The following is a 57,671-nucleotide window of genomic DNA, read 5'->3' as shown; positions in this document are numbered from 1 at the left end:
ATACAACCTAACCCAATTGGCGAGACTTCCAATGCGCCCAGCATTCGCTTCTCAGGGCTGGAAGCTGTTTTTAAACCCTCAATTTTATCAAGTGCATTTTTCCCATTGGCAAAAGCCAGTGGGCTTGCCACTATACCCGCTCCCAAAAGGGCAGATTTCGATATAAAATTTCTTCTGTTTACTGAATTACTATTCTTTTCCATGCCAATATGCTGTTATCGTAATATTTTAAAATCCAAAAAATGGACTAAATTCCTCGTGATTGTAGTTCGTTTCTCAATTTGACACCCTTTTCAATGACATCCAATCTCGCTTTTCTTGGATCTGGTTTTCCAACGGCTTCACCATCTAACTGTATATCCATAATTTCACCTTCATTTTTAGTATAGACTGGCCAGTTTGGTAATCCATCTCCATTCGGGTTTCCGTTCTTGGCGAAATTTACCCAGTACCAATTCATGATTTCCGCCACTTTTTTATCTTCAGGAGTTGTCTCTGGATTACCCCAACGTGCATCAAGATTATTAAACACATAGCCAACTTCGGAACCATGGCCGGCACCGTATTTCATTCTTTCCTTCATAAGTTCGGGTACAAAACCAAAATGGTAAATAAACGTGGGTTCCCCTTGTTCCGCGAGAGCCCTTGCGGCAAAACGTCCCGATTCTCCCCATACCCAATCGGTATTGAACTTGGTAATCACCTCTTCAAAATCTTTGGTGCCATCAGGATCATAGGCAGCTTGTGCTTCCTCCTTAAACTCGCCAAAAAGTGAAAACAGTTCTTCTTTTGTCTTACTGTTGTTGACAAAGCCACCCCCGATTTCGGCGCTGTTAGAACCGATTATCAACGGTATTTGCATTTGTCTACCAGCGTTGTAGGCACTTTCAGCTGTTTCTACCACCAACGAACCATCCAAAATAGGTCCTGAATACGTTCTTGGACCACCTTCACCATCCGTTTCCTGTCCGCCATCCACAATTTTTTCCACCGGCAATGCTCGTAACTTGGCCAAGGCATCGGCATCCGTACCTTCTATACCCTGTTTATGGGCAAAGTTAATTCCAATGGTCTCCGCGGAAACTGGATAAAAAGGGGAGGCATTTTCTTCCTGTATAGGCCTTCCGGTAAGGACCCCATCACGGGCTCCACCAGATTCACTTATGGCCTTATGGAAAAGTCCCTTCGCATCTGGAATGGTCATTAAAGAGTGTACAGATACTCCACCTGCGGAAAAGCCGAATATGGTTACGTTATCAGGATTACCACCAAAAGCGGCAATGTTCTTTTGCACCCATTGCAGTGCTGCAATTTGGTCCATATAGGCATAACTGCCTTTATGTTCTTCAGGATGTTCGGCACTCAATGCTGGAAATGCAAAATGCCCCAAACGACCCAAACGGTAATTGATGGTGATTAAAATCACTCCCTTCTTAACAAATTCATCACCCGCGATTCCAGCTCCGGAACCACTTCCACCGACAAAGCCTCCACCATGAATCCAAACCATGACGGGCAGGTTCGCACCCGTATTTGCATCCCCGGGTTTCCACACATTTAGGTACAGGCAATCCTCGGATGAACCTTCACTAATGGTTCCCGGTGCCCCGCCCCATCCGGACTGTGCACAATTGGCACCATATTCCGTGGCATCCAATTCACCTTCCCAGGGGGATAATGTTTGAGGGGCCCTCCAACGGAACTGACCAACTGGTGGAGCAGCAAACGGTATTCCCTTAAAACTAGCTACACCATCTTCATGGACACCTCGAATTACCCCTAATTCGGTCTTTACTTTGGGTGCACTTTCTTGCGCAGAAATAGTAACTCCAAGGAGTACCACCAATCCTAAAATGTGTTTTTTCATTTTTGTGTTTATTAAACTACGTTGTTCAAGTTATTCCCTAGACATTGTTTTGCTAAAGGTCAGATCGGCCAATTTCCAAGTGTTATTCTCCTTTACATAAACTTCCGTTACCATGAAGGGATTGGTCACTTCATTGCTGCCGACTACGGCCAGCAGCGTAATTTGGTTCCACAATATAACGGTATTATCATTCAAGACTTCGACCATGACTTCATGGACATCGGCCTTTTTGTAGTGAATAAACCCACCTCTAATGATGTCTACTTCGCGGTCCTTCCCCCACGTACCGCCCATGTGTACAAATTTTGCCTTGTCATGAAAAAGGTCTTCCAATTTGTCCGCATCCTTATCGGCCATCCATTGCCATTTTTGGGTGGACAGCTCCCTGATTTCCTTTTCTAAATCAGTCGATTGGGCAAGGGCGACTTGTCCTGTAATCAGCATAAGCAATAAGCCTAATAATATATTTTTGTTCATTATATTGTATTTGTTCTGATGTATTAATGCGCAATTTCATGAGTATCACGAACGCTGCTAAAGGTGAGGTCCAATAATTTCCAATCGTCGCCTTCTTTTTTATAGAATTCGGTCACGGTAAATTCCGTTGTGACGTCATTTCCCCGGACATGGGCCGTAAGGGTTATTCTATTCCAAAGTACCACGGTGTTATCATCAATAGTTTCCACGACCACATCGTGTATATCGGCATTTTTATACCAAATGCTTCCCGTCTCGATGATTTCCAGTTCCCTGTCCTTTTTCCAGGAGCCGCTCATGTGTACAAACCTTGATTTGTCATGAAACAAATTGGCCAACTTGTCCACATCCTTATCAGCCATCCATTTCCATTTGGCTTTGGAAAGTTCCTTGATCTCATTTTCAAGACTTGAATTGTTAATTTCAGGAAGCGGTATTTTGTTATAATCCTCAACACTAAGTTCGTCTGTCCATTTGGTGGGTGTGCTACCACCTATCGCCAAATAGGTTACTGCACTTTTAGGAGTGGCACCATGCCAATGTTCTATGTTGGGAAGGCATTTGATTACATCACCAGCGCGCATCACTTGTACTTCCTTGCCTTTTTCCTGATAAAAACCAACTCCGTTAGTGATCAACAATTGTTGGCCGTCTGGATGTAAATGCCAATTGAGAAATGCTCCAGGTGCTGAAACCGCTTGGGCTACGTTATGTTTAAAAGTTTCATCAGCATCTACAACATGCGTAAGCCAAATATCACCGGTATGGTGTATGTTTTTCGCTTTTGCCCCCATCGGAAAAATAGCTTCTTGCGCAAAGGAAGATATGCTTAGCACACCTATAAATAAGCCTATCAATAATGCTCTCATTTTGTTTTATTTAATTGATTTAGATTATAAATTACCTTTGCCAAAGCTATGGTATAATTCATAGGATAGGCTTACCACAATTACGGATTTACCTACCATTATTACGGATTTCAGGGGTGTAAACCATTTGCTCACAAAGCATTAACTAAATTCGAACAACAGTTTTCTTCTCTGTCCAACACAAAAGATTAGATATGGGTCGATGATTATTGTTCCAAATTTAAATTTAGGTGCGGTGTACCCACTGAATGGTGAACATGATTTAACAGAAAGAAGTTAGATGAAAGAAAAACATTCAGGATAACCTGATTCAGGTAGCGAAACAAAAATATCCGACCCCTGATAAATCATTAAATAAAATTGCATGCGACCTTGATTTTTATATCCACAGCATTTCAAAAGACTTTTTAAGAAAATGGTGGGGTATATCCCTCTGGAGTATCGGATGTTGAACTAATAGTTTCCAGCATCCAAAGTTATTCGCCAATTTCGAACTAGAACTTGTATTTTTTAAAAACCATCGACATCGATTCAGGATCAATAGCTTCCATATCAATCAGTTTTAAATCTTTTACCATTTCTGCTGTGGTTGTTTTATACTTTTGAAAATGAGGTGTTTTCAAATGTGATTCGTAAGCTTCCTTATTGGCATAAATTTCCAAAAGTCGTATCTGTGTAGGATTTTCCTTTTGAAACATGGGGTAAATACAGATTACCCCGGGCTCCAGCATAAGTGATGCTTCCGATTCCTCTTTCAGTATCTCTAAATATTCATCCAGATAGTCCGTCCCAATTTCAAGTTCCGCAATGCGAACCATCATTTTTCCTTGATCAGTATCCGCCTTTAGGGCATCATCGCTTTGCCCCAAACCAATTAAAGACAGATGCAGTAATACCAATAACAGCCCCAATTTTTTAGTCAGCATAGTATCATTTTTTATCCAATCCTTTTTCCTTTAGCCATTCCGCTAACAATACGGCCACCTTTTCATTGTTCAGGTCGGACATTGGAAAATGGGTATTTCCCTTTAGGCCCTTTTCTGGAAGGTGTACCAATGTGGCATCACCCCCATGCTTGTTCACCGTGGCCGTCCAAAGCTTTGCCATTTGCAAGGCTGCACGCCATTGTTCCTGGCCAGGATGCTCCACAGGTTCGTTGGGTATATAATCCCCATAATAAATAATAATGGGTATTTCCGTCAATCGTTTAAACGCTGTCATGGGTACGCTTCTCGCACTTAATGCTCCTCCCACATAGGGAATGGTCTCAGGGACTTCCCCTTCCGGAAAGACAAAATTACTACCGGGTTCATAGGATGCAATGCCCTTGATGTTCCTATTTTTTAAGGCCGTCAACCAACCTTGGCCGCCACTATGGGAATGGGTAACCAAAACACCTGGTCCAATCTTATCGAACAGAGTGGAAACCGCCTCTATGTTAAGGTTGATGTTCAATGGTCCAGTATCCGGGGTAATTTGCCTAAAGAACTGGTTCAAAGCCCCTGGATCATCAGAAAACTGAACATCTGGATAAAATGTGCTTCCCGTCCCCAATCTGAATATCCCAAACCACAACTGATCATCCGTGGCTGCTGAAATCGTAGTAGGTTCCGTGCTCCTTCCTGATAATCCTCTACGGGGCTGGTCAATAAGGTATATGGGAAAATTACGCCTTAAAAATAGCGTTTGAAACCCCTCCCTGCCATCTGGGGTCGTTTGCCAAGTACGCATGCTCTGTCCATACCCATGCCAAAAAACCAAGGGTAATTTTTTTGCACTATCAGGAATTTGATAAAAAACAGTGGCATGGTCTCCATGCAAGGTTTGTCCTTCGGTAGCCTGATTGGAAGGGTTGAATGCCCCATGGGTAATTGGGTCAAAAGTACCGGGGCTAGATTTAATGCTTCCACCAACTGCAAAGCTGCCTTGCTCTACAAGGGTAACGGGTTGCTTTTGAGCATAAGCATCATTTACCAATAATTGAACCATTAAAAGCAATAACAATGTTGTCTTGATATTTTTCATCACTAAGATTTTATTAATTTGAAAGTATAGAGGTACTTCTTAATTTCCATTTAAATATTGTTCTTCGGTCACAGGATCTAGCCATTCCGTTGGACCGTCAACTCTGCTTGTTATAGCGATTTGTATGAACGGTTTTTCTGCGCTTGCACCGTGCCAATGTGGTGTGTTTGCAGGGCATTTGACCACATCGCCTTTTCGTAGTATTCTTTTCTCACTACCCTTTTCCTGATAATAGCCTTCGCCATCTAAAGACATAATTATCTGTCCGTTGGGATGTGAATGCCAGTTGGACCTAGCCCCGGGATCAAAGGTTACCGTTCCCACTGAATTTTGGTTCACACTATCCGCCATCACTTGCATATGTACCCAAACATCGCCAATGAAATTGTTGTTCGTTACCTTATCCCCTTTCGGAAAAATCAATTCTTGTTGGGAACTCAAATCGACGGTTTGATTTTTCTCGGCTGCTTGCTTGCAGGAAAATATAAACGTTCCCATCAATATAATCGCTAAAAGATTTTTTCTGTTCATAGGTCTGTAGTTGAAAGATGGTTTTGGTAAAAGTCCACTAATTTATTTACTGCTTGATTCACATATTCTGGCTTCCAATAGGTTTCTATATGGGTAGCACCTTCGATAAGGAACAATTCCTTGCTTTTCGAATTGGTCGCTATCGGAAAAGCATCCATTGTCAAATATAATGTTTGGGCATTGCTGCCAGCAATCATTAATAAAGGTTGGTCTATGAGGTCAATATCGTCGGTAGCATCCCAGGCCATTAAATCCATTAAACTGCTTGTGGTGTAAAGAAAAGTCGAATTGGGGTGGGCGTGGGTCCTAAAATAATATTCATAGCCTTGACGATAAAAAAGCGTTGAAACTTTTGCTAGTTCTTCGTCGGTAATACCGTCTACACCGGAATAAACGATTTCGCCGCCTCCAGCCTCCTGTGCTCTTGCCTTTGAAGCTTGCTTTAGCCTTTCTTGAATGGTCGAAATCTGCGAATTCAAAAAGCCATTTTTTCGTACAATTCCTGTATTGAACATACTCAGGGTTGCCACCGATTTAAACCGTTTATCCGATTGAACCGCTTTCAACGTATAGCCTCCGCCGCCACAAATGCCCAAAGCACCTAAACGTTCTCTATCGACCCCAGGATACTGTGAAATAAAATCGGCCATTCCTCGGATATCTTCGGTACGAAATTGGGGTTTGTCCGTATGGCGCGGCTGGCCCCCACTTGCACCCTGATAAGCAGCATCTGCCGTAATGGTAATATAACCGGCCTCTGCCAAATGCTGTGCATATAGGCCTGCTGTCTGTTCCTTTATCCCTCCGTTAGGATGTGCAATTGTTATTGCCGGATATTTATTTGTCCGGTCATAATTGGCTGGTGTATAAACATTGGCCGCAATATCGATTCCGTTCAGTTTGTAGGTAACAGGATGTATGTTGACTTTTCCATCCACATTCTCCGTAATTGCTCCCTCATATACCAATCCAAAAGGGTTTTTTTCGCTTTGTGCCCTAATCGACTGATGTATTGATAACATACTCATTAAAATGAATAATCCTATATATTTCATTTCCTTACTACTTTTTAGATTCCAATAATTCGTTCAATACTTTTTTGGCCGAATCGATTTTTTCATGATCTATATTTTTTCCCACCACATCCACTAATTCCTGTAATTGAGTTGGCGTGATGCCCTGTATTAAACAGATGTTCATATGCGAACGCAACATGGGTTCCACACCGCCGATCGTTGCCAGAACGGAAACCGTGACCAGTTCCCTTTGCTGATAATCCAAAATGTCCCGATCAAAAATATCCGCAAACAGATGCTCCTTCAAAAAGACTTCGATGATTGGGGCGAATTGGGCATAATCGGCAGGCGGGCCATCCAATTTGGCGTGTAGCAAGGTTTCCAAATTAACTTTTCCCCGTTCGTATTTTGTACGATTATCTTCTATTGGAGTAGCTTCCGCTCCTAGCTGATCTTCAACTCCTTCGGCCTTGCGTTCGTCCAAAACTTTGATAAAAGTCCGTAAACCACGCAGGCTCCTTGGAAATCCACAATAGGCATATAGATGCACCATAACTTCCTTGATTTCGCTTACTGTCAATCCGGCATCCAGACCTTCCGTTAAAGCGGATTCCAAAGTTTGCAGGTCGCCTTTTGCGGTCAGCGATGCGATGGTAATGATCGATTGTTGCTTAGCATCCAAATTCACGGTTGTATTATCCTTGAATTGGGCATTCACATGATTTGTAACACCAAGAAACGCAGTAGTCACTATGGCGATACCAATTGTTATAAGCTGTTTCATCCTATTACTATTATTTTTAATTTTTCGCTACTTACTAGCGGTTTATCATTTTCTGGTTCGCTTCGGAATAGCGTTCACCCAACAAATCAATCTTTGAGGTGGCCTCTGTAATTTGTTGCATTTCCCCATCTGTAAAAGTAATACCGGTCGCCCCTAAATTTTCTTCCAGCCTTGAAGACTTTGTAGTACCGGGAATGGGTACGATCCATGGTTTTTGATAAAGGATCCAAGCCAAGGCCACTTGTGCCGGAGTGGCCTCTTTTTCCTTGGCAAAAGCTGTAACCAAATCTACCAAAACAAAATTATCCCTCAGGTTCTCTTTGGAAAATCGAGGCACGGTACTTCTAAAATCATTATCGGAAAAACTGGCATTCCTATCTATTTTGCCTGTCAAAAATCCTTTCCCCAAGGGACTAAAAGGTACAAAACCGATACCCAATGCTTCCAATACGGGCATGATTTCTTCTTCCGGCTCTCGCCAAAACAATGAATATTCGCTCTGCAAGGCAGTAACCGGTTGCTCCGAATGTGCTCTTTTGATTACTTCGACACCTGCTTCGGAAAGTCCAAAATGGTGTACTTTTCCCTCAGCTATTAAATCCTTAACTGTACCCGCAACCTCCTCAATGGGAACCTTTGGATCCACACGATGCTGATACAATAAATCTATAGTATCTACCTGTAAACGTTGTAAGGAAGCATCCACCATATTCCGAATAGTGTCAGGACTACTATCCAAGCCCGTCACTTTTCCATCTTGATAACCAAAACCAAATTTTGTCGCTATTTGTACTTGGTTCTTAAAAGGATTTAAAGCCTTTCCTACCAATTGTTCATTAAAGTAGGGTCCGTACACTTCGGCGGTATCAAAAAAGGTTACCCCCATTTCAACTGCTTTACGGATCAACAGAATCATTTCCTTTTCGTCCTTCGCAGGGCCATATCCAAAACTCATCCCCATACAACCGAGGCCGATTTCCGATACTTTCAGATTCTTTCCTAATATTCTTGTTTTCATTTTTTATTTTTTAAAGATTATCCCAATCAGTTCATCATGTTTTAAACTTTACGGATAAAGATAGTGGCCGAAATCTTGTTCCCTATTATTGGTTTGATACAAAAGTAGTGGGCCAAAAACCAAAAAGACTTACCCAAATTACGGTTATACCTACCACTATTACGGATTTTATAATAACCGTTTGAATTACTGGTAATCAATGGCTTATCTTTAACAAAAATTAGAGGTCAATGAAAAATGTACTGCACATAGATACCGTTGGAGATTACCTTAATTTGAGAAAACAAGAGGTGTTGCACCCTTTGGTGGGTATCGTTGATTTTGAGAACGTAAACAAAGAAGGCTACGAAAACAAAAACTATGATGCCTTTCATTATAATTGCTATGCTGTTTTCTTGAAGGATGCCAAGGGATGTAAAATGCGATACGGGGGTAAACCCTATGATTATGATGAGGGAACCCTTGTATTTATGGCTCCCGGCCAAACTATTGAATTAAGTGGTTTTGACCCTGATTATGTACCCAAGGGGTATGCAATACTGTTCCATCCTGATTTATTGATAGGTACGGAATTGGGCAAAAAATTACATAGCTATAGTTTTTTCTCCTATTCAAGCAATGAAGCGCTACACCTTTCGGCTAAAGAACGGAAGGTAATTCTAAGTCTACTTGAAAAAATACAGTTTGAGTTGGAACAAAACTTGGACAAGCATAGTAAAAAGTTGATCGTAGCCAACATTGAACTCTTTTTGGATTATTGCACTCGTTTTTATGATAGACAATTCATTACACGAGAGGTAGAAAATATAGGTTCTTTGGAGAGATTCGATGTTTTGTTGAGCCAGTACTTTTCATCCGATAAACCACAAAAGCATGGAACTCCAACTGTGGGTTACTTTGCGGATCGCTTGCACCTTTCGCCCAACTATTTTGGAGATTTGGTGAAAAAGGAAACTGGAAAATCGGCCCAAGAGTACATCCAGAACAAGCTGATAGAAGTTGCTAAGGAACGCGTATTTGATCCATCAAAATCTTTAAGTGAGATAGCATATGAATTAGGGTTTAAATATCCACAACATTTCACAAGGCTCTTTAAACAAAGGGTAGGGCACTCGCCTAGTGAATTTCGAAATTTGAACTGATTCTTCAGTTAAAAAGGAAATAGGATAGAGAATAGGGTTCTTTTTATTTTCAAACTCATTTTCAAAACTACAATTCTTTAAAATTGCCGTTTTCCAGTACCATTTCTAAAATATAAAATACCTTTTTAGAGGCTGTCCTGTTCGTGGTCTCTTTTACTAGTTTCGTTATTTGACCTTTTACGGAACTCAAACTGTTTTTAAAAATTCAACATCTTATAACTGTAGGTTCTACTAGGCAGAGATGAGTAATCTCTTTAAGCGCAGTTTAATTAATTACTCCATTTTCCTTTAAAATAAAAAGTTTATGAATGGTAGATATCATAATTAATTACTGTCAACTCTTATACTTTTTAGTACCAAAATGCACTATTAGTTTACTTGGGGCAGAAGCAAATCTGGCCTCAGTTTTTAATTATTTACAGTAAAAAATCTGGTTGAGTTATTAAAAAGTCACCTATTCGGTGAGTATAAAAAATAAAAACTACCAAAAGCCCTGTACACAGGCGTTTTCAGAGATAGGTTCTAGACCCTCCGGCTCCACCACAAAAAATCCTAAATGACTTATTAATAGCTATTTAGGATTTTTTTGTTTTTAGTTTTGTACGATTAATGTACTGTAATAGAATTTAAAGGCTATTTCTGCGATTGAGCAAAAAAATAAAAGTTATGTTTTGAGCATCATTTTCTACATTTCCTACATGGTCCGATCAACTTAGCAAAAAAAATAAAGTTATGTTTTGGGCATCATTTCGTGCATTTCCTACATGGTCCGATCAATTGAGCAAAAAAATAAAGTTATGTTTCGGGCATCATTTCGTGCATTTCCTACATGATTTGAGATTTAGACCCCCTCCCCCGGTCCATCCACGGCCCCGGCGCGGGGTCCCGCCCGGGCGAATAGGTCCCGAAGCACCTTTTCGGGCCGAATAGCCTTAAGGGATTGATTACCCTACTAAATCAGTAGACTATATAAATACCAAAAACCCCTCACACCATTAAGAACGGCGCAAGGGGCAAACCAAACATGACAGAGAGTATTATTTGACCAATGGCATTTTGGCCGTGAACATTCCCAAAATCTGTCCGGGCGCTTTGGACCCGATCAACCGCCCGCCCATGGGGCCGTTTTCGACCATATCCTTAAAATAGGGCAAGGCTTCTTTTTCCCCCAAAGGTTTCAACCCGAATTTCACATCACTACAATTCAAAAGAAGGTTGCGTTTCTTATCCCGGAAAAATTGAATACCCAGCTCCTCGGCGACATTTACCAAGTATAGAACAAATTGCTCTTTATGTTCGTCCCGGCTGGCACCTTCCTCCATGGTCAAACCGCCTTCGATAACCTTCGCGGTCATCTCCTTTAAGTAGGTAGCGGAGTTCTTTTGTTTACCTTTTTCCATTTTATAGAACATGGCCTTCAATGAAATCATGTGATAAAGGGTAGCGGCACCGGGGTTCTCTATGCGGTGTGCAACCCCGGACCAATCAAAAAGGGTTTTTGCCACATCTTCAAGATCGGCCAGTTGAATTTTGATACCGCCGCCCTGGTAATGGGCTTTAAGATTATGCTCGTCGACCATTTCAAAAACTACACTATTTTCCAGGGCCGAATCAAAAGCCGCCTCGGCAATGGCATTTTTTAATGGCCCTTGATCCCAATTAGGATTAAAGTCGGGTTCCGGCAGGCTGGCGGTTAAGGCCTTTACAACCTCCTTTGCTTTTGCGTGCCTTGCTTTTTCGCGCTCTTTGTTCGCTTTGTCAATACTGCTTACTGTACTCATGTTTATTTAGTTTAGAATTAATAATTACTTTATTTTCTTTTGCCCCATGCTTTGACAGCTTGCAAAACCTCGTTGGGGTCCACCGCCCGAGCTTCTTGCAATCGTTCAAGCAATCGGAGGTATCTTTTCGTTGGCTTACCTAAATGGGATTTTTTGAAGTGTGGTTTTTTCAGTTCCGCAAGGATCTCATCCATTTCCAAATAAGACTTATATCGGCGGTCCATATCCCGCCATTTGTGTGACCTCGTTTGTGATCTATACAAGCCACCCGGCACCAATTCCAAATGCATGAACCGACCATGCACAAAAATTAGCTTTCTCGCCCGTTTCCCGGAATATGGGCAGACAAAACCATAAATATTGCCTCCGGTCGCCAAATTGCACCGGCGGGAGGTCAATTCTATTTGCTCCCTAACGGACTGCCCGGCCCAATCATATTGAAGTATGACTTTTGATTCGCCGTTTGTAAATATGGCCACGATCCGAACCTTTAGGATATTTCCATCATTCAAGGCCAGCTCGAAGGATCCCCCGGTAATATGGCCCTCTTTAAAAAAGCCGCACTTGTTCAGGAAAGCCGCCCTAAGCTGGGGCGCTTCGTCGATAATTATAGGTAGTCTCGATTTCTGTCCCATATTATAAAGTCTTTAGGTATAGATCTGCAAGATCAGCGCCTTCGGGCAGATCGTTATTGTTTTCCAATTTAGTTGAAACGGCAATTGAAGTCATACCGACCTCGCCCATGCCTTGGGCCTTTTCTTTCCACGTTTGAAACTCGCTTTTATCGGGAAATAGAACCACGTCCCTATTTTTAAGGGGTTTCAACATTGAAGGCTTTAAATTCTGCTTACTTCCTGTTGCCAGCCATAGGATTGAAGGCTCCAAAATTGCCATGATGAGGGCTGTTTTTTCGCTCTCTACAATTCCGATTGTCGAGTCGTAATCCGTAGCAAGTAAATGCTGGCCAAATAAACATTGGTTCAATTTGAAATCTTTGGCCTTTATAGCGTTATGGATCCAATTTATCCGGGGGAATGGCTCTTTGATCCGCTTGCCCGTTATTGGATCATAGTTCATAATCTTGCCAGCGTGTACCCTCTCGGCCTCGTCAATTTGCCAAAATACGGTTGAGGCTGGCCAATATGAATTTGTAACCGAAAGAAGATACTCCCGGCAAACCGTTTCGACCCTGCCCTTTGGGAACTTGGATTCAAGAAAAATAGTAAGGTTGTCCTTATTTCGTTGATCTAGGAAATAGTCTTGGACCAATTCCAAACTATGGAAGCTGGGCTTCTTTTCAATGGCAGGCTTTAAAGGCTTAAACATTTCGACTGCTTTGCCTTTTTGGCTAAAATATTTGACATCGCTCTTATTATAAAAAAGGCGGGTTTGTTCTAAGAACCATTCAGTAATATAGCAATGGCCGGAGCCAAGGCGCTCCAATACTTGGGATTTTGGAACCAAGGCAAAGACCCCAAGTTTATCAGTTATCTTATAGGCCTTTTCACTAATCGAACGTATGGCCATACATTCGACCAAATAGCATTTTTTGCCTAGGCTTGGCGCTTTATGATAACCGCAAGCACTCTCACGATCGCAACGGCCAAGGCCAGCGTCCTCTACATATTCCCCGGTGGTTCTATCAATATACCGAACCAAGCGCCGCTTACCACAATTCGGGCAAAAGTGCTTTGCTGGGCCGGGGTCCAATTTATACTTAAAATTGCTCATCGTCCTCGGTTTTTTTACGGCTAACCATAGCCACGTTTCCCACGGTCATTCGTTTCGTGAAAATCTTATGATGGTTCAACCTCTTAATGAAGTTGGATTTGTTCACAGCTCTGAACCCGTCGCCTAAGCAATAATTCCGGTACTCCGGGTAAAGCTGGCTAATTGGGATATAATCGTCGATCGCTGGCCTGTATTTATAATCGTCAATGAACATCTTTACACTATCGGAGGCCTTTTCATATAATGCCCGGGCATTATCGACCGCCTTACATTTTGAGAACGATCTATTCTTTAGGATTCGGTCTAGGCCAGCCAATACCCAATTGAATACGCCGGAAAGTTCACGAGCTATGATCTTATTTGCTAGGTCCCGGTCCTGTTTATGCTCCGGGATGGTTTCGTCAAAGGCTATAATCAAGAAGCGCCTAAAAAAAGCGTTCGAATGTTCCACATCCTTAGGTAGATCATTGCTATTGAAGATCAATTTAGCATAATCCTTTATAATGAAAGGCTCACCATAAGGAAGGCGGGCGTCAATGGGTTCCCCGCTGGCCATTTGCTTAAAAATATCGACCTCCAATTTGCCGTTAATCTCGCTAGCGTAGTTAACAAGCTTATTCGCAATCTTCGCTCTGTGGTAACCCTTTTCATCGGTCAAGCTTTGGAGGCTGTAATTTGAGACGTTTTCAGAACCTAATAAGGCGTTGATAATTTCAAAGAATACGCTCTTACCATTGGCGCCGGACCCGTAAAGGATCAACATTTTCTCGAGTTTTAAAACCTCGGTTTTCGTGAATATATACCCGGCGTATTCGGCTAAAATATTCTGCTTGCCTTTGTCCGGGATAACCTCGTCTAGATACTTTTGGAACAATCGCGCCTTGGCCTGTGGGTCGTAGTCAAATGGGAGTTGATAAGTAACAAAGTCCTCTCTCTTAAATTCCCTCAATTGCTTTCCATCCGGGCCAATCTCGAAGGTGCCGTTTTGCAAGTTGATCAATACCTTGTTATTGTCCTCGGGCGGGGTCGGAAGATAAGCCTCCGACATGAATTGTTTATGTAGATCGTCCTTAAATCCGAAGATCTTCGCTTTGAATTTCTCGACCCCCATTTTTAAGGCTACATTCCCAAGGAAATATTGGAAGGCTTCTTTGCTTATTTCATTCCAAAAGGAACCGTTATATACATAAATAAAGCCGTTCTTTTTACATAAACCCCAGTCATTGGCCTCGGCAATCTTTAGGAGTTGGTCCACAACTAAAACTAGGTAATGGTTGCGGGTTAACTTGTACCCCGCCAATTGCTTTTGTAGTTTTTGGTATTCCTTTAGATCTTCGGCGTTGTCCTCGTTAAGTGTCCCGTCGGGGTTAGTTACCCGGGGCCTTAACTCCTCCATTTTTTCAATGGTCAATCTGCTCTCGGGAAAAGCCAGCAGAAGGAAGTCTAGCGCCTCAATACTATTGCCCAGCTCCTCTAGGATATCCTCCCCGGTCATGACCTTCTTGGCCGGGGCTTTAATTTGTTCTGTCTCTGTCAGTAAGTTTTGGTTCATTTTAGCGGTTTTAAACTAGTTAGTAATTCCGTTTTTTTGTAATACCTCCTTGATCCGATCGCATAGGCCGTAACCCGGCCTTTATTGGTCCAGTGCCAAAGGGTGGATTGATCTATTTTCAAGAATTTAGCGGCCTCCTCCCGGGTAAGAAGTTCCTCCTCAGGTTCTTCGCTTTCCGGCTTTGGATTTGACCCGAAACGATCCGCCAAGGCGTCGGCAATGCCCTTGGTTAGCTCCTCAAAATCTATTTGGGTGAATATGGTTTTTTTCATTGCTCGTTAAGTTTTTCAAGGATTTGAGATTTCAAAAAGTACAAGCGACGCCCGATCCTTATAAATGGTATTTCAAAATTGGCTGTCCAGTAGCTAAGAGTCCGATCGCTTATATCAAGCATTTCTAAAACCTCGGCGCGGGTCAGGATCTTCTCATTGGTTTTTAAAAGTTTCAATTCTGCCTTCAAACGATCGATAACTTCCTGTTTTTGCTCGAGGGCATCCACCAAACCGATATTTGTTTTTAGAGTATCGTCCTTGGCGGCCCAATATATTTTTACGATTTGCGCCAGTCTCGCGTATAGTTGTTTAGGCCCTTCAATTTGGATATCAAATTCATTTAGGGCCACGAGGTTATCCAGTCTAGGGTGTGAGATGTATTTGTCCCCGTAAACATCGAAAAGCAACCCGGCTAAATTGATTTGATCCTTACCGTAATCAAGATCTAATCGGTTTCCTGTCAGGTGTAAATACCTATTGTTCAAGTGCTGTGGACCATACTCCGGGCGGTTTTGGTTCCACTGGACAATAGTCTTGCCGTCCCTTTTGGCCCTCTCGACCGCCCATTTGAAAGACAGAATTGCATCCGATTCGGTATAATTGAGGTTGTCCGACTCAAAAGATCTGTATTCGTCTTTTTGGCCGTCGTAAGTGTAAATACAATACACAACATCGGTTAGCTCCCCGAAGCTTTCCCGGTCGTAGTGGACAATCAAAATATTCTTGTCAAGCTCTTTAAGTTTTTTCATTGTCTAATTTCTTAAATGGTTAACCGTTGCGGTGCCTGCAACTATTTACAGGAGCAAACTTAGGGGTAAGTGCTTGTTAGGGTGCTATGAGTTTTCTAACGTTTTCAACCAAGAATAAAAAGCCCCGACCATTTGGCCGGGGCTTGTGTTTTTAACGTAGGGTCAAGGGTTATTCCATAGTAAGTATTGAAATAAATTCAGATTTGAATAAGCCTTTGTATTCTTTTGGGACCGCTCGGTAAATGGCCGAGGTTTCAAGGATCTCATCAAAGAACATTGCTTTGAGTTCCTGAACCCTGACGGCCCTTTGTCTTCCTTGCAGCAATTCAATTTCTTGTACCTCTTTTTGGTATCTGCTTAAAAATTTCATTGAATGGTCAAGGTTTTCAAGTTGAAGCTTTTCTAGTAGTTGGGTATATTTGTTGTTTTTCATAATGTATTGATTTACTGTGATTTAATTTTAGAGCCATGTAGGAAATGTAGAAAATGATGCCCAAAACATAACTTTATTTTTTTGCTCAATTGATTGGACCATGTAGGAAATGTAGAAAATGATGCCCAAAACATAACTTTATTTTTTTGCTTAAAAGTAATTAGCCAATTCAAGAGCAAGATCCTTGCTTGATTTACCTATATATTCTAGAAATAAGGCTTCGGTGCTATGGCCGGAAATATACATCAAATGACTAGTAGGTATTTTACCGTAGTGATTAGTACAGAAGGAGCGCCGTCCGATATGACTTGAAACCAAATCCCATTTAGGATATTCAGCTTCAATGACCCTGTATTTGGCTCGTTCCTTTTTATTTGGATTGATATTAACTTTCTTTCTTCCGGTTACCATTTCGTTTATACCGGCCAGTTTACAAACCTCTTTGATATATTCATTGTATCGTTGATCGGATATTTTTCTAGGGAACTCGCCGCCTCTCTTTTCAAGTATGGCCTTTACTTTTGAATGGACCGGGATAGTCATCAGTTTCCCTGTCTTTTGTTGTTTGAACTCTAAAAGCTGTTTACCATCTTCAACCCTTATCATATTGGATTCAAATCTTAAGAAGTCTGAAACCCTTTGACCTGTGAAACAGGATATAATCAACCAATCCCTAGCATTTTCTTGATATTCAGTTTCAAGTTCTGCTTTTTCAATTTGAGTAATCTCTTCAAAGGATAGGTAAGGACTTTTGATAGTTTCTTTTTTGAGGTTCATATCTTCAAGTTGGAAATGAACCTCCAAACCATGGTAACGAGCATGACGGCAGAAGGTTTTTATAAATTTCAATTCCCTATTCATAGTATTTTGAGAGTACTTTTCCTTTAAATAGTAATCTTGAAATTCATTTTTAAAATCGCCTCCTATTTCCGCTATTAATAAGGTAGAGCCTCTTTCAATTTGAAACCGTTCCATTTTGTTTTGAACAACTTTAAACTTTTTTTCAGAGGCTTTTGAAATATCGTTTTTACGATCTTCAATATAAAAGTCAATATAACTTACCAAATCCTTAGGGAACCTCTTTTGACCCTTAGGATTATAATACAATTCAAGTTTGGATTGAAGCCATTTCTTATTGACTAGACTAGGATTTTCTTTTTCAAACTCCTCAAGGATAAAGCTCTCAATCTTCATTAATTCAGACTTGACCTCCTTTTGTCTATTAATAATGTCAATATCCTTTGATTTCTTATTGTGTTGCTTGACCCAATATTCTTTTGAAACTTTCAATTTTGTTTTAGCTCCGATTACATGATCCTTTATTCCATCCGAATGGATCCTAAAAAGTAATCTCAAATTAAGATAAGATTCCGGCTTTGTGGAACGGTAAAGAAAATTGATTGAGGCCATTTTTTGTATTATTTTTGTACGGTAGAATACAAAGATATACAATTTTATTCAAAACTATTCAATACCTTTGAGTATTTCAATTAATCAAAAAGTATTGTATTTAAAGGGCTATGAGAGTATTTACGGTAATTTGAAGATATTGAGGTTTTTTATTTGGTGATTCCCTCCGGCTCCACTTTAAAAGCCACCTTCTGGTGGCTTTTTTACTCATTACTTAGTTATATTGAATTTTTATCGGTATTCGTAATACCTCCTAAGGTCGGTTTCATTGCGCCTACGGGAGTCGAAGGCCAGCGCACCAGCTCGTGCCTTAACTAAAAAATGTACATAGGACATCTATTATACGCACGATTAAGCGCAACTGGTCCATACCCCATTACGACCATTATTATAACAACCCACACGCATCGTACGAAGCCCTCCCTTATTCAACCCAAAAATCCCATCCCGGGATATAAAATCAGCATTTCACAATTCTCATAATATAGTTTCATAAATCCATCTTTTTATAAATAAATCACTCCAAAATCGATATTCTTATTGATAATTAAGATTTTCTTCACTAATTAATTATTTAAAAACATTAATTTAAAGACATCGATTTGATAACCAATCAATTAGTTGCACTAAAAACTTTACAATTTAAAAAGCATGCTTTTTAGACCTGAGAAATATTCGTTCAAGTTTTCAAGACCCTCACCGCTATTTATCTGTATCCTACTACTCGGATGTTCTCCGAAATTTTCAAACATGGCACTGCCCATTGAGGATATACAGGAGTTCTCTTATGCCGGAGAAGTGGTTTTAGAGGATCGATGGTGGACCGCTTTTGAAGATGAAAACCTGAACCGATTGATCGATAGCGCTTTGGCATCCAACTTTGATCTGGCAGCGACCTGGCAAAGTTTTTTGGCGGCCAAGGCGACGGTAACCAGGGAAACTTCGGACAAATGGCCCCAAATGGAAGCGTCTGCACAAACGGCCCGGAATTTTCCCGAACCCGATTTTGCCGGAGGAGAAAATACCCAGCTTGGTTTATCGGCAAACTACGAGGTTGATCTTTGGGGCCGGGTAAAAACCGCCGTACAGGCCGAAAAATTCAGGGCAGAGGCCAGTCTTTACGATTACCGTGCTGCGGCCATATCCATTTCCGCCGAAATCGCGACCACCTATTACCGACTACTGGCCGCTAAAAAGCAATTGAGAATCACGGAGAATCAGATCACCACAAATGAGGATATCATCAAATTAATACGGTCGCGTTTTGTGGGGGGGCAAATAAGGGCAGTCGACATCCTTCGACAGGCACAACTGTTGGAGAGTACCAAAGAGCAACACCTTCTCATTGGCAGCAACGTTCGCCTTTTGGAGCATCAATTGGCCGTACTGTTAGGTAGACAACCCCAGGAAACCATTGCATTGGAAAAAAAAGACCTACCTGCCCTTCCCGAACCGCCACAAGCCGGACTTCCCTTGGAACTCATTCGACGAAGACCGGATATCCAACAATCCTATGCCCTGCTTCTCGCTGCCGATCGGGATATGGCATCTGCAGTGCGTACCAAATACCCAAGCCTCTCCCTTTCGACCAGAGGACAATTGAGATCCAATAATTTTGACAATCTTTTCGATAATTGGGCCTATTCATTGACCGGTAGTTTATTGACCCCTTTGTTCTATGGCAGACAACTGAATGCGGAGGTCGATAGGACCGAGGCCCTAAAAAACCAACGTCTTTACGAATACGGACAAGTAACGCTAACAGCCTTTCAAGAGGTGGAAGACGGTCTGGTCCAAGATCGCATGCAACAGCGAAGACTGGAAAATATTGAACGGCAACTAGAGCTTGCCACAAAAAGCAACAAGCAATTGCGCATCGAATTTTTGAACGGTTTCAGTCCGTATCTCGATGTACTCCTAGGTTTGGATCAAGAGCAACAATTGCGCAGGGACCAAGTGGCCGCCCAGGCGCAACGAATAGCCATTCGCATTGGCTTATACCGGGCATTGGCCGGAGGATTCGATACAGGCCGAACTTTGGAAAATTGAACGAAATACCACGTATATGAGCAACAAAAAAATACTGTTTATTTGTTTGGGCATTCTGTTGGTCGGCATTGTTTTGACGACCCTCATTTTTTCCACCGAACCCGAGGCCGAAAGGGAAGGCGCATCGGTAGAGACCGCCATGTTGGTCGATGTCCTTCCGGCAACCCAAGGTACCTTTGAGCCGGTTATCGTAGCAACCGGAACGGTACGTCCGGTAGAGGATGTTACCTTAAGTCCGTTGGTAGCAGGACAAGTAATCCGTAGGTCAGCCGCATTCGTCCCTGGTGGATTTGTAAAGAAAAACGAAATGTTATTACAAATCGATCCGGCCGACTACCGCAATACCCTCGAATTGCGAAAAAGCGCGTTGCTACAATCCCAAACAACACTCGATACAGAAATGGGGCGGCAACAGATAGCACAACAAGACTTGGCACTGATTGCCGATGATTCCCTCTTTGGGGATAACCCCCTATCTGAGGAAGAGCGCCAATTGGTCCTTAGGAAACCCCAGTTGAATGCGGTTAAGGCTAATATCAATGCCGCCAAGGCCTCGGTAGAACAGGCAAGGCTCAATCTTGAGCGCACGACTATCAGGGCCCCCTTTGATGCCCATATATTGAACCAAAACGTGACCCAAGGATCTCAAGTGTCCCCAGGTGATGACTTAGGCCGTATTGTCGGAACCGACTTCTATTGGGTCGTTGCCACGGTGCCCGTATCAAAATTACAATGGTTGGGTTTTCCTGATGATGATGCCGAAAAAGGCTCTCCGGTACGTATAGAAAATCAAACCGCATGGACCCCCGGGGAATACCGCGAAGGATTCCTCGATAAACAAATAGGTGCCCTCGATGCCCAAACCAGACTAGCGCAAGTATTGGTAAAGGTTGCTGACCCCTTAGCGAAAAATGAAAATATGAAAGGTTGGCCAAAATTGATGATAGGCACTTTTGTGGAAGTCAAAATAAAGGCCGATTCCATATCGGATGTAGTGCGCCTTAAACGGGATTATGTAAGAAGCAATGAAACCGTTTGGATCATGAAGGATGGAAAACTGGAAATCCGTGAGGTCGATATAGTTCTGAATGATGACGAATATGCTTATATACGTAAGGGGCTAACCCATGGGGAGAAAGTCGTTATCACGGATTTAAGCACCGTGACCAATGGTATCGGATTGCGTACCCGTACCTCAACCAGTGAAAAGGAACAAATAGAATAATGGTTATGGCCGAAGGCAATAAAAACGAGGGGAAAACACCTAGAAAAGAAGGCGTGATAGGGTATATGGCACGAAATTCAATCGCCACGAACCTTTTGATGCTCGTGCTTTTGGGGGGTGGTCTATATACCATGTTCACTATTCAAAAAGAGGTGTTTCCTGAGTTTCAACTCGATTTCGTTGAAGTTTCCGTGGCCTATCCGGGTGCCTCCCCTGCCGAAGTGGAACAAGGGGTATTACAGCCGGTCGAAGAAGCCGTGCGCGGGGTGCAAGGTATCAAGGAAATCGTTTCGGAGGCCAATGAAGGGTCCGGTCAGATCAGTATTGAATTGGTTGCCGGCTCGGAGCGGATGAAGGCTTTTCAGGATATCGATCAGGCCATCAATAGAATCCGTACGTTTCCCGATGATATCGAACGACCGGAAGTGAGCCTGCAGTCCCGACAAAGGGATGTGCTCCAAATTGGACTTTACGGAAGTACCGATATTTGGACACTGCGACAGCTTGCCGAACGCCTGCGTACCATCCTCTTGAACAACCCGAAGATCACCCAAGTGGAATTGGGCAATGTACCCGATTATGAGACCCGAATTGAAATACCCCGTATTAATTTACAAAAGTATGGCCTGACACTCGGGCAAGTGGCCGATATTATCAGGCAGAGCAGTAATGATGTTCCTGCCGGGGCGGTACAGACCCAAAGTGGGGAGATCCTCCTACGTATGCAAGAGCGCAAACAATGGGCCGAGGAGTATGGAAATATTACCATTGTCTCTTCCGATTCAGGGGCCAGTGTGGCCTTAAAGGATATTGCCACGATAACCGATGGCTTTGAAGAAACCGGTTTTCACGGACAATTCAACCAGCAGAATTATGTAGAACTGCGTATTTTCCGCATTGGCGATCAATCGCCTCTGGAAATTGCCGATGCCGTAGAAACCATCCTAAAGGACTTTCAACTGCCCCCCGGGGTAAAATTCCGAACCGATAGCAACCGTGCGGAAGACTATCGCGAACGTCTATCCTTACTTACCGAAAACGGATTGCTCGCCATTATCATCGTACTCCTGATACTGACACTGTACTTGGAGTACCGCCTTGCCTTTTGGGTCATGATGGGAATGACGGTTTCCTTTATCGGGGGAATGATCTTATTGCCCCTAATTGGGATCAGTGTCAATATGATTTCCATGTTCGGCTTTTTAGTCGTCTTGGGCATCGTGGTCGATGATGCGATCGTCGTGGGTGAAAATGTATATGAATATCGCCAAAAAGGCCTTAGTCCCATGGAGGCCGCCATCGCAGGAACGAAAGATGTTTCCAAACCCGTTGTTTTCAGCATTGTCACCACCATTATCGCCTTTGTCCCCCTTCTATTTATGCCGGGGGAAACCGGAAAATTCTGGCAACCGCTGCCTGCCGTGGTCATTGTCATTTTGGCCGTATCCCTGTTCGAGGCCCTCTTTATCCTTCCTTCCCATTTGGGACATCTCAAAAAAGAAAGCACCAAGAATCAAGTGATCCTAAAATTGGAAGGCTATCAACGCGCTTTCGCAAGGGCTTTCGACCGGTTTATCGAAAATAAATACCGTCCATTTCTCGACATATGTTTGCAATATCGATACATCACCCTTAGTGCCGCCATCAGCCTCTTGGTAATTGTTGGCGGATACGGGTATAGTGGCCATATGGGAATGATCATGATGCCGGAAGTCGCTGCCGATGAAATAGAAGCTGGGGTGCGATTGCCCGTGGGTACGACTCCCGATCAAGCCGCTAAGGTGGCCCATGCCATTTCGGATGCCACTCAGCGAATGTTCGAGGAACACAATCTGTATGAAGTGGCCGAAGGTATCAAGACGAATGTTAGAGGGCAAAATTTCATCGATGTGGAAATCGTGATGTTACCGCCCGATCAAAGGGACATTACGGCAGGGGAAGTAATTGCACTATGGCGTGATAATATCGGTGATATTGAAGGTGTGGACCAAATTACCTTCGAAGCCGAACGGGGCCCCGGTGGGGCTAGGCAAGCCATTAGTATCGACCTAAGCCATTCGGATATCAATGTACTTGAACGGGCCAGTGCAGCTTTTGTGGAACGCATGAAAGGTTTCTCAAACACACGTGATGTTACCGACAATTATAATAAGGGCAAAATGCAGTACGATTTTAAATTGCTACCCCATGGCAGGAATCTAGGGCTTACCTCGGATGATGTGGGCCGACAGGTGCGCGACGGATTTTTTGGGGCCCTGGCGTTACGCCAATTACGGGGCATGAACGAAATCGAAGTACGCGTAAAATTGCCCCTGGAAGAACGGAAGGACATCAAAAACCTGGAAAATTTCTTGATACAAACGCCCAGTGGGGTCGAAGTTCCGTTGATGGATGTGGTCGAAATAGAACAACGGGAAGCCTTTACCAGCATCAACCGTAGGGATGGCCGAAGGGTCGTGAATGTAGGTATGGACGTAGAGCCCGCCAATTCGGTCGGTCGCGTAATCGCTTCGGTACAAAGTGAGACCTTGCCACAGTTGCGTGCCGATTTTCCGGGAATCACATGGACCTTTGAAGGGAGCCAGGCCGATATGCGGGAAAGTACCAATACCCTAAAGGCAGGTTTTACGATCGCCATGTTATTGATCTATGCCCTATTGGCCGTCGCTTTTTCAAGTTATACACAGCCCTTGATCGTTATGACCGCCATTCCGTTTGGTATTGTAGGAGCCGTCATTGGTCATATATTACTGGGATATGACCTCTCCTTGGTCAGTTTGATGGGCGTAATTGCCCTCTCCGGGGTCGTGGTCAACGATTCATTGATCATGATCGATTATGCCAATAAACAAAGAAAAGAAGGCAACTCCATTTACGAATCGATCCATGAGGCCGGCCTGCGCCGTTTTAGGCCCATCATATTAACGACAATGACCACTTTTGGCGGCCTGGCCCCCATAATACTGGAAACTTCAAGTCAGGCTTTCTACTTGATCCCCATGGCCATTTCCTTGGGGTTCGGAATCGTTTTTGCCACGACGATCATCTTAGTGATCGTACCTTGTTTGTACTTGATGTTAGAGGATATTCGACTTATGTTACTAAAGGGAAGAACGGTAAGACAAGTCGATGTCTCTTAGACCAAAGCCCCGAAAAATACCGCTATAGCCGACAAGTAAGCAATGCCTAAAATTAAATGGGAACCACCTCTGGATAAACCGGAAAATCAAAAATATAAATCATTGGCTTTCACTCAACTAGGTCTTAGATCATGAAAGGGATAATGCCATTCCGATAAGGCCCAACATAAAATAAATAAAGTTTTGATTACCAGCGCTTGAATGTATGGGACCCCACGATGAATATCCTGATCGCAATGTTTAAAGGTATTTACGTAAATGTACCTATAGCGAAATACCACGTCATCACCTACGCATATTCCTACCTTCGTAACCGCTAAAGAAATTTCTGGAACAATCGATCAATACTTGTTTTGAAAAAGATCCTCAAGTACGGCAAACGACAGCGGCTTCGATATAAAATCCTTCACGATGTCATAACTCTTGGCTTTTTCTATTTCCCATTCGGCAATCGTGGAACTGACCACATAAACGATGGGTTTGGTCTTAAAAGGTAATTTGATAAATTCATCCAAAAACTCCCATCCATCCATTATGGGCATATTTAGATCTAAAAAAATCACCTCGGGAAACGTACTTCCCGATTTGACCATGGAGGTTAAATTCACCAAAGCCTCGTGCCCATCTTCATATACCACGATATTCGAACAAAAATTACGGTTATAATTCAATAATATTTTGGTCCCGTATACATAAATCGGATCATCATCAATAATACACACTGTATCCATCTTCATTGCTATCAAAAATCTAAAAGGCACCCAGAAATCTATTGATATGTATTTATAGGATATGCGTGAAGTAGTACAAAACCCATATCCGCTGCGGAAATAATACCGGAGATTTGGTGTATCCTATTTTGGTTAGTCCTTATTTTTTAAAAAGTAGTCTTTTTCGTATGTTGTATTTTTTCAACAAATGTAAGAAAATAACACCCATTAAAAATAACACCAACCTTAACAATTCCAAGGTTTTCATCTTTTAATGCCTTCACAATTAAAAACTTGTGCCGAATAATGGTGGTTGCTAGGGCGAAGAAATCGACCTTGGTGACATCCAGAACCTGACTACCCCATAAAAAATTGGATTAATAGCACGGGCACACAGTGTTATTACCGCCTTAAAAAGACATGGAAAAACGAAGCATGACCCTAACTGTAGCCCATCAATGCACCTAATTGTTACCCTTTTCCGCAAAAAGGCATATCCACAGCATACCTTGGGATATCGTGCCGTCGATACCTTCTATCGCATTAGGGCCACCACCCAGAGAACCATACCGGTAGTAGGGGGAATCCTGCATAACCCCGTCATACAACCCCCATTATTCGTCCAATAGGATAGTATATTTACATTTCAAGATCCCACACCAAGGGAAGAAGGAAATACACAAAAGCGGTCAAAATGACAATGGAAATCAGGTTCATCCAAATTCCCTTATTGACCATATCGCTTATTTTAAGATACCCCGATCCAAAAACCACGGCATTGGCAGGGGTGGCCACCGGTAACATAAATGCACAAGACGCGGCTACCGTGGCACCGATCATCAAGTAATACGGATGGACACCCAATACCGGGGCCAAAGATATGAGTACGGGCAACAACATGGCCGTTGTAGCGATATTTGAGGTCATCTCTGTTAAAAAATTGACCGTTGCGATGAGTATGATCAAAAGGAAAATAAAAGGCACTGTCTTCAAGGCAATCAATTTACCTCCGATCCACAAAGCAAGTCCGCTACTTTCAAAACCTGATGCCAATGCCAAACCGCCTCCAAATAATAGGACCACTCCCCAAGGGAGCTTGACCGCATCTTCCCAAGAAATCAACTTTACCCTTTTTTTACTTGAAGGTATTATGAACAAAACGACCGCTGCAATAATACTTATGATCGTATCATCAAGTGACGGAATTATTTTTTGGAGCAAAAAGGAACGTGAAATCCATGCCAAGGCCGCAAAAAAGAAAACCACTAGGACGGCTTTTTCCTCATAAGACATTTTACCCAAGGCCTTTAATTGGGCATCGATTTCCGCACGCCCTCCGGGGAAGGCCTTTTGTTTGAATTTGAATGCGTAAACCGTCAGGTATTTCCAACAGATGAACAATAAAATCACGGCAATCGGAAACCCAAAGACAAACCATTGGGAAAAGGTAATATCCTTACCGAAAGTAGTCTGGACGACACCGGCCAACACCAAGTTGGTCGGGGTACCTATCAATGTGGCAATTCCTCCGATCGAAGCACTATAGGCAATGGCCAACATCAATGCTTTTCCAAAAATGGTGTTCTCGTTTTCAATGGTATTCGGGTTATCCCGTAACTGGGTAACTATGGCCATGGCCATGGGCAATATCATTACGGCGGCAGCCGTATTTGAAATCCACATCGACAATAATGCCGTGGCTATCATGAACCCAAGGATGATACTATTGATATTCGTACCTACGATCTTGATTATCGAAAGGGCTATTCTTTTATGCAGGTTCCATTTTTCAATGGCAATGGCGAGAATAAACCCACCGATATATAAATAAATGTATTTGTGACCGTAGGATGCCGTGGTGGCACTTAGTGCCAAACCTCCGGTCAAAGGGAAAAGTACTATGGGCATTAAGGCCGTAACCATAATGGATATTGCCTCGGTAACCCACCAAATGGCAATCCATGCCACTGAAGCCAAAACGGCATTTGCCTGATCACTCAACCCTTCAGGGTGAAAAAAGAAAAGGATAAGGAAAAAGGCCAATGGCCCGGAAATCAAGCCTAAAAATCGTTTCGATATTTTCATTCTCATTCAATCAATAATTATTCATTTATAGTCGCCCCATGACCCTTTCATTGCTTTCCCGGGTCTCTTGGCTTCAATTTCATTCCACACCCGGTTAATGGCCATTTTCGGACAATCGAGGTTTTCGCTTAAGCTTTGACCAGTTCATTCCATTTATCAATAAAACCTATAAAGGCTTCAACCTCGATTTTGATGTTCTCCGCACCTCTTTCCGTGGTAGCTTCATTGGGATTCAATGTTCCCCAAACCCCCGTTGTCGTCATTTCCTTGGTTGAGGTTTTCTTGCCCGTGTCCTTGGCTTTCAAGCCTTCCGAAAGAAACAATAACTTCGCCGTGGGTTCCTCCTTTATGACTTCAGGAAGCATCTTGGTCAAATGCTCCGGGAGGGTCAATGTTGGCGTTGTCGCCTTATCCAATTGCACCAAGTCCGGCATTAAATACATCGAATTGGAGGTTTCGCCCGTACCGGCATGACGGTCTAATGCCGTGGCTTCTTCTTTCTTCCCTACTTTCAAAAAAGGTTTTATGGCCACACTGTAATCAACGGCCACGGCAGAGGTCTTTTGGTTTATTTGATCTACCAAAAATGTGGTGATTGCCGTATTCCCTCCATGGGAATTCATAAAAACAAAACGCCTAAACCCATGCCTGATCAAAGATTCAACGGTTTCCATATGTACTTTAAGTATCGTTTCGGCACTTAAGGTAATACTTCCGGCAAAGGCCATATGATAAGGAGACTGCCCGGCCATCAACACCGGAGCCACTAAAATATCACGCTCCTGGGCTATGAGTTTACAAAGTTCCTTCCCATTGATAAAATCGGTACCAATAGGCAGATGGCTTGAATGTTGTTCCAAGGCCCCTATCGGGATAATGACCATATCGGACCTTGTCAAAAATGATTCCACCTCAGGAACCGTCATATGGGGTAAATAATTCTTAACCTTGTTTTCTCTCCACAGTGGATTGGTTTGAACTGCTTCAGCCATTTAGTTTAATTTTATTTTGAAAATCAATATTTGTTTTTTTTAAGATCGTGTTGCCATTATTCAATGGTAATTGTTTCCAAATGCCTTGGTATTATGACATTCGTTTCAGGGGAAACCGCTTTTACCTCATCAATAAAGGGCATCACTTTTTTTTCAATGGGGTCTTTTTGGGAATACCCGTACGGTAACCTAAAATTATCCCAGTGTGTCGGGATGACCGTTTTCGGGAAACCGGTAAGGGTTAACAATCGCTCAGTATAGTTATAGATTTCCAAGCGAGATAGGTTGATGCCCGGCAGCAGCACATCGGGTTGGAGTCCGGCCACTTCCCTTTCAATATAATTCATGGATCCGAAGGTCAGGATCTTATGCGAATTGAAACGCACCAAGAACATGAGGGATCCCCCTTCCACAAATTCATTGACTTTTAAAGGAACTTTAAGGGCTTCTGGATCCGTATAGGTCTCCGAACTGAAATACCTCTTATCACCCAAAGCGGAATGAAGGGAAGGCACCACCCGGACCGAAAACTTTTCAAACTGATAATCCTCTCCTCCTTTTACCCTGATCAATTGCTTTTGCGGAACCCCATAAGCACTTAAAATGGTACAACTGGTTTCGGTGCCAATGACCACTGCCCCGGTCTTTTTGGCGATATATGGTACGTCTGCCAAATGATCCACATGGGAGTGGTGCACCAAAATATAATCGGCCTTTGTAATTACCTTATTAATGGCAACGGTGTCCGATACATAAACGTCATCCCCAGTGAAAATGCTACGGGTATCCCCTTCACCATAAAAACGGGGATTCCCTTGTAATTTTACCCTGGAAATATAGGGGTCGACCAAAATGGTGGTTTCCCCATCTGTCATTTCCCAACCGGCGACACCCAAATATTTCATTTTGAGCACTTGGCCATATCCATTTTGTATCCCTGCCAAGATGCTAAATGCAACCAAACATTTTAATACAAATCCCTTTATGTGGTTCATTATATCTTGTTATTTCCCTTACTTAATTCTATTGGTCTCTATTGGGTTTGAAATCCGCTGCTATCCATAGCGCTTCACTCTCATAATAATTTCCATTGGTCATTACAGAGGATACACTTCTGATATTATCGATATCCTCCAATGGATTTTTATCCAAAATGGCAATATCGGCCTCTTTTCCAACTTCCAAAGAACCGGTGACATCGCCCATTCCCATCGCTGTGGCAGGGATTATAGTTGCCGTTTTAATGGCTTCCAACGGGGTTAGTCCACCATATTTTTGATAGGTTTCTATCTCCAAGAAAAGTCCGAATCCCGGTGCGAAATTGTCGGTACCGGCAACCACGGGGATTCCTGCTTTATAAAATTTACCGATAACCTCTGCGGATTTCAGGAAGTTGTCCATTGACTTTTTGGCACGTGCCTCACCCAAACCACTTCGAAACCTTTTTCCTTCAAAAAGTTCATAGGCCATTCTACCGGCATCGGGCTCAATAGACTCCATTTTATCGCCTTTTGGCATTGTACGGACAGCCCCCAGTCCAAGGGTAGGATCCAATACGGTCCCGTGTTTCAGATAAAATGCAATGGCCTTATCGATCTGTTCATCGGTAATTTCATTTTCGGCCATAAAGTACGTACCAAGATCGGACACGTCTTTGCCGGGAAACAATGGGGTAAGTATTCTATTGTAATGGCTTAACATATCCATACCGCTCTCAACGGCAGGTATTGCATTGCCTAAAGCAGCCGGAACATGACCGGTAAGGGTCATCCCCACCTTATGTGCCTCTTTGGCCAATACTTTTAAAACCCCAGGTTCTATAGAAGTATAGATCTTGATCTGTTTGTAGCCGTTCTTATGGTACAAGGCCACGACTTCTTTGGCTTCCTCCTCCGATCTTGCACGGACCACGCCATTCCCTTTAATTCCCGGGCCATCGGTCATACCCGCCAAAAGGATATCGGGGCCCAAAGCCCCTTCTTTGGCAATGGCATCCCTAAAAGCAGTTGCGAATTCAAGTTCATTACCGTTATCCCTGATCGTGGTTACACCCCCGGCCAAGTAGGCAGGTGCCCATTGTACTTGGTTCGAATGCGCATGCATATCCCAAAGCCCGGGAATCAAGGTCTTTCCTGTTACATCGATTACCTTGGCCCCTTTTGATACCTTGACAGCTTCCCTTTTCCCGATTTCAACGATTTTACCTTCTTCGACGATTATCGTCATGTCTTCCTTGACGGTATCGCTGACACCATCCACTACATCACCTCCAACCAAAGCTATCACAGGATATTCCGGACCTTTCAAATTATCGGTATACTCGGAAAGTTGGGCCATTTGTTCCATTACATTACCCTGGATAAAGGTCGGTAAGGCTTCTTCATATTCATTTCTGATCATTTCCCTGATCTGGGTATTGGCCTTGACCAGTGCAACCAAATTTTTCGATTCATCCAACCATACCGTTCTGCCTCCCCAGTTGATACCCGTGGTAACATACCTGTCAAGGATTTTTTGCGCTCCGCCTATAGTTACGGTATCTTTCCCCGTATGGGTAACCGTTACCTCCCCTCTGGGGAAAGTGGGCAAGCTTTTTTGTCCGAGCTTAAAATAATAATGGTACAGCATCATTTCAATACCCGCAGGAATATTACTGTGCAATGGGAAGAAATGGGAAGCCACTTCCTTAGTGATCTTGTCATAATGTTTTTCCCAAATGGTAATTTCGTTAGGACCTGTTTTCTCCACTTCCAAAATATTGGTAGTATCGTTGGAAATCCTTTTGCTGCTATAATAAACCGGTTCCAAATCCTTGGTCAATCGCAATTCGGATACCACCCCGGTAACACGTCCCCGTTCGTTTTCACCTTGCAGGGATGTAACGATTATGGAGTCTTTGGTGGTACGTATTTCGTAGGATTCCTCCCCTATTGGGGATTGTCTTCTATGTACTATGAACGTACCCTCTTTTTCAATGGTATCCATTGGGGAAGATTCCGGTGCACACGAAGTAATCGCCAACAAAAGCATGGTTACGACTACAACAAACGGATGATTTTTTTTAATCATTTTCAATATATTTTATATGGTTTAGATTTTATTAAAAAGCAATCCGATGAACTCAGGGGAACTTTGGCACATATTTGTTGAAATAATATAGATTGAGTTCATCAGAGTTGCTTTCTATGATATCCGGTTTACCATCCCCGTTCAAATCACGGACCATGATATCGTAGGTGCTGAATTTTTTATCGCTCAGCACTATTTTTTTCCAAGTTTTTCCATTCTCTTGGTTCAGAAATACGGTGTTGGAACCCCTAACGTTGCCAATAACGATATCCGTCGTACCATCCATATCCAAATCCGAGACACTTAAAGAATACGATTTATCCGTACTATCGTCAAAAACCATTTTCCTATTATAATCCGAATTTTTACTCCCGAAATAAATGACATTGGGCTCCCCGATATTGGCCGTAACAATATCCAAATACCCATCTTCGTCCATATCCGCGATAGCAACGGATCTGGTATTGTCCTTACCCGTACCGTAGGGTATTCCCTTGATGAAATTCAGGTTGCCATCATTGAGATAAACAAAATTGGGTTGATCGTCCCTATTGGCCAAAATAAGGTCGTTATGGCCATCACCGTCCATATCAGCCACTTCGACATCTATCGTAGAATCTTTTTTGGAACCGAAGCCTATGGATTTAGTGAAATTGCCCTTTCCGTCATTAAGGCATATCTCATTTTCCCTTCCGCGGTTGGTTATTAGAATATCCATATCGCCATCGCCATCAATATCGGCCACCACGATATTCCTTGTCGGGGCATATGCCACACCGAACATTGACCCTTTGGTAAAATGGCCTTGACCATCATTCAAAAAAATATAATTCGGGGCCATATCATTCCCTACGGCCACATCCAAATCACCGTCGTTATCAAAATCGGCAAGCTCGGTGGAATAACTGGTCTCCTGCTCATCTCCCAAAACTTGCGACACGGTAAATACCCCTCTTCCATTATTGAAGAATACACGATTTTGACCAGCCCAATGCCTACCGTTGGCCACTAGGACATCCATATCCCCATCTTGATCGATATCACCGACCCCCATGGATGCCGTACGTTCTTTATAGGTACCCAATATCAATCTACCACTGGTAAAGAATTCGGGAGACTGGCTATACCCCGTGGCTACCATGAGTGAAAAAAATAAAATTTGTAACTGTTTCATTGTTGTTTCCGCTAAATATGATTATTCCGATTCACGCAGCTCCTCGCGACGTGTTTACTTAAAATGATTTATGCCCATCGCATTGTACAGCTCCTTGGCATAGAAGAGATTGCTCCCCTTCATCGTCCATTCCACCCTTCTTATGTCCCCTATGTTCGCTACAGGGTTACCGTCCACTAAAATAAGATCGGCCTTTTTACCGGCTTCAATGGATCCGTAAGATTCAGACACTCCAGTGATTTCCGCGGATTTTATGGTAGCCAATTGCAGCACCTCATTGGCAGGAATGCCCGATTTTACATAAAGCTCGAGTTCACGATGGTATAAAAAACCTGGTATGCCATCGGTACCGGGAACGATTTTCACGTCCTTCTTGTATAGGTCATAAACGGCGGCAATCATATTATCATAGCTCTTCCTGTAAATGGGCGTTGTTTCCTCCGTTTTCGGAAGTCCACCGGCATAAAACTGACGTTGACTGATAATGGGAAGCCTGCCCATGATCTCGCTATAGGTAGGACTCGGTTCCCCTTTAGTGGCGACGATCATATTTTCAAAAACACCCATTGTGGGGTCGATCAAAATATCCTTTGCTTTCAAGAGGTCTATGAATTCGAGATATTCTTCGGATTCAAAATCAAGGTCCAACCCATGCTTCGCTACCATGGTAAAACGCAAAGGCGTTCTCGTATCAATGGTATCCGACAGGAAATTCAAAAACAACATATTCATATGTTGGATTTCATTATAACCCTGATTGATGGCTTGTGAGGCGGTCATAAATGCGGGAATATGGCCACTGACCCGCATGCCAAGTGCATGTGCTTTTTCGGTTAATGGGGTTACCCATTCAGGTTTGATGGAACTATACAATTTGATCTGTTGATACCCTAAATCTTTATAATCCTGGATCTCTGCCAATCCTTCCTCCAGCGTTTCCACCACATTACGTTGATTGGCATAGGGGCCAGGACCATCGATTATCCCACAAAAGGTTACGATATGCGGGCCAATGATCTCATTAGCTTCAAATTGATCCCTTAATTGATACAGTTGTTTGTTGTTGGCCATATCCCGGACCGAGGTCACACCACCGGCGACATGCAATATTCCCCGGAACTTGCCATTATGCGTATGCATATCGAACATACCCGGCATTAAAGTCTTACCGGTACCATCGATTACCTCTGCATTTTCAGGAATGGCATTTTTACCGGTTGCTTGGATCGCTTGGATGGTTTCCCCGTCTACAAAAACATCTTGGTTCATCAGTAGGGTACCATCTACACCAAAAACGTTCACATTCCTTATCACTGCCTTATTGAAGCCATGGGACAGCTTTTCGGAAATCTCTATTAAATAAGCATCCTCTACGCTGTCCTGCATTTTTTTCATCTCGGAACGCATGGACTTATAGGCTTCTTGTACCACATGCAGGTTTCCTGCGATACTACAGACCAATTGATCCCCCTTCATCCATAAATAGGTAGGAACCATATCCAACCCTTTGATCATCAATAGATCAAGTTCGGTACCATTCTCCAAGGTCAATGCCATTTTTTTAACCAACTCGGCCTCCCCTTCAGGGAAAAGACGCACTTTTCCGGTTTCCGATGTCAATAGTTGTTGTGCAAGGATTTCATAAATGGCAGGAGAACCGTCATATCGAAAATACAGCGCATCCCCCTTGATTTCCCCTTGGTCCTTTCCTTTGGGATTCTCCCAAGAAGCAGTAGTTCCCGAAATCGAAAAAACTTCGTTTACGGGAACCTTACGATAATTGACACCTTTGATGGATTGGGCCGTGATGTAGTTGCGATCGTTAACCGTGATCTTTTCGGTATACTCCGGTCCCCGTCCCCTATCCGTATAGGTATAATAGCATTCAAAATCATGGTCCCCGGTTTTCGTTTTTTTATATTCTCCCGCCAGGCTTTCCCGAAAAACCACCTCGTACACTACTTCTTGGGAACCTGTAGGATCTGTATGGTTTGTTTCTTTACAACTAATGGTCAAAAATAGAATTAAAAGTGAGGTGGTTATTAGGTTTTTCATATCAATTAGTAAGTGTTATTATTCTTTTAAAGGTCGGGAACGGAATCCTATTTCAACGTTTCGTTATAAAAGCGCAACCAGTTTTGACCCAATATCTTTTCGATATCCCCGGTACTGTAGCCCCTTTTGTCCAAGACTTTGGCGACTTGTAAATAGCGATCCGGTTTATCGAGTTCAGGAATCCACGGTGGCCATTGTACCTTATACGATGGCTTAAAACGGGTTAAGCGCGGCACATACCAATTTTCACGGGTTGCCCCTGTTGCTTCCAATCCTTGAATGGCAAAATCCGAGGCTACCCCTACATGATCGATTCCGCCAATCTTAACGGCATGATCGATATGATCCACATAGGTTTCCAAGGTCGTATCGGTACCCAAGTTCGGTCCGATCATATATCCCAAACAGATAATCCCTATGATACCTCCTTTATCGGCCATGGCCTTGATCTGTTCGTCCGTCTTGGCCCTTGGATGATTTCTGTGCAGTGCCTCACACATGGAGTGATTTATCGAAACTGGGGTCTTACTGAACTCAATCCCTTCGTTAGTGGTTTGTTCACCGCAATGTGACAGGTCTATTATAATCCCCAATTCGTTCATGCGCTCAACCACCTCGAGGCCAAAATCCGATAAGCCACAATTTGTCCTTTCGGTGCTTCCGTCACCCAATAAGTTACGCTGATTGTATGTCAATTGCATCCAACGCATACCGGCATCATAGAGGGTATCCAGGTTTTTGATCGAATTCCCAACCATAGTGGAATTCTGAAAACCGAGTAGAACAGCTACTTTACCTTCTTTCTTGGCTTTGATATAATCATTGGCACTTGTTGCCAAGATCAATCGATCGGGATTTTCCTTTATGATGGTTTGCCATTGAGTTAAGTTTTTCATGCCTTTCTCCAAACTTCCTGAATCCACTGAAGCATTGAATCCCGTATATCCCGATTGGGCAAGGGCCTTGAACGAATCATCGTTCCAATTTCGGGAAATGATCAGGCCATCATTGACTATGGCGTTCTTATAAAGCTTTTCAATGTTGGTTTTAATACCATTCTCAACCGAGAGATCAAAGGAATGTTCCTCTGGTGATATGGATTCTAAAATCGAGGAAAGGGACTGTGCCACCTGACCTGGGAAAAGAACTCCCATAGATAGCATTTTGGTTAGGTTTCTTCGTGTTTTTTTCATTTTTCTGTTATCCACTTAATTTAAATAAATTTGAAAACCACCACTTTGATTTATAGTGAACATTGATGAAACCGGTTAAGGTTTCATCAATGTATATGGTAACACTATAGTATCAACGACAAAACCTAGTATCCTGGATTTGGTGTAATGTTAGGATTTACATCTGTTTCATCTTGGGGTATCGGCAATATATTGGTGTCATCGCCGTAGGGTATATAGCAAATACTGGCAGTACACTCGTTTCTTACGATATCCTCCTTGTATCTCATTAAATCCCACAACCTATGTCCCTCAAAACAAAGTTCCAACCTTCTTTCAAGCATTATTTCCTCCAACAGTTCATCTCCGGTGGCCGTAACATTTGCTGCGGTTGGCAGGGCCCTTTGGCGAACCATGTCCAAATCTTCTTGGGCACCGGCAATATCGGTACCTAATTGGGCCCGGGCCTCAGCCCTGATCAGATAAACTTCAGCAAGACGAATGACCTTTGTATTGTCATACCCCAATACATCAGGGTATTTATTCATCCTATATGGGGCATAATCACCAGCCAAAAGTTCATCTTCAATAAAAACCTGTAAACGGGCATCATCGGCATCATACAAAGACACCACGTCATCGGACGGTAAATAATCCCCATAACCATCAACGACATACATGGCTCCCAAACAGTTACCCCCTTGGTTATCGGACTCGGTCTGGGATATTTCAAAGATCGATTCAGAGCTATTATCCTCGGACCATAACGTTAAATAATCGGCATTATCGACCAAGCTATAGCCGGCTTCAATGACTTCAGTGGCCATGGCTTCCGCATTTGACCAGTCTTCCTTATACAAATACACTCTTGACAACAAGGCTTTGACCGCTGTGGATGAAAGCGAATTGGAATTTCCCGTCCTTGAGGTATCATCGATCAAAGTCAATGCCGTAGTCATATCCGAAATCACTTGATCATAAACTTCTTCTACCGTATTCCTCTCCGGCTCCAAAGTATAATCGAAATCAAGGATGATCGGCACGCCCAAATGGCTTGCATCGGCCGTGTAGGTATAATGATTTGCAAACAATCTTACCAAATCAAAATAGATCAACCCCCTTAAAGCATAGGCTTCTCCCATAATATGATCCTTCTCGTCCTGGGTTGACTCGGTCACTTCTATATCCGAATTGATAATATTGTTAAGGGCATTATTGGTATAGTACAACCCCGTCCACAAAGCACTTGCCTGGGAATCATCTACACTTACCACATGTTGTGCAAAATCAACAACCCTATTGGCTTGTTCATTTTGTTTGACATCATCGGCCATAACATCGGGAATCAACAACATATACCGACCATAGTAATAGGCCCCTTGGAATTCGTCATATACACCGCTTATGGAAGTCTCAAGATCTTCCAAACTCGTTAAAGCTTCGTCATTTGAAACCGAATCCTGTGGGCTAACCTCTAAAAATGATTCCGAACATGACAAGAAAAACCCTATCATGATCAACAATAATATTTTATTATATTTTTTCATTAGTCTTTTTTTTAGTTTACAATTTAATATCCAACCCTAAAGAAATTGTTTTCATTGCAGGAGTAGTTCCTACATAGCTTCCATTTATAGCTTGTTCTGGATCTATATACAAACCTTTATGTTTTGTGAAAGTTAAGATATTAGTGCCCCTCGCATACATTCTAATAGAACCGACATTTAACAAGGATGTCAATTTTTCAGGTAAATTATAGGCTATGGTCAAATCCTTTAAACGCATATAACTACCATCATAAAGCCACCTTGTTTGATTGGCCTGGTTACTTCCGGATTGTCCGCCCCAAACGAATTTAGGAAACAACGCATCGGTTTTTCCTTCTACCCATCTGTTTTCGAACAAATAAGTCGCTGTACTTCTAGGAGTCAACCTTCCATCTCCCAAGGATCCCCTTGCCCTACTATCAAAAAGGTAGTTACCATAAGAGTACATGAAGTTGGCACTTAAACTAAGTCCTTTGTAGGAAAAAGCGGTATTGAACCCACCGTAGAAATCCGGGGTAGCCGACTTTCCGACCAAAAAGCGTTCTGCATCCCCAATATCATTGGTTATCGTGGTGCGTGTTTCATCGGTGTACCATTGTGGATCCCCATTGGTTTGATCTACACCGGCCCAATCATACATGTAATAAGACTGGAAATCCTGTCCTACCTGCCTTCTATAGGCCCCATCGGTATAATCTTCGGTCAACTTGGTAATTTCATTTTTCAAAAATGTCGTATTGAACCCAAGGCTCCATCTAAAATCATTTTTATTGATGATCTCGGCATTAACAGAAAGCTCCAAACCTGAATTGGTCATCTCCCCAAAATTTTGGGTAAGCTCGGTAAATCCGGTTGTTTGGGAGATAGGCACATCCAAGATCAGGTCGGAAGAAACCCTTTTGAAGTATTCAACCGTACCATTTACCTTGTTGAAGAATCCAAAATCCAATCCGATATTGAAGTTCTCTTGTGTTTCCCAGGTAAGGTCCGAATTTTCAAGTTGTAAAGGACTACCACCTGGAGACCCATCATAATCCTCGCCGTAAGTATACAGCCCTAGGGAAGCAAAATTCCCAATAGCGGCGTTACCAGTAACACCAAATGAACTTCGCAACTTAAGGATATTAATAAACGTAAGATCATCAAAAAGATCCTCCTTGTTTATGTTCCAGCTAGCACCAACAGAGTAAAAAGTACCATATCTGTTCTCTTCACCAAACCTTGAAGAACCATCTCGTCGAATACTACCGGAAAGGAAATATTTACTGGCATAATTATAATTGGCCCTAACGAACATAGAGTTAAAGGTATATTCGGATTTTGACCCCCCTACAGCAAATTCAGAAGAAGCACTGTTCAATGTTTTGACTATATCGTTCGGGAAGTTGGTTCCGGAAGCCCAGCTATTTTCCTTAATGGTCTGTTGTGCTTCGTAACCCCCAAGAACATTGAAATAATGATCCTCATTGAATGTAAGGTTATAATCAACAGTCTGTGTACCTACCCATGTCTTACTTGACACGGTTCCTTCATAGGCATACCCGTTAGTATCATATCCCGATCCATAACGACGGTTATAAAATTGGGTTTGATCAATATCCAATACATCAAAGTTCCATTGCGACCTAAACACCAAATTCTTGATGGGCGTTACGGTAACCGCAAAGTTATCTATGACCCTTGTAGTCTTGGTATCCCAAATATCGTCACCGCTTAAACTTCCGACCGGGTTACTACCAATAGGAAAATAATTGATGTGCTCCGCATTGTACTCACCATCTTCATCATAAATCGGGATAAGCGGAGACAATTCCAAGGTGCTTTTAAATGGGTTGTTCCAAGAACCGCCATCTGGAGCCGTACTGGATTTTATATCCGAAATGGATACATTATTCGATATAGTCAAGTAATCACTTGCTTTGTATTCCAAATTGGCACGGGTACTATACCTCTTAAAGCCATAACCGATTATATACCCCTCTTGGTCCATATAACCCGCGGACATAAAGTACTTAACATTATCCGTAGCACCGTTTACACTCAAATCATAACTTTGGGTAACACCGGTACGGGTAATGGCATCCAACCAGTTTGTATCTGTTGCCTCACCTGTAGAGGGATCTATTTGTTGTGTGTACCTGGAATCCAATCTTGCCTGCGCTTCTTCATAAGTATCGCCTTGGTTCACATATCCTTCTATAAATAACTCTTTGTACTGTGCGGCATTCAAAGGCTTTAAAATATCTTTGGATGCTTGGGAGTTGAATCCTGTAAGGGTTTTCAATTCAATGGTCGCCTTACCGGTTTTCCCTCTTTTCGTAGTGATCAAAATAACCCCATTGGCCCCTCTTGATCCATAAATTGCCGTTGAAGCGGCATCTTTAAGTACACTGATGGTTTCAATATCGTTCGGGTTTATGGATGCCATAACGTTGGAACTAGCCCCATCGTTATCGTTCAAGGCCTGACTACCCGATTGCATCGGAATACCGTCAATAACATATAATGGCTCACTGGATGCATTGATCGATCCAATACCCCTGATCCTAATCTGGGTATTGGCCCCAGGAGCACCGTCGGAAGCAGAGGCCTGTAAACCAGCTAAATTACCCCTAAGGGATTGTTCGAAGGTAGATGAAGGAACCTGTTCCAATTCAGCGCTTTTTACAACTCCAACAGAACCTGTAATCGATTCTTTGGTCTGAGTACCATAACCAACGACAACCACCTCATCCAACGAAGCGACATCTTCCTCTAATGTCACATTGATCACATTTCTATTACCTACGACAACGGTTTTGGTGACCATCCCCAAATAGGAGAATTCCAAGACATCCCCCTTTTTAGCGGCAATGGCATACACCCCATCAAAATCGGCCTGGGTTCCTTTTACCGTACCTTTAATGAGGACATTGGCCCCGGAAAGTGGAATTCCGTCCATATCGGTAATGGTTCCCGTTACCGTAATTTCCTGATAAGCCATATCAAGCTCTTCGGACGAAATGGAGGATGTATCGTCATTTTTCTTAACGATTACCTGTTTACCGATTATTTTATAATCCAAATCGGTGTTTAAAAAAGCCTTGTCCAGTAATAAGGACAATTTTACATTCTTAACCGACAATGAGATTTTCTTATCGGTATTCAGTACATCGTCTTTGTAGAAAAAAACGTAGTTACTGTTCTTTTGAATTTCATTAAAAAATTCTTCAACGGACACGCCTCTTACTTCTATTTGAATTTTTTCTTGCGCTAGAACCGAATTGGCATATGCCGAAGTAAGTCCAATTCCAACCAGTAATAAAAATATTCTCATAATCGTAAAAATTCTGCCCCTAAGGATATTTTCCATAATTTTGTTTTAGGTTATTTAATATTGCTGTTCAACAATGCAATGTTGATTTAATTGCCAGAGGATGTTGCCGCATTTTCTGGCTTTTTACTTTAATACATACGCTGGTTTCACATCATACTTTGTTCATTTATTTGATTGTTATAGTTGTTTCATTCACCTCATACTCCAAGTCTGTACTCTCCTTAATGGTTTCCATAACCTTTCCTATGTCATCCTTCAAATCCAAATACCCAGAAAACGTCTCTTCCTTCTGGGCTTCGTCACCTATTGCAACTTCCATATTATAGTATCGTGATATCCTTTTCATTATATAAGGCAAGTTGTTGTTCTTAAAGATCAACAACCCTTCCCGCCATGAAAAATAGGTGTCGACATCCACTTTTTCCGAGACGATACCTTTGGTTTCCTTATCAAAACTTGCCTTGGTACCCGGAGTGATCTTGATCTTATCGGCAACTTCCGAGGCCGAAGTACCGCTTAGGTAACTTATTTGTACACTTCCACTTTTAAGCACCGTGTTTATAGAATTCTCGTCTTTATAATTCGTAACCGCAAAGACGGTCCCCAAAACCTCAACAACCTGGTTTTCAGAAATTACATGAAAAGGTTTTTTCTTGTTATGGGCCACTTCGAAAATCGCCTCACCTTCTAAGTACACTTCCCTTTTATCACTTTTGAAAACAACGGGATAAACCAACTTTGAACCAGAGTTCAACCAAACCACACTACCATCTGACAGCTCCGTCTTCAACCTTCTACCAAAAGGAACCATTAAAGTGTTGTACACGACCTCATTCTTATCAACGGTTTCTTGGTTGACGGTCTTGGTCGCACCCAAAACGATCTTTTCACCTGAACTTGAATACTGTATTTCGGATGTTTCCCCATTGATCTTCAACTCTTTCCCTTTTCCGAGAATCAAAGTAACCTCTTCAGTATGTCCTGGGTCATTTTCCTTGTTGGTGGTATTCACATAATCAATGATCGACCCTTCGTCCGACTTGGTCACATTGTAATGATAATACATTCCCAATCCACTAATAAAAACAATGGATGCCGCTATGCCACTGATGAAACGGAATCCCCTTCTTCGTTTAGAACTTTTGGCCAGTGAGACGAAGATCCTTTTTTCCAAATCATCTTTTTCACTATCCGTTATAGGTAAATATTTTACCTTACTATCTGACTTATTATTGTCCATTGTCAATCTATTCTACAATTATACTTCCAGAGTATATGTTTGCGCCTACTTTCTATAAAAGGAAACCTTTTGACTTTTATAGACAGATATCTTGTAATAAATATGAAAAATATAGTGTTTGTTTTAGGGCCGTAAGGATTTAAGGGCCCTGTATACCGTTGTTCTTGCAGTTTCAACGGAAACTCCCATTATTTTGGAAATCTCTTCATAACTTTTTTCTTGGTTGTATCTAAGAAAAAGTCCTTCCCTTTGTTTTTTACTTAACTGGTTCAATGCCTCGTCGAGCTTTTTCTTCTTTTCGTCCCGATGTTCGGCATTGATAATGGTATCCTCGTGGGATTTGGTGTGGTTTGTTGGATTATCGGTAACCAGAAATTCATACCCTTGGGATAGGTTTATGGTCTTTCGCTTGTATTTCCTGTTTATTTTACGCTTTAAAGACTTAAATAGGTAATACTTACCATCATCAACAATTGAGATGCTTTTGCGGTATTTGAACAGATCCACGAATAAATCATGGATACAATCCATTACATAATTACGGTCTTGGGATTGGCAGATACCGTAAGAGAATAGTTCATCGATATGCAAATTGTACAAAAGACCCAATGCATTCTTATCACCGTTTTTTAAATTTTTCCAAATGACCTTTTCTGAATAATCATCCGCCGTGATCCTCCCCTTCCTATCATTTTCAATTTCCGTATTTATGCCAAATTCCCTTTCAGTGGCTAGTGCCAATTGCCTTTGCTTTTGCATCGTTCGGTCATTTATGTTTATTGATTACGACATTGCATCATACATTTTAAGTGTATGTTTTACTTTTTATAGACACCAAATCTTTTATTTTAACAAAAAAGATTGATTAAATGCCGAAAAGGCAAAATTAAGTCAATTTTAATAAACTATATTTAAAATTTAAGGTTGCTTTATAATAATTGAATATATTTTAAAAAATATCGATTATACCATTAATTCTATATTTTAAAAGCCCATAATTAAAAAATCGACAACCGGGATTTTCTTCCGGATGCGAAAAGTAGATAGTATTGAAGGGAGGGAGGATGGTATAAGCAGCACTGTAAAACAAACTTCCAGGATACCTTTCATGAATGATTCCCTGAAGCCGTACCCCTCCGATAAACGTGTTTTGATCGGTACAATTCCTATTGTTTCCACATAGGCCCCGAAGACCCAACACGAAGAAAACAACATTCCCGTGACCCCTGAAGACAGGTCGTCTTCAGATGTAAATAACACAACAAATCCCGTCTAGGAGCTGACAATGGATACTAACGGGTCAATACCCCTACCTCCCCGAAAGAAGTTCGATAATCGTCCCCGGAAACTTTGATGCCCCGTAATTTTATATACCTGGCACGGGTACGTTTAAACGGGACCTTTTGTTCTACCCGATGGTCTACGATATTATCGAATTCGCCCCGAACCACACGTCGCCATCGTTTATTATCCGTACTTACGTAAAACTCAAAGTGGGTAATTATTCCAAAGGGATTGCGTTCTTGCATGGGTAGATACGTGAATCCTTTTAAGGGATACTGTTTACCCAAATCAATAATCACTTCCTGTATGGCAGAAACCCCTTTGTCCGAAGCCCAATAGGTATTCGGGTCGTCATCTATTAATTTTTCAGCTTCGATCATATTGCCCGTAGTCGTGTAAACGATCTCCCAATTGGCCCTGGCAATATCAAAATCCTTTCGTTTATTTACAGTGCGTGCATTTGTTTTCGGATCATGGGCAAAATACGAAACGGTTGTAGGCTTTTTGATCACGAAAGGGCCTTCATACTTCATACTTGATGTTGAAGGTTTACTACCATCCAGCGTATAATACACATCCACTTTGGGATCGGGTACGCTTAAGGTGACCAATCCATCCCGGCTTCGCACAATGGTCGGGATCGTTAAAAGGTTCGGCGCCCTATACATTTCAACATTGGAAAGTGCTATTGGCCCTTTGGCCGCCATGATCTGCACCTTTATCTTATCTGTTTTTACCGTCTTGAACCTAAGGATACGTTTGTATCCTATAGTGGTTTGCCCATCGATTTCACGCCATTTACCATCGATTTCCGCCGATACGATAAAATTCTTAACCCGTTGTCCCAAAGGGATATATTCTTGCAATAGAATACGGTTTACCTCCGTGGGTTCTTGAAATTCCAAGATCAAGGATGCACTCGAAACCCCATCATTGGTGGCCCAATAGGTTTCAGGGTTCCCGTCATTCACATTCAAGGCCCCAAATTGGTTGTTTTTTCCGCGTTCATCCGAGGCCATCGCACTTACCCCATCAATTAGTGGGGCACCAAAATCAAGGTCCAATTGATTGCGTAAGGCCAACAAACGGTCTACATCATTTTCATGTACCAATCCGCGGGTATCTACAGGTAGATTAAGCAGTAAAGCTGTATTTCTTCCGACCGAATTATAGTAAATATCCAATAACTGGGGTATGGTCTTTACCTGATGATCCTCATCCGGGCGATAGTACCAACTAGGGCGCATGGAAACATTGGCCTCTGCCGGCAACCAATGGGTACCATCCTCATGACCCGACCGCAACTCTTCATAGCGTGGCCATCCAGGATAGATTTCATTCCTACGCATAATACTCCAATTGGTCTCATTGGCCCAACCCTCTTCGTTGCCCACCCACCGTACATCAGGACCGGCATCGCTGAAAATGGCTGCTTTGGGTTGGAATTTGCGCACGATTTCAACGGTCTTTTCCCATTCAAAATAAGTTGTTTCCTTGATTTTCCGGGTTTCATCCGTGTCTTCATAAAACCCAGGGACCCCATTGGCCACATCGAAACGAACTTCGAACAGTTCGCCATATTTCGTCAATAATTCCCGAAGTTGTTCATGAAAATCCGCAGCATATTCCGAAGGATCACCACCTTTAGCTTGATTTAGGTCCCAAGGCGAAATCGATATCCCGAATTTAAGTCCGTACGCTTTACAGGCTTCCGAAAGATCCTTCACCACATCGCCCTTACCTGCTTTCCAAGGTGAATTTTTTATGGAATGTTCCGTTGTTTTTGTAGGCCAAAGGCAAAACCCATCATGGTGCTTGACCGATAGGATCACCCCCTTCATACCCGCTTCCTTGGCCACTCTGGCCCATTGTCGCGTGTCTAGCTCCGAGGGATCGAATTGCATGGGTTTTTCCCTTCCGGTGCCCCATTCCCGATTCGTGAAGGTGTTCATATTAAAATGTACGAAAGCATAGTACTCTAACTGCTGCCAAGCCAACTGCCGTTCTGTGGGTTTTGGACCTATAGTTTGGGGTGACTCCGTTTGATTGCACGCCTGCAAGGAAAGCAACAGTATCAAGATAGATATCCTAAAATTCACCATATTCCCATAAGTATCCAAAACAAATCGCCCTTTCGGTTTTCCCATAGTACTGAATATCCAAGTTTTGTTAAAAAAGGGAATTGCTCACTTTATGAAGATAATGAATTATTGGCTTTGTTGTACCTTAATACAGATCCATCACGGCCAAAAACGATTTCAAAACCCCTAAATCCATATTGAACGCCCCGTAATTAAAAACTTTGCCATAACTTTAATGTTCCATTTTAAATACGCACATTACTTGTACACGATAGTCGATATTGAAACCACGGGAAACGGAATCAAAGGTAATAAAATTACCGAAATCTCCATTTTCAAATATGATGGCTATGAGGTCGTGGATGAGTTCACCTCATTGGTAAATCCGGAATGTACAATCCCCTATTTCATTACAGGATTGACCGGAATAGACAACGATATGGTCCGTGATTCCCCTAAGTTGGTCGAGATTGCCGATAAAATCCTGGAAATAACGGAAGAAACCATATTTGTTGCCCATAGTGTTGCCTTTGACTATAACGTAATCAAGAATGAATTCAATTCCTTGGGGATCGATTTTGTACGAAAGAAACTCTGTACGGTACGTTTGTCGAGGAAGTTGATTCCGGGATACAATTCATATAGCCTAGGCAAATTGTGTTCTTCCTTGAACATTCCCTTAACCGATAGACATAGGGCCCGAGGCGATGCCCTGGCAACCACCCTATTATTTCAAAAATTACTGCGGACCGAAGGGGCTGAAGACGTTTTCAAAACGTTTTTAAATGCCCGCTCCCAAGAAAAGACCTTACCCCCGGCTTTGCCAAAACACATTTACGATGGGTTGCCGACCACCCCTGGTATATATTATTTCAAAAATGCAAAAGGAAAGATCATTTACATAGGCAAGGCCATCAATATCAAAAAAAGGGTATTGAGCCATTTCTATGACAAAACCTCCAAAGAAATACGGATGTGTGCGGATACCGCAGACATCGACCATGAATTATCAGGGAGTGAACTGGTTGCCCTATTGATGGAATCGGCCGCCATAAAACACCATTACCCCGAATACAACCGATCCCAAAAAAGAACGGTACAGCGGTATGGGGTTTTCTCCTATGAGGATCGGAACGGTGTTCTTCATTTGGCCTTCAATAAAATAAAATCGGCACCGAATCCCATTACGGTTTTTTACAATACAACCGATTGTCGATTGTATTTGGAAGAAATATGCAAAACATTCTCGTTATGCGCCAAATTCTGTCACTTACAAGAAAACGTAACCACCTGTTCGCACTATCGCATACCGGAATGCCAAGGCATTTGCCGAGGGCAGGAAAGTGTTGAAGCCTACAATAAAAAAGTCATGAAAGCCATAAGCCATATGCGCGATCAAAGCGAAAGTTACGTCATCCTGGAAAGCGGCAGAACCTATAATGAAAATGCGTTCGTACTGGTTGAAAGTGGAAGGTATAGGGGTTATGGCTTTGTGGACAAGGACATACAGATCACGACACTGGAAGACATGGAAAACCACTTAATACCCCAGAAAAACACCTTGGAATCCGAAAGGATCATTACATCGTACATTACTAGGAACCCGCAAAAACCTCAAGCATTCGATTCGACTTCCAAAACCCATTTATTTTAGTCTTTCAACTTGTTGTACATGCGTATGACAAAGATGAGCCAAACGATGAAAAAGATGGCTACGATAATAGAGTATATAAGGATGAACTCCATTACTTCCTATATTTAAAATAGTTCATGAAACCTAAGATCGTGGGCGCCCAGAATGCAATGAAAATGGCGTCTAACTTATCCCCCGTAAGAAAGATCACTTCTGAAACCACGATAATGGAAAGAACGACAAGCAACAGAATGCAGTTCATTTTCCCGATCCGCTCAATAAAGTTTTTTAGCATTTCAAATGTATTATGTGCTTAAATTTAAGCTATTGAAAACATATGGGAAGGCCCGAAGTGCCAAAAACCTTCAATTAATCTTGGATAAAGTATCACCGAACCTAAATTACGGAAACAACTATCGTATGACCATTATTTAAAAAAGAACCGGACCAAGGATTATTTGTTGTCCTTCTTACCGCTGTTCATAAAAATCAATAGGGCAGCGACCAAACCCAAAACGACGGCTCCAAAAACGCCTATCATTATGATTCCGTTGCCCCAATTCACCAAAGGTAGTATATATGCCATATTTTTTGATTTAAACCCTATTTAAAAATACCGGTCTTTGCTTATCCAAAATATGATAAAAATCAGCCGCTTGGAAATCGGGCTACCAAAAAAAGTGGAAATTTATTTTTTCTTACGACAGGTATTTACCCCGAAAATACCATACAAAGGGCAAAAACCTACCAAACTGGTAAGCACAAAGATTGCGGCAATTGGCAGCAGTACATAGGCCATAGTATCGGTAACCACTTCAAAATATACCAAAACCGCGACAATTATGGCGATAATCACCCGAATCAACTTATCCGTTCGCCCCATATTTTTCATACCCTTCAATTATTGGTTATTATACAAGCCAAATATGACCCTGCCCCTATTATAGAGTCCATTTATAAAGGACCTTGCCGTGCCTTTTTTTTTCATCGTCCCTCCTTTTAAAAAGTGGTCGGACAAACATAATCGGTTACTTTGATACCGGATTCCTTTATTGCGGAGAAACCTTCCGATATATCAATGATATTATGGATACCCCTACTTTTCAATATCGAAGCGGCAATTACAGAACGATAGCCTCCTGCACAATGCACTAAAAACGATTTATCCTTAGGAAACTCCGCCAAATGCTCGTTCAGGTAATCGAGTGGGGTGTTGAGGGCATTCACTACATGTTCGGAGCGATATTCACTCTCTTTACGCACATCGAATACCGGGATTTTCCCTTTATTAATTTCATCACTGACCTCATGGGCGGTCACTGCCGTAATCGTATCATAATCCTTGCCTTCATTTTTCCAAGCGTCGAATCCCCCTTTCAAATAGCCCAAGGTACCATCAAAACCGACCCGTGACAAACGGATAACGGCTTCCTTTTCCTTGCCTTTAGGGGCCACTAACAAAATAGGCTGCTTTACATCAGCAATCAAAGCACCGACCCATGGGGCAAAATCACCATTCAAACCTATGAATATCGACCGTGGAATATGTCCCTTTACAAATTCATCTTGATGTCTGACATCCAAAACAAGTGCCCCGGTACCATTGGCAGCGACCTCAAATTCGTCGGGTGACATGGCCGTATTACCACGCTCCAACACCTCACCGATATCCTCATAACCCTCTTTGTTCATCTGTACGTTCAGGGGAAAATATTTGGGAGGGGGCAACAGTCCGGCGGTTACTTCCGCTATAAACTCTTCCTTGGTCATATCGGCACGTAAGGCATAATTCATCTTTTTTTGATTGCCCAGAGTGTCAACGGTCTCTTTCATCATGTTCTTCCCACAGGCCGAACCGGCCCCATGTGCCGGATAAACCGTGACGTCATCCGACAAGGTCATTATCTTCGTGCGTAGGCTGTCATATAATAGGCCCGCCAAATCTTCCTGGGTCATATCTGCAGCTTTTTGGGCCAAATCAGGACGACCGACATCCCCTAAAAACAAGGTGTCCCCTGAAAATATCGCATGGTCCTTACCTGAGGCATCCTTTAAAAGGTAGGTCGTACTTTCCATCGTATGCCCCGGGGTATGGAGCACCTTTATAGTAAGGTCCCCCAATTTGAATTCTTGGTCATCCACGGCGATAATCGCCTCAAATGACGGGTTTGCCGTAGGCCCGTAAACGATAGACGCCCCAGTCTCCTTGGCCAAGGTAACATGACCGCTTACGAAATCGGCATGGAAATGGGTCTCGAAAATATACTTGATCTTCGCATTGTCGGCCTTTGCCCTTTGTATATAGGGTTCCACTTCCCGCAAAGGATCTATGATCGCGGCTTCCCCATTACTCTCAATATAATATGCCCCTTGGGCCAAACATCCTGTATAAATCTGTTCTATTTTCATCTTTTTCCTATCCAAAATTTGTTAAAAATAAGGCTTTAAACGTCTCTATTTTGTAACAAAGGTTACTATGACATTTCCCGCTGATGCGCTATTTTCCGGTTTGTACCCTGAATGCTTTCCGGGTCATCGAAACATGCGACCGCTTCTTTGGTCCTTACAAAAAGGAACTCCTTACCCAAAACCTCGATAATACCACTGTTAAAGATGATGTCCCTTGTAGGTCCTATGGCCCCCGCAATATAAAATCGGATATTTCGATGGTGTAAGTCCTCAATAACGGAAATGAGCATATTCGCGGCCGTTGAATCTATATAATTGATCGGTTCCGCATTTAAGATAACACCTTTTAAGGAATTACCCTTTGCATTGACCTCTTTCATCAAATTTTTCTTAAAATAGTTCTTGTTCCCGAAAAACAATTGGGAATCAAAACGGACGATAAGTAGGTCATCACGTATTTCAATATCTTCACCAAACCGGTTGATATTCTTATAATATTCCGTGCCCCGAACCCTTCCCAATACGGCAAAATGGGGTTTTGATATACGATAAACCATCAATAAAAGGGAAAAAAGCACCCCGATGAGCACCCCCTCCTTGATTCCGATAAAAAGAGTGATCAAAAAAGTCAGCATCAATACCACATACTCATCCTTTCTATATTTCAACAGTGTTTTCGGATAATCAAAGTCTATCAATCCAAAAACAGAGACCATGATAATACTGGCCAAAGCGGCGTTGGGCAGATAATAGAACAACGGGGTCAAAAACAAAAGGGTCAACACGACCAATATCACGCTGAACAAGGCAAAACCATTGGTTTTACCTCCAGCACCACCGCTGATGGCCGATCGGGAAAAACTTGCCGTTACGGGATAGGCCTGAAAAAACGAACCCACGATGTTCGAAGTTCCCAAAGCTACAAGTTCCTGGTTGGCATCAATACGGTCTTCCTTACTTTTTTCTTCCAAGGATTTCCCGATGGATATCGTCTCGAGATAACCGACCAAAGCCAAAGTCAAGGCCATTGGCCATAACGCAATTCCCTTCTTGACATCGAAATCAGGTATTAGGAAACTGGGCAACCCTTTGGGAATCTCCCCTACGATCCGTACCCCGAATTGTTGCAATCCCAATACATAGACCGCCAGTACACCCAAAACAACAACAACCAATACCGAGGGGATATTTTTGTTCCATTTTTTCAATAGAACAATAACAAGTATTCCTAATATCCCGATCGTGAAATCGTACACATTGGTATGGCCAACCTGTTGAATGATGTTGTAGGTAAGCTCATGCATTTTACTGCTTCGTGCAATATCTACCCCGAGTAAGTGTTTTAACTGACTGAAAATAATGATACATGCCGCACCGGATGTAAAGCCACTGATAACGGGCCGTGACAAAAAATTGACCAAAAAGCCCATTCTTAACAACCCCAAAAACAGCTGGATAACCCCTACCATAAAAGCCAAAAAAATGGCCATGGCTATATAATTTTCAATTCCGGTTATGGCAAGTGCCCCCAAACCGGCGGCAACCAAAAGGGAATCCATGGCAACCGGGCCTACTGCCAACTGTCTTGAAGTTCCCATGAACATATATACCAGCAATGGAAAAACGGAGGCATATAATCCATAAACGGGAGGAAGCCCTGCCACCATGGCATACGCCATTCCCTGGGGTATAAGTATAACACCCACGGTCACTCCGGCCACCATATCGTTTAAAAGGTCGCCTTTTTTGTAATCGGAAACCCAATCCACAAAAGGAAAAAACTTTCGCATCGCCCAAATTTAATCAAATCACACAGGATTCCTGAAAATTATATCAACTTCAAAACCAAATAATGGCTTGATCGTTCATGTAACCTTGAAAACAGGCCTGTTTAGACCTACCAGGACTTATCCCATATGAATTGACAGCATTTCCAAAAATCAGCAAATAACGGGGCTTTTGCCAAAGCTTCAAGCTAGTGGCGCATTAAACCACGCCTTGCAACGATACCAGTTTTCTTATTTCGAAATCCAAAAACTGCAATTTCCCCCTACTATTCTCCAATTCTTCCAAAACTTGCCCTTTGGTTTCCTTAAAGACTTCCGTTGACGCATTGAACAGGGATTCGTAATAAGTGATACCCTCATTCAGATTTTTAACGAAAGTGGCAAAGTAGTTCTCTTGTTTTTTGTTGACGACCTCTTTGATTTCCCCGATCTTATCCTTTAAATGATCGATATAGAGAGAAAGTTCCTTTACGAACATATTCGGACGCTCGACATCGGAAATCACATTGTCCCTTCCATAAATATGGTCGGTAATTTGCTTGAGACTCATCAGTTTTGAAAAATAGGCCATATTTGGGCCCGGGCAAACAGAAACCCCTTTCCCTTCGACCCTTGTGTCCATATTGTTTTCCAAGAGTACCGAAGTTCCCAAACCAACACAGATACAGGATTTTTCGACGATCTTTTCGTACTGGTTCCGGTATTCCTCTTTGGGCAGGTCTTTTCCTTCCAATTCCTTTATTTTCAGGTGCTGGTACTGTCGCGAAGCCACACAGATATCCTTTTCGGTAAACTCATGGTTTAAAGAGACGTATTTTCGCGGACAAGAACTACCTGGTCTACCTTTGGCGATCAATGCCGCCTTTTCCACATCCTTGGTATTTCCCCTCAAGCTATTGAAAGGAACCCCCAAGGGCGAAATATTACTTAAATAAAGATCTTCTTCCTTGGCTCCCATCAATTTCTCCAGCGTCGCGGTATCTACCGTTGTGGCCTCGGGAACCAAAAGAAAAGGGGTCCCCCAACCCACTGAATCCAACTCATAGGTATCGATAAGGAATTGATGTTCCTCAGCGGTACCGACACCACCTTGAGCGGTAATCTTTAAAGACAATTCATTTTGGGGAACCGTCTTGTTCTTATTTTGAAGGGACTGCACCAGTACGGCATGGGTCGAAGCGATCAGTTCATCCCTTCTTTCCTTGAATTCCTGTAAAACGGGACCGAGTAAATACCCATCGGTAGCAAAGGCATGCCCACCGCAATTCAATCCGGATTCAATACGGTATTCGGATACCCAAAGTCCTTTTTTCGCCAAGAACTTCCCTTGGATCATGGCCGATCTGAAATCACTCACTTTCAGAACGATCTTCTTTTTCAATCCCCCGTTTTCATCAGGGTAAAAATCCTCGAAATTTTCGATGTACCCATATAATCTCGGGTTCATTCCTGCAGATAGGATCACGGAAGATTCAAGATCGCTTTCCGCAAAACCCCTTAAGGCCGCATGGGCATCGTTATATTCCGATGGGAGCTTCTCCCCTTTCCTATAATTTATCTTATCGACCTTGGTCATGATGTTCACATCAATGCTGCCCCGGGTCAAATGATCCTTGATCCAATTTCCTGCTTCATGGATGTTGAATTTTTCCGATAGGTGCTTGAACTCTTTTTTTATGGCACTACCATCGGGCAACATGCTCACATACTGTTTCAACCCATGACCTTTGTTGATCGTGGTATCTTTGAGTTCCTCGAATTTGCGTTCGGTCAACGTGTTCATCAGGTTAAGATAAGACGTTATCCTTTTGGCCCTAAAATCCTCTATTTTATCCGTAATTTCCTTATAAGGCATTTCATGCAGCTCACAATACATTTTCCTAAGTTTCTCAAGAAGTATATCGTCTACTAGGGAAATAACCGAGTCTATCCCATATTGAGCCACTTTCAAGGGGCTGTCTATGGTAAATCCAATACCCATTACGGGAATATGGAAAGAATGTGCTTTCTTCATAAATTCATTCGTTGTTAAGTTGAACGGGGGGCAAAACCCGCTTATGGCATCTGAAAAATTGCCAAAAAGAAGCAAATTTATCCCCTGCCGAGGTCAAAAAACATGATAATTGTCATGTTATCCCAACCTGTTCACAACTTTTTCGAAACACACACTATTTTCGACACCGGCATATTGCCCGTAATTGGGAATGATCTTATAGTGGTTCTTGAGGTATAATCGAATTGCTTCCGGTTGCTTTTTACCGGTTTCGAGAATACATTTCCCATAGGACAATTCCACAGCCCACTTTTCCAGTTCATTCAATATCCTTGTTGCAAATCCTTTACCTCTATAGGCCTGCAAAACAAACATTCGTTTAACCTCAACGAGGTTTGGTGCCATTTCCTTTAGCGCCCCACACCCGCAGGCCTTTTCATCTTGATACAGCACCACGGCATATTTTATGGTGTCTATTTTATTGAATTGATCATAAAATTCATGTTCATCCCCATCACGGATCACTAATTCGGCATCGAGCGATCTGACCAAATCCCTGAAATCGGGGTTTTCCGAATCCGTCCTTTCCAATCGTACCATTCTTGATCTATTCCTTTAATTTTCCTCGAAACAAGCTTACTTTTTCATTAAAGGGATTACCTGCAGCCCGACGTATGATGGCTATTTGGCCTGCATGCCAGACCGCATCCTCAATAGGCCCGTTTATCTGGTACCAAAACGGAAACTCGGTAACACCTTTTTCCCTTTGGTAAATGATCTTATGTTCCGACAAATCCTCGGAAAACCTGAATAGGTCACTGGCCGTTTTCAAGTTGACCAAGGTTGTTGCCCTCAATTCGTCTTTCGAAGGTTTTTCATTTTCCGACCTTAGGTCGTTGGATGCCTTTTTCGCAGAATTCAAGATCAGCACCGACAAATCATATACATGCTCCATGGTCTCGAAAATACTCCTTCCCGTTTCATTTGTCCTAAAGGCGAAGTTTTCGTCGGACAACCCTTCCGTTGCCCAATAATATCGAAACCCCAAACCATCGATCATTCTGGATATGACAGCCCCTGCCGAATAAGCATCGGGAGCATCGGGAATCGCAGCGTAAGGGACTTCGTTTTTCATGGTTTCTTGGGCGTTTAGGGTATGGAACATACATATGGCCAACACCCCAATATACGATTTCAAAAATTCCATTTTATACATCCGGTTGTAAAATCACCTTGAAAACACTATTTTCCGCATTCAAGTCAAGAAAACCCTTATGCAGGTTTTTTTGTTCCACGGCATAGGGATAAAAGGTTATGGGTTCTATACAAACCATGTTATCGACCTCGGTCCAAAGCATGAAATTACCGAACCCCTTTGTGGTAATCGTTATGGTTTCTTTATCTTTTAAGGTAATCGATTCACAGTTGGGTATTTGCATGGCCCTACTCCCCACTTTGATTATTTCGGGAACGGTCACCTTACTTCCATTGGCTTGGATCAAGGCATTTTCATCCTGTAATTTAAAGGCAGGATGGTACCCCAACATAAAGGGCATACCTGGCTCACCTTCAATTTCAAAAACAATATACAAACCGTCTTTTTTGAGCTCAAAGGACTTTTTGAACCTAAACCCATAGGGCCAGGATAATAGGGCCGCAGTGGATTTATCAGGGAACTTCGAATTTTCCACCTTTGTATTCGCTATATATTCCTTCACGAGAACCACGGAGTCCCCAGTAGTCTCGGTCACGGTATAATCGAGTTCCCTAAGTAGCCCATGTTGGTCTTGGACGGCATCACCTTTTGGGGTTTTCACCACAAATCCGGCATCGGCCGTCGGACCGATAATCGGGAACATCTCGGTATCGGCATTACGCCATCCGGGACTCCCTTTTTGATGAATGAATTCATGTTCATTGACGCTGTAACTTACCAATTCGCCAGCGTCTATTTTTGCCTTTTGGCCATTAAATTCCAATTCTACCATGGTTCTACTGATTAATGAGTCTATAAATAAGTACCGCTGTTCTTTTGGTCAATGCTTCGATCGTATTCAGGTTTACCGTCTCCTCAGGGGTATGGGCACCTGTACCCATGGTTCCCAAACCATCCAAACAATCTACATACGCCGCAACGAATGAGGTGTCGGCAGCACCCCGTTTTCCGGGATCGTAGGCGATGACCTCTCCTTGCTTAAGATCCAAACTTACTTGGTTCAATTGTTTCAGTAACGCTTTGTTCCCTTCGGTCGGGCCCATGGCCGGATAGCTATCCTCAAAGGTAATCCCTGCAGCGGTATGGGGCAGGTTATCGGCAACGATCTCGCGCATTTTATTCCGTGCATTTTCCTTTTGCTCCTCGGAAATAAAACGCAAACCTCCTTTTACCAAAGCCGTTTGGGCAACTACATTACTCTTACCAAAAGCATTCCCTTTTCCGGTCTTCACATCATAGTCGATAAACGTGCCCCCTAAAATAACCCCGGGATTGAAGGTCAGGAATTCTTCCCCCCGCACTTCATTGTAAAATCGGTTGAGAATCCTTGACATCTCAAAAATCGCACCTGCACCGACCTCATCATTGAAAATTCCGGAAGAATGCGAGCGCTTGCCTTTTACTTCAACCTCCCAACCCGATGAACCCCGCCGGGCCACGGTAGCATAATTGAACCCCGTTGATGTTTCGAAACCCAGGGCGATATCACTCCTTTTGGCGGCATCGACCAAGTCTTTCCTACTGATATCCAAAGGTTTTCCACTACTTTCCTCATCCCCGGTAAATGCCACGATTATCTGTGCATTATCCAACAGACCGTTTTCATGTAAGGCACGTAACGCATACAGGATGATGACATCGCCTCCCTTCATATCATTACCTCCGGGTGCATGGGCTATACTATCATTGACCATTTCAAAAGTCTGGAACGGACTATCTTCTTCAAAGACGGTATCCAGGTGACCGATCAACAATAACCTTTTGCCTTTGCTCCCCTTTGTTTCGGCAAACAAATGACCGGCCCGATTCATTTCTGAAGGCATGTCAAACCAAGTGGTTTCAAAATCAATGGCCTCGAAAGCTTCGCCAAATACCTTACCTACTTCTTTGACCCCTTGCAAATTAAGGGTACCACTATTGATGTTCACGGTTTTTTCCAAAAAGGAAATAGCATCCGCATTGTTCCTTTCAACGGTTTTCACTAATTTCCTTTCGACCCTCGAAAGTTGCTGTGCCGAGGCTTGATGACAAAAAAACAATATGAGAACAAGGGTTTTGAGTAATCGTTTATCCATAATCCATCTAAATTTCAGTGTATGTAAAAATCAATATAATACTATTCGAATTTTATCGCCTTGACAGGGGTTATCCGTGTGATGATATACGAAGGCACCAACAACATCAACAAACAAAGCACCAATACCCCAAGGTTTAAAAGCACGACCGTTAGTACATCAATATGTACCGGTATATATTCCATATAATACTCTTGTGGATTGGGAAACTTCAGAATACGGTACTTGCCCTGGATCCAAATAAATCCCAATCCCAAAACATTCCCCCAAAAAAGGCCAATGGCGATCAAGTAAGCGGCATTGTATAGGAATATCTTGCGTATACTCCAATTCACCGTCCCCAAAGCTTTTAAAATTCCGATCATTTGGGTTCGTTCCAAGATCAGTACCAAAAGGGCGGTGATCATATTAAATCCACCGACGATGATCATGATCCCGATGATCAATGCGATATTAAAATCGAACAACCCGATCCATTCAAAAATCTTATAATATTTGTCGGTGATGGTCTGTGAATCCAAAGTCGATAAAATCTGCCCATAAATCTCCCTGTTCTTTTCTTCCAAACCATCAAAACCATTGAGAAAGACCTCAAAGTTGCCCACTTGGTTTTCATCCCATTTATTCATGCGTTGAATATGGCGGATATCCACAAAAACGTAGGTCCCATCAATCTCCTCAAAGCCACTGTCATAAATACCCACTATCGTAAATCGCCTTTGGTTCGGCTTTAAAGGGTCTTCTTCTTTGGGAAAATACGCTGAAAACGTATCACCTACCGTCAATTTCAACCTATTGGCCATTAAACGCGACAGCAAGACCTCCGTATTCAGGTCTGTGGAATAATCCGGCAAATGCCCTGCCACCAAGTATTCTTTAAAATTGCCCCAATTGTAATCGGTACCGACCCCTTTGGCAATAAATCCCTCGAACGTATCCTCAGTGCGTATTATGCCCCCTTTGGTAGCCACGGCCTGAACATGTTCTACCCCTGTGACCGAAGTGAAGTTGGGATAAAAATCCTGCTCTTTCGAAACGGGGACCACCGAAACATCGGAGGTATTGTTATCATAATTATAAATTTGGATGTGCCCGTAAAAGGCAGTGACTTTCTCGCGTATTTTGTACTTTAGTCCGACCCCTGTGGCAATAGCGATAAGCATCATAAAAACACTAATGGAAATAGCGGTGATCGCTATTTTTATTATTGGTGCAGATATGCTAATTTTATGCTCCTTGCCCTTGATGAGTCGTTTGGCGATAAAATATTCTAAATTCAAATTATGGCATTTTTGTCCAGTTTCAAAAGTACAGTTTTCTTATGGTTTTTAATTATGTCTGCCTGTGGAAACAGTGAAAAACAGCCTAAAAATAGCCTAGAACCAAGAATCGGCCAAACCCAAGTGATCGAAAACAAACCAATAATCGTAGGGGCGAACAGCACCCAGGAATATATTGGACTTTTGAAAGGAAAGAAAATCGGGGTGGTAGCGAACCTCACCAGTGTCATATTCAAGGAAAACGGGCATACCCATCTGGTCGATTCCTTATTGAGCCTTGATATCGACATCAAAAAAGTATTTGCACCGGAACACGGATTCCGTGGACAGGCCGATGCCGGGGAAAAGGTTAAGGATGGCCTTGATGCCAAAACGGGTTTACCCCTGATTTCACTGTACGGAAAAAACCGCAAACCTTCGGCAGAACTCCTAGAAGACCTAGACCTTGTCCTTTTTGACATCCAGGATGTCGGGGTACGTTT

The 57,671-nt window shown here is 42.5% G+C and carries 48 protein-coding genes (2 of these 48 running past the window's edge); 6 read left to right on the top strand and 42 right to left on the bottom strand.

Going from position 1 to position 57,671, the window contains the following annotated elements; translation table 11 throughout:
- The 10 genes from PHU20_RS07490 to PHU20_RS07445 all read right to left on the bottom strand — a co-directional run.
- Positions 1–203, bottom strand: partial view of an aldo/keto reductase gene (locus tag PHU20_RS07490; RefSeq protein ID WP_274824734.1) — the 5' end (the start) only. The gene continues 922 nt to the left of window position 1, outside the view; 203 of the gene's 1,125 nt are visible here — the first part of the coding sequence; the start codon lies at positions 201–203; its stop codon lies beyond the left edge, outside the window.
- 44 nt (positions 204–247) lie between these two features.
- Entirely contained in the window at positions 248–1,867 is a 1,620-nt protein-coding gene (locus PHU20_RS07485; protein ID WP_274824733.1) for a carboxylesterase/lipase family protein, read from the bottom strand.
- Positions 1,868–1,897: 30 nt separating this feature from the next.
- Positions 1,898–2,344, bottom strand: a complete 447-nt coding sequence (locus tag PHU20_RS07480) for a nuclear transport factor 2 family protein (RefSeq protein WP_274824732.1) — start codon at positions 2,342–2,344, stop codon at positions 1,898–1,900.
- Between the two features lie 23 nt (positions 2,345–2,367).
- Positions 2,368–3,213 (bottom strand): DUF4440 domain-containing protein, encoded by an 846-nt coding sequence (locus PHU20_RS07475; protein WP_274824731.1) that lies wholly within the window; start codon positions 3,211–3,213, stop codon positions 2,368–2,370.
- A 494-nt stretch (positions 3,214–3,707) separates the two neighbouring features.
- Positions 3,708–4,139, bottom strand: a complete 432-nt coding sequence (locus PHU20_RS07470; protein ID WP_274824730.1) for a putative quinol monooxygenase — start codon at positions 4,137–4,139, stop codon at positions 3,708–3,710.
- 4 nt (positions 4,140–4,143) lie between these two features.
- Positions 4,144–5,238 (bottom strand): alpha/beta hydrolase, encoded by a 1,095-nt coding sequence (locus PHU20_RS07465; protein WP_274824729.1) that lies wholly within the window; start codon positions 5,236–5,238, stop codon positions 4,144–4,146.
- Positions 5,239–5,277: 39 nt separating this feature from the next.
- Positions 5,278–5,769, bottom strand: coding sequence for a cupin domain-containing protein (locus tag PHU20_RS07460; RefSeq protein WP_274824728.1), 492 nt, complete (start codon positions 5,767–5,769; stop codon positions 5,278–5,280).
- On the bottom strand, positions 5,766–6,824 hold the full coding sequence (locus PHU20_RS07455) for an alpha/beta hydrolase (RefSeq protein WP_274824727.1): 1,059 nt from the start codon (positions 6,822–6,824) through the stop codon (positions 5,766–5,768). The genes PHU20_RS07460 and PHU20_RS07455 overlap by 4 nt, the downstream gene beginning before the upstream one ends.
- Positions 6,825–6,831: 7 nt before the next feature.
- Positions 6,832–7,569: a carboxymuconolactone decarboxylase family protein gene (locus PHU20_RS07450; RefSeq protein WP_274824726.1), complete on the bottom strand. Its 738-nt coding sequence runs from the start codon at positions 7,567–7,569 to the stop codon at positions 6,832–6,834.
- A gap of 34 nt (positions 7,570–7,603) precedes the next feature.
- Positions 7,604–8,587 (bottom strand): aldo/keto reductase, encoded by a 984-nt coding sequence (locus tag PHU20_RS07445; protein ID WP_274824725.1) that lies wholly within the window; start codon positions 8,585–8,587, stop codon positions 7,604–7,606.
- A gap of 230 nt (positions 8,588–8,817) precedes the next feature.
- Between PHU20_RS07445 and PHU20_RS07440 the strand changes: the two genes are divergently transcribed.
- A complete protein-coding gene (locus PHU20_RS07440) occupies positions 8,818–9,729 on the top strand; it encodes a helix-turn-helix domain-containing protein (protein ID WP_274824724.1) in 912 nt (303 codons plus the stop codon).
- 1,037 nt (positions 9,730–10,766) lie between these two features.
- Here PHU20_RS07440 and PHU20_RS07435 read toward each other — a convergent pair.
- The 8 genes from PHU20_RS07435 to PHU20_RS07400 all read right to left on the bottom strand — a co-directional run bounded on the left by PHU20_RS07435 (position 10,767) and on the right by PHU20_RS07400 (position 17,657).
- Positions 10,767–11,510, bottom strand: coding sequence for a hypothetical protein (locus PHU20_RS07435; protein WP_274824723.1), 744 nt, complete (start codon positions 11,508–11,510; stop codon positions 10,767–10,769).
- Positions 11,511–11,539: 29 nt separating this feature from the next.
- Complete coding sequence (locus PHU20_RS07430) at positions 11,540–12,145, bottom strand: hypothetical protein (RefSeq protein ID WP_274824722.1); 606 nt, start codon at positions 12,143–12,145, stop codon at positions 11,540–11,542.
- 1 nt (position 12,146) lies between these two features.
- The gene (locus PHU20_RS07425) at positions 12,147–13,241 is read right to left on the bottom strand and encodes a DUF6371 domain-containing protein (RefSeq protein ID WP_274824721.1); all 1,095 of its coding nucleotides are present in this window, start codon (positions 13,239–13,241) and stop codon (positions 12,147–12,149) included.
- Positions 13,228–14,793 carry a DNA primase family protein gene (locus tag PHU20_RS07420; RefSeq protein ID WP_274824720.1) on the bottom strand — a complete coding sequence of 522 codons (1,566 nt, stop codon included), beginning with the start codon at positions 14,791–14,793 and terminating at the stop codon, positions 13,228–13,230. The genes PHU20_RS07425 and PHU20_RS07420 overlap by 14 nt, the downstream gene beginning before the upstream one ends.
- Positions 14,790–15,065 (bottom strand): helix-turn-helix domain-containing protein, encoded by a 276-nt coding sequence (locus PHU20_RS07415; protein ID WP_274824719.1) that lies wholly within the window; start codon positions 15,063–15,065, stop codon positions 14,790–14,792. The genes PHU20_RS07420 and PHU20_RS07415 overlap by 4 nt, the downstream gene beginning before the upstream one ends.
- On the bottom strand, positions 15,062–15,814 hold the full coding sequence (locus tag PHU20_RS07410) for a helix-turn-helix transcriptional regulator (RefSeq protein WP_274824718.1): 753 nt from the start codon (positions 15,812–15,814) through the stop codon (positions 15,062–15,064). Before PHU20_RS07410 ends, PHU20_RS07415 begins: the two co-directional genes overlap by 4 nt.
- Positions 15,815–15,983: 169 nt before the next feature.
- On the bottom strand, positions 15,984–16,247 hold the full coding sequence (locus PHU20_RS07405; protein ID WP_274824717.1) for a hypothetical protein: 264 nt from the start codon (positions 16,245–16,247) through the stop codon (positions 15,984–15,986).
- Positions 16,248–16,397: 150 nt separating this feature from the next.
- On the bottom strand, positions 16,398–17,657 hold the full coding sequence (locus tag PHU20_RS07400) for a phage integrase SAM-like domain-containing protein (RefSeq protein WP_274824716.1): 1,260 nt from the start codon (positions 17,655–17,657) through the stop codon (positions 16,398–16,400).
- Between the two features lie 750 nt (positions 17,658–18,407).
- Here PHU20_RS07400 and PHU20_RS07395 point away from each other — a divergent pair.
- From PHU20_RS07395 to PHU20_RS07385, 3 genes are read left to right on the top strand one after another with little or no spacing between them, the layout of a single operon-like run.
- Positions 18,408–19,706, top strand: coding sequence for an efflux transporter outer membrane subunit (locus PHU20_RS07395; RefSeq protein WP_274824715.1), 1,299 nt, complete (start codon positions 18,408–18,410; stop codon positions 19,704–19,706).
- Positions 19,707–19,722: 16 nt separating this feature from the next.
- On the top strand, positions 19,723–20,931 hold the full coding sequence (locus PHU20_RS07390; RefSeq protein ID WP_274824714.1) for an efflux RND transporter periplasmic adaptor subunit: 1,209 nt from the start codon (positions 19,723–19,725) through the stop codon (positions 20,929–20,931).
- 5 nt (positions 20,932–20,936) lie between these two features.
- The gene (locus PHU20_RS07385) at positions 20,937–24,071 is read left to right on the top strand and encodes an efflux RND transporter permease subunit (RefSeq protein WP_274824713.1); all 3,135 of its coding nucleotides are present in this window, start codon (positions 20,937–20,939) and stop codon (positions 24,069–24,071) included.
- A 341-nt stretch (positions 24,072–24,412) separates the two neighbouring features.
- On the opposite strand, the gene PHU20_RS07380 is transcribed toward PHU20_RS07385, so the two are convergent.
- The 13 genes from PHU20_RS07380 to PHU20_RS07320 form a co-directional block, all read right to left on the bottom strand.
- A complete protein-coding gene (locus PHU20_RS07380; RefSeq protein WP_274824712.1) occupies positions 24,413–24,802 on the bottom strand; it encodes a response regulator in 390 nt (129 codons plus the stop codon).
- 618 nt (positions 24,803–25,420) lie between these two features.
- Positions 25,421–26,866, bottom strand: a complete 1,446-nt coding sequence (locus PHU20_RS07375; RefSeq protein WP_274825173.1) for an SLC13 family permease — start codon at positions 26,864–26,866, stop codon at positions 25,421–25,423.
- Between the two features lie 128 nt (positions 26,867–26,994).
- Positions 26,995–27,858, bottom strand: a complete 864-nt coding sequence (locus PHU20_RS07370; RefSeq protein WP_274824711.1) for a creatininase family protein — start codon at positions 27,856–27,858, stop codon at positions 26,995–26,997.
- A gap of 56 nt (positions 27,859–27,914) precedes the next feature.
- Entirely contained in the window at positions 27,915–28,853 is a 939-nt protein-coding gene (locus tag PHU20_RS07365) for an MBL fold metallo-hydrolase (RefSeq protein WP_274824710.1), read from the bottom strand.
- 28 nt (positions 28,854–28,881) lie between these two features.
- Positions 28,882–30,927, bottom strand: a complete 2,046-nt coding sequence (locus tag PHU20_RS07360) for an amidohydrolase family protein (RefSeq protein ID WP_274824709.1) — start codon at positions 30,925–30,927, stop codon at positions 28,882–28,884.
- 52 nt (positions 30,928–30,979) lie between these two features.
- A complete protein-coding gene (locus PHU20_RS07355) occupies positions 30,980–32,101 on the bottom strand; it encodes an FG-GAP repeat domain-containing protein (protein WP_274824708.1) in 1,122 nt (373 codons plus the stop codon).
- Between the two features lie 54 nt (positions 32,102–32,155).
- Complete coding sequence (locus PHU20_RS07350; protein ID WP_274824707.1) at positions 32,156–34,156, bottom strand: amidohydrolase family protein; 2,001 nt, start codon at positions 34,154–34,156, stop codon at positions 32,156–32,158.
- A gap of 47 nt (positions 34,157–34,203) precedes the next feature.
- On the bottom strand, positions 34,204–35,310 hold the full coding sequence (locus tag PHU20_RS07345) for a dipeptidase (protein ID WP_274824706.1): 1,107 nt from the start codon (positions 35,308–35,310) through the stop codon (positions 34,204–34,206).
- A gap of 164 nt (positions 35,311–35,474) precedes the next feature.
- Complete coding sequence (locus PHU20_RS07340; protein ID WP_274824705.1) at positions 35,475–36,875, bottom strand: RagB/SusD family nutrient uptake outer membrane protein; 1,401 nt, start codon at positions 36,873–36,875, stop codon at positions 35,475–35,477.
- Positions 36,876–36,891: 16 nt separating this feature from the next.
- Positions 36,892–40,191, bottom strand: a complete 3,300-nt coding sequence (locus tag PHU20_RS07335) for a TonB-dependent receptor (protein ID WP_274824704.1) — start codon at positions 40,189–40,191, stop codon at positions 36,892–36,894.
- Positions 40,192–40,357: 166 nt separating this feature from the next.
- Positions 40,358–41,431, bottom strand: coding sequence for a FecR family protein (locus PHU20_RS07330; protein ID WP_274824703.1), 1,074 nt, complete (start codon positions 41,429–41,431; stop codon positions 40,358–40,360).
- Between the two features lie 123 nt (positions 41,432–41,554).
- Positions 41,555–42,190 carry an RNA polymerase sigma factor gene (locus PHU20_RS07325; RefSeq protein ID WP_274824702.1) on the bottom strand — a complete coding sequence of 212 codons (636 nt, stop codon included), beginning with the start codon at positions 42,188–42,190 and terminating at the stop codon, positions 41,555–41,557.
- A 533-nt stretch (positions 42,191–42,723) separates the two neighbouring features.
- Positions 42,724–44,862, bottom strand: coding sequence for a discoidin domain-containing protein (locus PHU20_RS07320; protein WP_274824701.1), 2,139 nt, complete (start codon positions 44,860–44,862; stop codon positions 42,724–42,726).
- 196 nt (positions 44,863–45,058) lie between these two features.
- Here PHU20_RS07320 and PHU20_RS07315 point away from each other — a divergent pair, with 196 nt between their 5' ends.
- Positions 45,059–46,450 carry an exonuclease domain-containing protein gene (locus tag PHU20_RS07315; RefSeq protein ID WP_274824700.1) on the top strand — a complete coding sequence of 464 codons (1,392 nt, stop codon included), beginning with the start codon at positions 45,059–45,061 and terminating at the stop codon, positions 46,448–46,450.
- Between the two features lie 91 nt (positions 46,451–46,541).
- On the opposite strand, the gene PHU20_RS07310 is transcribed toward PHU20_RS07315, so the two are convergent.
- The 11 genes from PHU20_RS07310 to PHU20_RS07260 form a co-directional block, all read right to left on the bottom strand.
- Positions 46,542–46,724 carry a hypothetical protein gene (locus tag PHU20_RS07310; RefSeq protein ID WP_274824699.1) on the bottom strand — a complete coding sequence of 61 codons (183 nt, stop codon included), beginning with the start codon at positions 46,722–46,724 and terminating at the stop codon, positions 46,542–46,544.
- A 159-nt stretch (positions 46,725–46,883) separates the two neighbouring features.
- A complete protein-coding gene (locus tag PHU20_RS07305) occupies positions 46,884–47,015 on the bottom strand; it encodes a hypothetical protein (RefSeq protein WP_274824698.1) in 132 nt (43 codons plus the stop codon).
- A gap of 102 nt (positions 47,016–47,117) precedes the next feature.
- Entirely contained in the window at positions 47,118–47,321 is a 204-nt protein-coding gene (locus PHU20_RS07300) for a YgaP family membrane protein (protein ID WP_274824697.1), read from the bottom strand.
- A gap of 107 nt (positions 47,322–47,428) precedes the next feature.
- A complete protein-coding gene (locus tag PHU20_RS07295; protein WP_274824696.1) occupies positions 47,429–48,838 on the bottom strand; it encodes an MBL fold metallo-hydrolase in 1,410 nt (469 codons plus the stop codon).
- A gap of 65 nt (positions 48,839–48,903) precedes the next feature.
- The gene (locus PHU20_RS07290; RefSeq protein WP_274824695.1) at positions 48,904–50,628 is read right to left on the bottom strand and encodes a SulP family inorganic anion transporter; all 1,725 of its coding nucleotides are present in this window, start codon (positions 50,626–50,628) and stop codon (positions 48,904–48,906) included.
- A gap of 196 nt (positions 50,629–50,824) precedes the next feature.
- Complete coding sequence (locus PHU20_RS07285; protein WP_274824694.1) at positions 50,825–52,639, bottom strand: hypothetical protein; 1,815 nt, start codon at positions 52,637–52,639, stop codon at positions 50,825–50,827.
- 117 nt (positions 52,640–52,756) lie between these two features.
- Positions 52,757–53,218 carry a GNAT family N-acetyltransferase gene (locus PHU20_RS07280; protein ID WP_274824693.1) on the bottom strand — a complete coding sequence of 154 codons (462 nt, stop codon included), beginning with the start codon at positions 53,216–53,218 and terminating at the stop codon, positions 52,757–52,759.
- Positions 53,219–53,225: 7 nt separating this feature from the next.
- Positions 53,226–53,825, bottom strand: coding sequence for a DinB family protein (locus tag PHU20_RS07275; protein WP_274824692.1), 600 nt, complete (start codon positions 53,823–53,825; stop codon positions 53,226–53,228).
- Between the two features lies 1 nt (position 53,826).
- Positions 53,827–54,606 carry an aldose 1-epimerase gene (locus PHU20_RS07270; protein WP_274824691.1) on the bottom strand — a complete coding sequence of 260 codons (780 nt, stop codon included), beginning with the start codon at positions 54,604–54,606 and terminating at the stop codon, positions 53,827–53,829.
- Positions 54,607–54,610: 4 nt separating this feature from the next.
- Positions 54,611–55,909, bottom strand: coding sequence for a M20/M25/M40 family metallo-hydrolase (locus PHU20_RS07265; RefSeq protein WP_274824690.1), 1,299 nt, complete (start codon positions 55,907–55,909; stop codon positions 54,611–54,613).
- A 41-nt stretch (positions 55,910–55,950) separates the two neighbouring features.
- On the bottom strand, positions 55,951–57,189 hold the full coding sequence (locus PHU20_RS07260) for an ABC transporter permease (protein WP_274824689.1): 1,239 nt from the start codon (positions 57,187–57,189) through the stop codon (positions 55,951–55,953).
- A gap of 3 nt (positions 57,190–57,192) precedes the next feature.
- Here PHU20_RS07260 and PHU20_RS07255 point away from each other — a divergent pair, with 3 nt between their 5' ends.
- Positions 57,193–57,671, top strand: the 5' portion of a protein-coding gene (locus tag PHU20_RS07255) for an exo-beta-N-acetylmuramidase NamZ family protein (protein WP_274824688.1). The gene runs 760 nt beyond the window's last position; the window shows 479 of its 1,239 coding nt (coding positions 1–479); its start codon is at positions 57,193–57,195; its stop codon lies beyond the right edge, outside the window.

The sequence above is a fragment of the Maribacter polysaccharolyticus genome, assembly GCF_028882255.1.
Taxonomy (GTDB): Bacteria; Bacteroidota; Bacteroidia; order Flavobacteriales; family Flavobacteriaceae; genus Maribacter_A; species Maribacter_A polysaccharolyticus.
This window is presented reverse-complemented; position numbering and strand designations above follow the sequence as displayed.

What these genes read in the sequence shown, in the direction of transcription:
- PHU20_RS07325 (WP_274824702.1), bottom strand. Translation starts at nt 42,190, where the DNA reads ATGCAAAAGCAAAGGCAATTGGCACTAGCCACTGAAAGGGAATTTGGC.
- PHU20_RS07310 (WP_274824699.1), bottom strand. Translation starts at nt 46,724, where the DNA reads ATGCTAAAAAACTTTATTGAGCGGATCGGGAAAATGAACTGCATTCTG.
- PHU20_RS07285 (WP_274824694.1), bottom strand. Translation starts at nt 52,639, where the DNA reads ATGAAGAAAGCACATTCTTTCCATATTCCCGTAATGGGTATTGGATTT.
- PHU20_RS07330 (WP_274824703.1), bottom strand. Translation starts at nt 41,431, where the DNA reads ATGGACAATAATAAGTCAGATAGTAAGGTAAAATATTTACCTATAACG.
- PHU20_RS07485 (WP_274824733.1), bottom strand. Translation starts at nt 1,867, where the DNA reads ATGAAAAAACACATTTTAGGATTGGTGGTACTCCTTGGAGTTACTATT.
- PHU20_RS07265 (WP_274824690.1), bottom strand. Translation starts at nt 55,909, where the DNA reads ATGGATAAACGATTACTCAAAACCCTTGTTCTCATATTGTTTTTTTGT.
- PHU20_RS07290 (WP_274824695.1), bottom strand. Translation starts at nt 50,628, where the DNA reads ATGCGAAAGTTTTTTCCTTTTGTGGATTGGGTTTCCGATTACAAAAAA.
- PHU20_RS07460 (WP_274824728.1), bottom strand. Translation starts at nt 5,769, where the DNA reads ATGAACAGAAAAAATCTTTTAGCGATTATATTGATGGGAACGTTTATA.
- PHU20_RS07270 (WP_274824691.1), bottom strand. Translation starts at nt 54,606, where the DNA reads ATGGTAGAATTGGAATTTAATGGCCAAAAGGCAAAAATAGACGCTGGC.
- PHU20_RS07375 (WP_274825173.1), bottom strand. Translation starts at nt 26,866, where the DNA reads ATGAAAATATCGAAACGATTTTTAGGCTTGATTTCCGGGCCATTGGCC.
- PHU20_RS07390 (WP_274824714.1), top strand. Translation starts at nt 19,723, where the DNA reads ATGAGCAACAAAAAAATACTGTTTATTTGTTTGGGCATTCTGTTGGTC.
- PHU20_RS07365 (WP_274824710.1), bottom strand. Translation starts at nt 28,853, where the DNA reads ATGAACCACATAAAGGGATTTGTATTAAAATGTTTGGTTGCATTTAGC.
- PHU20_RS07470 (WP_274824730.1), bottom strand. Translation starts at nt 4,139, where the DNA reads ATGCTGACTAAAAAATTGGGGCTGTTATTGGTATTACTGCATCTGTCT.
- PHU20_RS07295 (WP_274824696.1), bottom strand. Translation starts at nt 48,838, where the DNA reads ATGAAAATAGAACAGATTTATACAGGATGTTTGGCCCAAGGGGCATAT.
- PHU20_RS07370 (WP_274824711.1), bottom strand. Translation starts at nt 27,858, where the DNA reads ATGGCTGAAGCAGTTCAAACCAATCCACTGTGGAGAGAAAACAAGGTT.
- PHU20_RS07385 (WP_274824713.1), top strand. Translation starts at nt 20,937, where the DNA reads ATGGCCGAAGGCAATAAAAACGAGGGGAAAACACCTAGAAAAGAAGGC.
- PHU20_RS07300 (WP_274824697.1), bottom strand. Translation starts at nt 47,321, where the DNA reads ATGAAAAATATGGGGCGAACGGATAAGTTGATTCGGGTGATTATCGCC.
- PHU20_RS07305 (WP_274824698.1), bottom strand. Translation starts at nt 47,015, where the DNA reads ATGGCATATATACTACCTTTGGTGAATTGGGGCAACGGAATCATAATG.
- PHU20_RS07475 (WP_274824731.1), bottom strand. Translation starts at nt 3,213, where the DNA reads ATGAGAGCATTATTGATAGGCTTATTTATAGGTGTGCTAAGCATATCT.
- PHU20_RS07420 (WP_274824720.1), bottom strand. Translation starts at nt 14,793, where the DNA reads ATGAACCAAAACTTACTGACAGAGACAGAACAAATTAAAGCCCCGGCC.
- PHU20_RS07275 (WP_274824692.1), bottom strand. Translation starts at nt 53,825, where the DNA reads ATGGAATTTTTGAAATCGTATATTGGGGTGTTGGCCATATGTATGTTC.
- PHU20_RS07425 (WP_274824721.1), bottom strand. Translation starts at nt 13,241, where the DNA reads ATGAGCAATTTTAAGTATAAATTGGACCCCGGCCCAGCAAAGCACTTT.
- PHU20_RS07435 (WP_274824723.1), bottom strand. Translation starts at nt 11,510, where the DNA reads ATGAGTACAGTAAGCAGTATTGACAAAGCGAACAAAGAGCGCGAAAAA.
- PHU20_RS07400 (WP_274824716.1), bottom strand. Translation starts at nt 17,657, where the DNA reads ATGGCCTCAATCAATTTTCTTTACCGTTCCACAAAGCCGGAATCTTAT.
- PHU20_RS07405 (WP_274824717.1), bottom strand. Translation starts at nt 16,247, where the DNA reads ATGAAAAACAACAAATATACCCAACTACTAGAAAAGCTTCAACTTGAA.
- PHU20_RS07455 (WP_274824727.1), bottom strand. Translation starts at nt 6,824, where the DNA reads ATGAAATATATAGGATTATTCATTTTAATGAGTATGTTATCAATACAT.
- PHU20_RS07395 (WP_274824715.1), top strand. Translation starts at nt 18,408, where the DNA reads ATGGCACTGCCCATTGAGGATATACAGGAGTTCTCTTATGCCGGAGAA.
- PHU20_RS07450 (WP_274824726.1), bottom strand. Translation starts at nt 7,569, where the DNA reads ATGAAACAGCTTATAACAATTGGTATCGCCATAGTGACTACTGCGTTT.
- PHU20_RS07480 (WP_274824732.1), bottom strand. Translation starts at nt 2,344, where the DNA reads ATGAACAAAAATATATTATTAGGCTTATTGCTTATGCTGATTACAGGA.
- PHU20_RS07350 (WP_274824707.1), bottom strand. Translation starts at nt 34,156, where the DNA reads ATGAAAAACCTAATAACCACCTCACTTTTAATTCTATTTTTGACCATT.
- PHU20_RS07340 (WP_274824705.1), bottom strand. Translation starts at nt 36,875, where the DNA reads ATGAAAAAATATAATAAAATATTATTGTTGATCATGATAGGGTTTTTC.
- PHU20_RS07440 (WP_274824724.1), top strand. Translation starts at nt 8,818, where the DNA reads ATGAAAAATGTACTGCACATAGATACCGTTGGAGATTACCTTAATTTG.
- PHU20_RS07415 (WP_274824719.1), bottom strand. Translation starts at nt 15,065, where the DNA reads ATGAAAAAAACCATATTCACCCAAATAGATTTTGAGGAGCTAACCAAG.
- PHU20_RS07355 (WP_274824708.1), bottom strand. Translation starts at nt 32,101, where the DNA reads ATGAAACAGTTACAAATTTTATTTTTTTCACTCATGGTAGCCACGGGG.
- PHU20_RS07280 (WP_274824693.1), bottom strand. Translation starts at nt 53,218, where the DNA reads ATGGTACGATTGGAAAGGACGGATTCGGAAAACCCCGATTTCAGGGAT.
- PHU20_RS07335 (WP_274824704.1), bottom strand. Translation starts at nt 40,191, where the DNA reads ATGAGAATATTTTTATTACTGGTTGGAATTGGACTTACTTCGGCATAT.
- PHU20_RS07445 (WP_274824725.1), bottom strand. Translation starts at nt 8,587, where the DNA reads ATGAAAACAAGAATATTAGGAAAGAATCTGAAAGTATCGGAAATCGGC.
- PHU20_RS07430 (WP_274824722.1), bottom strand. Translation starts at nt 12,145, where the DNA reads ATGGGACAGAAATCGAGACTACCTATAATTATCGACGAAGCGCCCCAG.
- PHU20_RS07345 (WP_274824706.1), bottom strand. Translation starts at nt 35,310, where the DNA reads ATGGGAGTTCTTTTCCCAGGTCAGGTGGCACAGTCCCTTTCCTCGATT.
- PHU20_RS07320 (WP_274824701.1), bottom strand. Translation starts at nt 44,862, where the DNA reads ATGGGAAAACCGAAAGGGCGATTTGTTTTGGATACTTATGGGAATATG.
- PHU20_RS07380 (WP_274824712.1), bottom strand. Translation starts at nt 24,802, where the DNA reads ATGGATACAGTGTGTATTATTGATGATGATCCGATTTATGTATACGGG.
- PHU20_RS07410 (WP_274824718.1), bottom strand. Translation starts at nt 15,814, where the DNA reads ATGAAAAAACTTAAAGAGCTTGACAAGAATATTTTGATTGTCCACTAC.
- PHU20_RS07465 (WP_274824729.1), bottom strand. Translation starts at nt 5,238, where the DNA reads ATGAAAAATATCAAGACAACATTGTTATTGCTTTTAATGGTTCAATTA.
- PHU20_RS07360 (WP_274824709.1), bottom strand. Translation starts at nt 30,927, where the DNA reads ATGATTAAAAAAAATCATCCGTTTGTTGTAGTCGTAACCATGCTTTTG.